Source organism: Allobosea sp. ASV33 (genome assembly GCF_016428755.1).
GTDB lineage: Bacteria > Pseudomonadota > Alphaproteobacteria > Rhizobiales > Beijerinckiaceae > Allobosea.
In genome coordinates this window covers 1-40977 of record NZ_JAELTI010000043.1, presented here as the reverse complement: position 1 = coordinate 40977, position 40977 = coordinate 1, and the positions used below count along the sequence as shown (strand labels likewise).

The following is a 40977-nucleotide window of genomic DNA, read 5'->3' as shown; positions in this document are numbered from 1 at the left end:
GCGTCAGGACGGCCAGGCGGGCGCTCCGGCGACGCCTGCCCAGCCTGCGCCTGCCCGGCCCTGATCATGGCGAGCGACGCGGATGCTTGATTTCGTCGCGGCGCTCGGCCTGGTCTTCGCTATCGAGGGCATCCTCTTCGCCGCGATTCCGCATCTGGCGAAGGATGCCCTCCGTAGCGCGGCCGAAACGCCGGTGGACCGGATGCGGCTCATCGGCATCGGCTCGGCGGTTCTGGGCGTGATCCTGGTCTGGCTCGCGCGCGGCGTCTGGTAGACGGGGGCGCGCAGGCACATGATCGTGTTCGATGACATGATCGTGCGTCGCCCTTCCGCCGCATTTCGGAGTTCAATCATCGGGCGCGCCTGCTTGCCTTGCCGCACCAGGCGTGCATGCCTGCATCGATTGGCCCGCATTTTTCCGACATGAGGACCCCTATGGCATCGAACACCCTTTCCGCAGCCCGGCCTGTCCGCATCGCTCTCGCTGCCGGCGTCGCCGGCCTCGCGCTGCTGGCCTCGCCGGTGCTGGCGCCGGGGCATGCGCAGGCCAACACGCCGCTCCTGCAGGGGCAGACCTCGCTTGCCGATCTCGTCGACAAGGTCATGCCGGCGGTGGTCAACATCGCGGCGGTCACCACCAATGACACGAAGGGCCGCAACCTGCCGCAATTGCCGCAGCTCGGCCCCGACACGCCTTTCGGCGACCTGTTCGAGGAATTCTTCAACCGCCGCAACCAGCAGGGCGAGCGCCAGGCGCCGCAGCAGCGCCGCTCGCAATCGGCCGGCTCCGGCTTCGTGGTCGATCCCTCCGGCATCGTGGTCACCAACAACCACGTCATCGGCGACGCCAACGAGATCACCGTGATCTTCAATGACGGCCTCAGGCTCAAGGCCGAGGTTATCGGCAAGGACAGCAAGGTCGATCTCGCCGTGCTGCGCGTGAAGCACGACAAGCCGCTGCCTTCCGTCAAGTTCGGCGATTCCGACAAGATGCGGATCGGCGATCCCGTGATGGCGATCGGCAACCCGTTCGGCCTTGGCGGCTCGGTCTCCTCGGGCATCGTCTCGGCCCGCAACCGCGACATCAGCCAGGGCCCGTACGACACCTATATCCAGACCGACGCGGCCATCAACAAGGGCAACTCCGGCGGCCCGCTGTTCAACATGGCCGGTGAGGTCATCGGCATCAACACGGCGATCCTGTCGCCGACGGGTGGCTCGGTCGGCATCGGCTTCGCCGTGCCCTCGACGCTGGCGACGAATGTCGTCGACCAGCTCAAGGAGTTCGGCGAGACCCGGCGCGGCTGGCTAGGCGTGCGCATCCAGACCGTCGACGACGCCACGGCCGAGGCGCTTGGCCTTGGCACGGCGCGCGGCGCGCTCGTCGCCGGCATCGACGAGAAGGGACCGGCCAAGCCGGCCGGACTGGAGACCGGCGACGTGATCGTCAAGTTCGACGGCAAGGACGTGAAGGATTCGCGCGACCTGCCGCGGATCGTCGCGGCGACGCCGGTCGGCAAGGACGTGCCGATCCTGGTGATCCGCAAGGGCAAGGAAGAGACCAAGACGGTCAAGCTCGGCCGCCTCGAAGACGGCGAGAAGGTCCAGACGGCTGCGGCGAGCAAGCCGACGACCGAGCCGACCAAGCCCGCCGTGACCAGCGCGCTCGGCCTCGAGTTCTCGCCTCAGACCGATGAACTGCGCAAACGCTACACGATCAAGGACGGCCTCAAGGGCGTGGTCATCACCAAGGTCGATGCGAACTCGAACGCGGCCGACAAGCGCATCCTCGTCGGCGAACTGATCGTCGAGGTCGGCCAGGAGCCGGTCAACGCGCCGCAGGACGTGACCAAGCGGCTCGACGTGCTGAAGAAGGAAGGCAAGAAGTCGGCCCTCCTGCTCGTCTCGAACGGCCAGGGCGAAGTGCGCTTCGTCGCGGTGTCGATGAACTGAGCCTAGCGCCATCCAGGGAACGCGAAGGGCGGCCCAGTGGGCCGCCCTTTTTCGTTTCTTCGCCGATGTCGCGCGAGATTGAATCGTCATGCTCGCCCCTGTGGCGAGCATCCACGCCTTGAACGGGACGCTCGACCCCTGAAGACGTGGATTTTCGGGACAAGCCCGACCATGACGGGTGTGTTGCCTGATCCGCGATGGTGCGATTCCATCCGGGAGAGGCGCGCTCTAAACAGGGGCTGCGGTTTCCCGATGAGGGAAGCGCGCCCGGAGAGACCAAGATGAAGATCAGCGAAATCCCCTTCGTCACCACCGACTGGTCGACGATCCCGGTGGAGCGCCATGCCGGCGACAGCGGCGAGGCGACCTGGCGCGTCCAGCATTTCGGCCCGGAAGAGAACCGCATCCGGGTGCGGATGGTCGAGTATTCGCCGGGCTATGTCGCCGATCACTGGTGCTCGAAGGGGCACATTATCCTGTGCCTCGAAGGCGAGATGGAGACCACGCTCGCCGACGGGCGCGTGCTGCCGCTCCGTGCCGGCATGAGCTATCAGGTCGCGGACAATGCCGAGGCCCATCGCTCCGCGACGAAGACCGGCGCGAAGCTCTTCATCGTCGATTGATCGGCTGCTTATCAAACATAAGCGGGGTCATTCCGGACGCAGCGAAGCGGAGATTCGGGATCCATTCCTGAACCTTCGTCGGGAGTGCTCGGGCATGGATCCGGGTCTCCCTTCGGTCGCCCGGGATGACCCGCGTTAGGCGGGTAGGATCAGTTCCGCACGATCTCGCTGCCCGTATAGCCCTGGGCATAAAGAAGCGCGGTGAGATCGGCATGGTCGAGCCGGGCGTCGGCTGCCGCCGCCACAGCCGGCTTGGCCCGGAAGGCTGCGCCGAGCCCCGCCTCGCCAAGCATCGCAAGGTCGTTCGCGCCGTCGCCGACGGCCATCGTCTGCTCCGGCGTCAGCTTGAAGCGGGCGCGCAATTCGACGAGGGCATCGAGCTTGGCCTGCTTGCCGAGGATCGGGTCGGCTACTTCGCCGTTCAGGATGCCGCCATCGGCGAGCAGCGTGTTGGAGCGATGCTCGTCGAAGCCGATGGTCGCTCCGATCGGCCCGGTGAAGACGGTGAAGCCGCCAGAGACGAGAGCGGTATAGGCACCATTGGCCCGCATGGTCCTGACGAGTTCGCGCCCACCCGGCGTCAGCGTGATGCGGTCGCGGATGATCTCGCCGACAACGGCAAGCGGCACGCCTTTCAGCAGGGCGACGCGCTCGCGCAAAGCCGGCTCGAACTCGATCTCGCCGCGCATGGCGCGCTCGGTGATTTCTGCGACATGCTCCTTCAGGCCCACGACGGCAGCGAGTTCGTCGATGCATTCCTGGCCGATCATCGTCGAATCCATGTCGGCGAGGAAGAGCGCCTTGCGGCGCGTCGCCGCCGGCTGGACGATGACGTCGATTGGCGCGCCGTCCAGAGCGGCCCGGATATCGGCTTCGAGCTTGCGCGTGTCGGCCGCTTCCGCGAAGAGGTCGGCGGCGATCGCGCCATCGAGCACGGCGGTGCGGGCGATGCCGGGCACGGCGCGGGCGAGGCGGGCGAGCAGGGCGTCGCCGACGAGCGCCTGGCCGTGGGCGGATACGAGTGTGGCGACGAGCATGTGAGGAACCGGGTGAAGGCGGCAGGGCAATTCGGCGCGGTGCTCATCGCAGGTCCGACTGCGAGCGGCAAGTCCGCGCTGGCGATCGAGATCGCGCGTCGGACCGGCGGCACCGTCGTCAACGCCGATTCCATGCAGGTCTATGGCGACCTGCGCGTCCTATCGGCCCGGCCGAGCGCGGCGGAGGAGGCGATGGTGCCGCATCGCCTTTACGGACATGTCGATGGGGCATTGAACTATTCGGCGATGCGCTACGCCGCCGATGTGGCGACGCTGTTGCAAGAGCTGCGCGCGGCGGGCTCGCTGCCGATCCTGGTAGGCGGCACCGGGCTCTATTTCAAGGCCGTCACGGAAGGCTTTTCGGCGATGCCGCCGGTTCCCGAGACGGTGCGAGCCGCATTCCGCGTCCATGCCGAAGGGAGCGAGACCACGGCGCTGCATGCCGAGCTTGCGGCCTGCGACCCTGCCATGGCGGAGCGATTGCGGCCGACCGACCGGATGCGGATCATGCGGGCGCTGGAGGTCTTCCGGGCGACCGGGCGTTCGCTGGCGAGCTTCCAGGGCGAGCGCGAGCCGGGGCCTCTCGGCGGTGTGCCGACGCTGCGGCTGTTCGTGCATCCGGAGCGCGAGACGGTGAGGGAGCGGATCGACCGGCGCTTCGAGGCGATGATGTGCGAGGGCGCGCTCGACGAGGTCGCACGCTTGAAGCAGCGCGGGCTCGATCCGCTATTGCCGATCATGAGGGCCCATGGCGTGCCCGGCCTGATCGCCCATCTCGACGGCGAGATCACCCTGGAGGAGGCGATCCTGCGTGGCCAGGCCGATACGCGCGCCTATGCCAAAAGGCAGGTGACGTGGTTCCGCCACCAGATGGCGGGTTGGGAGGCGGTCGCGCCCGAGGCCGCGCTGGAACTGGCTGCTCGACGCCTGGAGCTCTGAGCGTCAGGCCGCTGCGGCAACGGATGGGGGCTCGGCCAGGCCGAGGCGATTGCGGCCCTCGTTCTTGGCGCGATAGAGCGCCTGGTCGGCGCGCGCGGTCAGCGATGCCAGCGCTTCGCCGGGATGCCGCGCGGCGATGCCGAGGCTCGCAGTCACCTTCAATGCCAGGGTTTCCGATACCGGCATGGAGCGGGTCAGGAGCGCGTCCTGGATCTGGCGCGCGCATGCCGCCGCGGAAGCCTGGTCGCAGCCCTGCAGGAGGATGCCGAATTCCTCGCCACCGAAGCGGCCGACCAGATTGCGATCGTTGCGGAACTGGCCGAGCAGCAGGTCGGCGAAGGCGCGGATCACCGCATCGCCGGCCGGATGGCCATAGGTATCGTTGACCTGCTTGAAATGGTCGAGGTCGACGATGATGAGGGCGAGGTCGCTGCCCTCAGCTTCGCTGGCGGCGATGGCGGCATTGGCCTTGTCGGTGAAAGAGCGGCGGTTGAGCAGCGCGGTCAGCGGATCGGTCTCGGCGAGGCGGCGCAGTTCGGTCTCGCGCTCCTCGCGCAGGCCGATCTCCTCGGAGAGGGCGCGGCGGGTGGCCCGCTCGCGTCCGATCTCCAGCGCCAGGGTTGCGGCGCGCATCTGCAGGGTCTGGTTGGCGACGGTCAGATCGGTGATGTCGGTCAGGGTCAGCAGGAGCCCGTCGCCGAGCGGGGAAATCGCGATCCTGAGCCAGGTCGTCGTGCCGTCGCGCGTAAAAGAGGCTTCGAGGGTGTCCGGGCGCTGTAGGTCGATCGCGTAGAGGCAGCGGCGCCAGATCGAGGTATCCGACAGGAAAGGCAGGCTCTCGCGGCCGTCGGTGTCGAGCAGATTGACGTCCGCGCGCCCGCTCAGTTCGGCGGCGCGCCGGTTGGCGGTGACAACGACGGCCTGCTCGATCCGATTGGCGCCGTCTCGAATGAAGCGCAAAGCAACGATGCCGCTGGGGGAGCTTTCGAGGACGGCATTGAGCAGGTCCTCGCGGAACTGCAGGGGGCGGCTGAAGGCGATGATGAAGCGGCGGCCGTCGCGCGTGACGGTCGGCAGGACCAGGCGTTCCCACAAGGCGACGCGCACGGCCTGGGTCGAGCGATGCACGGTGTAGAGCGGCCGGTTTTCGGCCAGGGCCTGGTTGAAGCTATCGATCGTGAAGCGGGCGACGCGCTCACGCATGCTCGAGAGCTGCTGGCCCAAGCGGGTGGCCCCGGAATAGCGCACGATCTCGCGTCCGAAATGTAGCCAGCGAAAGTCGTCTTCCCCAGTCGGCTCCAGGATCATCAGGTCATCGCCGAAATCCGGCAGCAGCGCGGCCGCGAGAGCCTCATAGGCCACGGCCTGGCCTTCGCTGCGATGGAGCGCGAAGCGACCCAGGATCTTTGCGATCTCCGGCGCATGCGCGCGCGCCGCAATATTCTCGGAGTGAACCTCGTAATACATAGCCGTCCCGGTTCGAGCGCGCTTACGCTAGGGCCGACGGATTGAAAAAGTGTTCCCTAAAGGCATGACATTTTCGGGACCGCGCGATCGGCCGCTCTTTAGCCATGTTAACGCTTGACCGGCCGTGCGCCCTTCGTTAGCGTTCGGCAACTTTAGTCAAGGAACATGTGCGCAATGCGCAAGCTTATTCTCGTAGAGGTGCGCTGGTAGGGGCCGGTTTTCGAACCGGGCGTCCCCGACGCCAGCGCACGCCCAGGCCCCTCCGAGGGCCTTTTTTATTGCCCGCGTTCCAGACAGACCAGAAGACCAGCCGCAGGAGAGCGTTATGAGCGAGATGATGACCGGAGCCGAAATGGTCGTCCGCGCGCTTCAGGATCAGGGTGTCGAGCACCTGTTCGGGTATCCGGGCGGCGCCGTACTTCCGATCTACGACGCGATTTTCCAGCAGGACAAGGTCAAGCATGTGCTCGTGCGCCACGAGCAGGGCGCTGTCCATGCCGCCGAGGGTTATGCCCGCTCCGGCCCGGGCAAGGTCGGCTGCGTGCTCGTCACCTCCGGCCCGGGCGCGACCAATGCCGTCACCGGCCTGACCGACGCGCTGCTCGACTCGATCCCGCTCGTCGTCATCACCGGCCAGGTCCCGACGCATCTGATCGGCTCCGACGCCTTCCAGGAATGCGACACGGTCGGCATCACCCGCTCCTGCACCAAGCACAACTACCTGGTGAAGAGCATCCACGACCTGCCGCGGATTCTGCACGAGGCGTTCTACGTCGCCGCCAACGGCCGCCCGGGCCCGGTCGTGATCGACATCCCCAAGGACATCCAGTTCGCATCGGGCTCCTACACCCGGCCGCGTGACAACCAGCACAAGACCTACCGCCCGGTGGTCAAGGGCGACCTGAACAAGATCAAGGCCGCGGTCGAGCTGATCGCTGGCGCCAAGCGGCCGGTCTTCTACACCGGCGGCGGCGTGATCAATTCCGGTCCGCACGCCTCGGCGCTGCTGCGGGAGCTGGCGCGGCTGACCGGCTTCCCGGTCACCTCGACGCTGATGGGGCTCGGCGCCTTCCCGGCCGCCGACAAGCAGTGGCTGGGCATGCTCGGCATGCACGGCACCTACGAGGCGAACCTCGCGATGCATGACTGCGACGTCATGATCAATATCGGCGCGCGCTTCGACGACCGCATCACCGGGCGCATCGACGGCTTCTCGCCACGCTCGAAGAAGATCCATATTGATATCGACCCGTCCTCGATCAACAAGACGGTCAAGGTCGATATCGGCATCGTCGGCGACTGCGCCCATGTGCTGGAGGACATGGTCCGGATCTGGCGCGAGACCGGCGCCCAGGTCGACAAGACCGCGCTCGCCGCCTGGTGGATGCAGATCGAGGGCTGGCGCGGCCGCAAGAGCCTCGCCTACAAGCGCTCGGACACGATCATCAAGCCGCAATACGCCCTGGAGCGCCTCCATGCGCTGACCAAGGATCGCGATACCTACATCACGACCGAGGTCGGCCAGCACCAGATGTGGGCGGCGCAGTACCTGCAGTTCCAGGAGCCGAACCGCTGGATGACCTCGGGCGGCCTCGGCACCATGGGCTACGGCCTGCCGGCGGCGATCGGCGTGCAGATGAAGCACCCCAAGGCGCTCGTCATCGATGTCGCCGGCGAGGCCTCGATCCTGATGAACATGCAGGAGATGTCGACGGCGGTGCAGTACCGTTTGCCGGTGAAGATCTTCATCCTGAACAACGAGTACATGGGCATGGTGCGCCAGTGGCAGGAGCTGCTGCATGGCGGGCGCTATTCGGAGAGCTATTCGCAGTCGCTGCCCGACTTCGTGAAGCTCGCCGAGGCCTATGGCGGCCACGGCATCCGCTGCGACGATCCGGCCAAGCTCGACGCCGCGATCATGGAGATGATCGAGACGCCCGGCCCGGTGATCTTCGACTGCCTCGTCGCCAAGGAAGAGAACTGCTTCCCGATGATCCCGTCGGGCAAGGCCCATAACGAGATGATCCTGCCCGATTTCGAGGGCGACACCGGCCAGATCATCGACGCCAAGGGCAAGCAGCTCGTCTGACGAAGCATCGTCATGCTCGGGCTTGACCTGAGCATCTCAGGCGGGGCGAGGCGCCAGTCCGTGCCTTTCCGTCGGGAGATTCTCGGGTCGAAGCTCTGCTTCGCCCGAGAATGACGGCAGCGGTGCGAGAAGGAAAACACCATGGCCACCATCGGTCTGATCGGCGGGATGAGCTGGGAATCGACTGCGGTCTATTACCGGCTGCTCAACGAGGGCGTGCGCGCCCGTGCGGGCGGGCTGCATTCGGCCGACGTGCTGCTGCATTCGGTCGATTTCGCACCGATCGCGGAAATGCAGGCCAAGGGTGACTGGGCCGCGGCCGGCGCGGCGCTGGCCGCGAGCGCGCGCCGCCTCGAACAGGCCGGGGCCTCCTGCCTCGTGCTCTGCACCAACACGATGCACAAGGTCGCGGACCAGATCATCGCCGCGACCAAGCTGCCCTTTCTCCACCTTGCCGACGTCACGGCGCAGGCGGTGCTGGCTTCGCCCTCGCGGCGGCCGCTTCTGCTGGCGACGCGCTTCACGATGGAACAGGGCTTCTATCGCGACCGGCTGAAGGCCTTCGGCGTCGAGGCGCTGGTGCCGGCCCCCGGGGAGCGCGACGATGTCCATCGCATCATCTACGAGGAACTGTGCCGGGGGCGGATCGAGCCGGAATCGCGCGAGCGCTATCGCGCCATCGTCGCACGCGCCGCAAAGGAGGAGGGCGCCGATGGCGTCATCCTCGGCTGCACCGAGATCGGCCTTCTGCTTTCGCAGGACGATGTCTCCGTCCCGGTTTTCGATACCACCGCGCTGCATGTCGCAGCGGCGCTCGATTTCGTCGATGAATGGAAGGCGGCCGCGGCATGAAGCTGTTGATCGGCAACAAATGCTATTCGTCCTGGTCGCTCCGGCCGTGGCTCCTGATGCGCGTGGCCGGCATCGCCTTCACCGAGCAGCTCGTGCCGCTCGATGAGCCCGGTTTCAAGGAGGCGGTCTTTGCCGCTGCGCCCGGCAGCGGCGGCACCCTGCCACTGGTCGTCGATGGCGATATCGCCGTCTGGGAGACGCTGGCGATCTGCGAATATCTCCATGACACCTATCCCCAGGCCGGCATCTGGCCGCGCGACAAGGCGGCGCGCGCCCAGGCTCGTGCCATCTCCAGCGAGATGCATGCGGGCTTCATGGCGCTGCGCAGTAGCTGCCCGATGAATCTGGGCAAGCGCTTCGCCGGTCGCGATCGCGGTCCGGGCGTCGCCCGTGACGTCGAGCGGGTCACCGGGTTGTGGCGGCAGGCGCGCGAGCGCTTCGGCGCCGGCGGACCGTTCCTCTATGGCGAATTCTCTGCGGCCGATGCGATGTATGCGCCGGTCGTCACGCGGCTGGATATCTATGGCATCGCGGTTGACCCGGTCTCGCAGGACTACATGCAGGCCGTGCTCGCGCTGCCCGCCTATCGCGAGTGGCTTGCCGCCGCGCTGGTGGAGCCCTGGATCGTAGCGCATGACGAGGTGGACGAACCGGCCCTCGTCGATCTCCGTAGCCACTGACTTATTCCATTTCCCTCGATTTCTCCGCTCCAACCCGCCTCACAGGTCCGCCATGTCGAAGCCCGCCAGCCATTATCCGAATGCCCCGAAGGCCCAGCCGACCGCGCGCCATACCCTGGCGGTGATCGTCGACAACGAACCGGGCGTTCTTGCCCGCATCGCCGGGCTGTTCTCGGGCCGTGGCTACAATATCGAGAGCCTCACCGTCTCCGAGACCGAGCATGAGAAGCATCTCTCGCGCATCACGGTGGTGACCTCGGGCACCGCCAATGTCATCGACCAGATCAAGGCGCATCTCGACCGGCTGGTGCCGGTGCATCGCGTCGTCGACCTGACCGAGCAGGGCGAGGCGATCGAGCGCGAGCTCGCGCTGGTCAAGGTCGTCGGCAAGGGCGACCACCGTGTCGAGGCGATGCGCCTTGCCTCGGCCTTCGGTGCGCGCGTGCTCGATGCCTCGCTGACCTCCTTCGTCTTCGAGCTGACCGGCGCGACCGAGGAGATCGAGCGCTTCATCAAGACGATGACGGCGGTGGGGCTGACGGAAGTCTCGCGCACCGGCATCGCCGCGATGAGCCGCGGCCCGGACTCGATGTAATCACGTTCCACCGGTGACACGCCGCTACGACATCGCGGTCGCCGGATGCGGACCGGCGGGCTTGGCCGCTGCCTTGCTGCTAGAGCGTGCCGGCCATCGCGTCACGCTGGTCGAGCGCTTCGCGATGCCCCAGCCGCTCGGCTCGGGCCTGATCCTGCAGCCGACCGGGCTCGCCGTCCTGCGCGAGCTCGGCCTTGCCGAGGCGTTGATCGCGCGGGGCAGCAGGCTCGATCGGCTTTACGGGCTGGGGTCGGCTGATGGCTCTGTCGTGCTCGATGTGCGCTATGAGGCGCTCGGAGCCGACGCCTTCGGTCTCGGCATCCACCGCGGCAGCCTGTTCGAGGGCTTGTTCGATGCGGTGGTGGCACGCGGCATCGCGGTCGAGACCGGCTGCGAGGTCACGGATGTCGAGACTGGCAGCGGCGGAAGTGTCTCACTCGTTCTGGACAATGGCCGAAAGCTCGGGCCGTTCGATCTCGCCATCGACGCGCTTGGCGCGCGCTCGCCGCTGCTCGGCCGGGCGTCGAAGCCGGTCAGGCAGCGCCCGCTGGCCTATGGCGCGGTCTGGGCCAATGCGCCGCTGGCGGATGGTTTCGATCCCCACGCGCTGGAGCAGCGCTATCAGCGGGCGAGCGTCATGGTCGGCGTGCTGCCGATCGGGCGGCGGGACGAGGATGAGACGACGCTCGCTTCCTTCTTCTGGAGCCTGAAGCCGGCCGATCACGGGCAATGGCAGGCGCGCGGCCTCGCTGCGTGGAAGGCCGATGTGCTCCGGCACTGGCCGCAGACGGCGCCGATGCTGGAGACGATCACGTCGGCTGAGCAGTTGCTGCTGGCCTCCTATCGCCACCATACCTTGCCGGTACCGGCCGGACGCGGGCTCGCCTTTATCGGCGATTCCGCCCATTCGACCAGCCCGCAACTGGGGCAGGGCGCCAATATGGGTTTGCTGGATGCCTATGCGCTCGCGAGTGCCATCAACGAGGCCGAAGACATCTCCGGGGCGCTCCAGCGCTATGCGCGGCTGCGGCGCCTCCATGTCCGGCTCTATCAGGTAGCGAGCCGCCTGTTCACGCCGTTCTACCAGTCCGACAGCTACCTGCTGCCCTTGCTCCGCGACCGGCTCGTGCCGCCCTTGGCGCGCCTGCCGGGGATCGACAGGCAGCTGGCCCTGCTCGTCGCGGGGCTGTATGGCGATCCCTTGCGGGCCTTGAAGCTGGGGCCGGCTTTCCCGGCTAATTCCACTCTTGCGAGCGTGAGGGCATGACGACACCGAGCCTCGAACAGATCGCACTTCTCCTTGGCATCGTCGGGCTCGGCTGCTTCGCCTGGCCCATCGTGATGCGCCTCTCCGGGAAGGGACGGGCTGAGGAACTGGGCAGCGGCAAGAGCCTGCGCTCGCCGCTGTGGTGGGCCGGCTTTCTTCTGACCATCGCGGCGATCTTCCTGCAGCGCATCGCCAGCCAGCAGGGCGGCTGAGGCTCAGCCGCTGAAGCCGCCCTCTGCGAGGAAGGCGCGCTCCTGCGACGTGGTCTCGCGCCCGAGCACGGGGTTGCGATGCGGGAAGCGGCCGAAATCGCGAATGATGTCGCGGTGGATCTCAGCATATTTCACACCGTCTGCATCATCGGCGGCGGCGCAGAGTTCGATGCAGCGCTCCTGGTCGGCGAGCCCCTCCGAATGCATGAAGGGCATGTAGAAGAAGCGCTTCTCCGGTGGCTGGTAGGCCTCGTCAAAGCCTTTCGCGATCGCACGCTCGGCGACTTCGACGGCTAGCGCATCGGTGGCGAAGGCGCGCGGGCTGCCGCGGAACATGTTGCGCGGGAACTGGTCGAGCAGGATCAGCAGCGCATAGACGCCTTCCGGGGTTTTCTCCCACTCTGCCAGCTTGCCCGCTGCCGCCGCCTCATGGGCCGTGAGGAAGCGGCTCGTGATCTCGGCGTCGAAGGCCTCGTCCTTGACGAACCATTTCTCGGGGCCGGCCTCGCGCCAGAAGCTGACAACGTCATGGGCGCTGGGCAAGGTCATGAAAGGCTCCGCTTCTCGAATTCCGATGGCCCAGAGATAATTCTCCTTCGGCCAACCGCCAGTCGCGAATAACGCTTGCGGGCCGTCCGCTGCTGCGATAGATGCCTGAACCGTAACGTACGGTACTGGATTTCTCCCGCCCATGATGCAGGCTGCCGCAGAGACGCAAGGCGAGGCGCTGACAGCGCGCCAGCAGGCCGTGCTCGATGCCGTGCTGAGCCTGATGGTCGAGAAGGGCAGCGGGCTCACCATGACCGCGGTCGCGCGGCGCGCGAGCTGCTCCAAGGAAACGCTCTACAAGTGGTTCGGGGACCGTGACGGTTTGCTGACCGCGACCGTGCAGTGGCAGGCTTCGAAGGTGAGGGCCGGCAATTTCGACCGGCAGAATCTCGATGCCGGCGCATTGCGCGAGAGCCTGAAGGGTTTTGCCGCGAACTGGCTGGAGGTGATCACCTCGCCGACCTCGATCGCGCTCAACCGCATCGGCATCAGCCAGGCGGCCTCGCGCGACGGCAATCTCGGTTCGATCGTGCTGGCCAATGGCCGCTTCGCCATCGGGGAGCGCCTGAAGCCCGTGCTCGATGCCGGGCGCGAGGCGGGGCTGCTCGCCTTCGACGATACCGAGACGGCCTTCCGCACCTTCTTCGGCCTCGCCGGCCGCGACGTCCAGATCCGGCTTCTGCTCGGCGACACGCTGACCTTGAGCCGGGCCGAGATCGCCGCCGATTCCGAGCGGGCGACCGAGCAGTTTCTCACCCTCTACGGCACGGACAACGATCCGGGCCGGAAGACGAACAACGCGTGACAAAGGAGACACCCATGCGCGTCTATTACGATCGTGATGCCGACATCAACCTGATCAAGGGCAAGAAGGTCTGCATCGTCGGCTACGGTTCGCAGGGCCATGCGCACGCGCTCAACCTGCGCGATTCCGGCGTCAAGGACGTCATCATCGCGCTCAAGGCCGGCTCGGCCACGCGCAAGAAGGCCGAAGAGGCCGGCTTCAAGGTGATGACCCCGTCGGAGGCTGCCAAGGTCTCGGACATCATGATGATGCTGACCCCCGACGAGCTGCAGGGCGACATCTATCGCGACGAGCTGCATGCCAACATGAAGGAGGGCGCCGCTCTCCTGTTCGCGCATGGCCTCAACGTCCATTTCAACCTGATCGAGCCGCGCAAGGACCTCGACGTGCTGATGGTCGCCCCGAAGGGCCCCGGCCACACCGTCCGTTCCGAGTATCAGCGCGGCGGTGGCGTGCCGACCCTGATCGCGATCCACCAGGACGCGACCGGCAACGCCCATGACCTCGGCCTGTCCTATGCCTCGGCCAATGGCGGCGGCCGCGCCGGCATCATCGAGACCACCTTCAAGGAAGAGTGCGAGACCGATCTCTTCGGCGAGCAGGTCGTGCTCTGCGGCGGCCTGGTCGAGCTGATCAAGGCCGGCTACGAGACGCTGACCGAGGCCGGCTACGCTCCCGAGATGGCCTATTTCGAGTGCCTCCACGAGGTGAAGCTGATCGTGGACCTGATCTACGAAGGCGGCATCGCCAACATGAACTACTCGATCTCGAACACCGCCGAGTACGGCGAGTACGTCACCGGTCCGCGGATCATTACGCCCGAGACCAAAGCCGAGATGAAGCGCGTGCTGACCGACATCCAGTCGGGCAAGTTCACCCGCGACTGGATGCTGGAGAACAAGGTCAACCAGACCTCGTTCAAGGCGACCCGCGCCCGCTACGCCGCTCACCCGATCGAGGAAGTCGGCGCCAAGCTCCGCGACATGATGCCGTGGATCAAGGCCAAGGCCCTGGTCGACAAGACCAAGAACTGAGCCCTTCCTTCGGCCGTCAGGCTCGGGCTTGGCCCGCGCATCTCGTGACGGAGGAACGCTCTTTCCGGTAAGACCTTCTCGGGTCGCTGCCCGGCAGCGCCCTCGGGAATGACGGACAGGGAAACGGGCTTCCCAGATTGATTCAAGGCGTTCCGGATCTGATTCCGGAATTCCACGTAATCATCTGATATCAAACGATAGTTGCGGTTGCGGGCGGTGGTCGAAAGGCCGCCGCCCGCTTTCTTTCAGAAGGCTCATCGGAACCGGTCCGGTAGCGAGGCGTTCCTCTTGCGGTGCAGGCCCAACAGGTTTGCGAGACCTCAAGGAGACGGTCATGACGGTCGATACCCGACCCAGAGTGCCGGTCGAGGATTTGGACAAGGCCCGCGGCGGCGATCCGATTCCGCCGATGCGCGCCGACGATCACAGCAATGCCGATCCCGCGGTCGAGACGCCGATCGAGGCGCGGCAGGGCTTTCTCGGCCGGCCGGTGCTGATGGTGCTGATCGGTGGGCTCGTGCTCGTGGCGATCGCGTGGTTCGCCGTGGAGAAGCTGGTCTACTGAGTGTCGCGAAACCGTTCGTGTTTGCCCGATAAAGGGGAGGCCGTGATGGAACATCTGCGTATTCTTGAAACGCCCATGGCGATCCGCGTGGTGATGGCGCTGTCGCTGGCGATGATGCTGGCGGTGATCGTCGGGCTGGTCTGACGCAACCGCTTTCCGAACCTGAATTGACAAAGCCTCCGGCGCCTGGCGCCGGAGGCTTTTCTGCGGGATCCGTCGATCAGAAGGTGATCTTGTCCTTGATCTCGGCCTCGACATTGGATGGCAGGGTGCCGCGTTTCACGAGGTCGGCGAAATCCTTGAACTTCGCCTTGCCGCGCTCCTCGATGATCTTCTTGGAGCGGGCCTCGCCGATGCCCTTGAGCGTGTCGAGCTCGGCGGCGGTGGCGGTGTTGATGTTGATCTTCTTGGCCTGGGTGGCGGCGGGCTGCGCCGCGACCGGGGTTGCCGGCTTCACCGCCGGGGCGGCCTGCGTGGCGGGTGCTGCAGGCGCGGTGACGGGCGCGGCCGGCTTGGCGGCGGAGGGAGCCGGCGTCGCGGTCTGGGCGAAGGCCTGGCCGCCCATGGCGGCAAGCGCGACGAGGGGGATGAGGAAACGAGACATCGTCATGACTTAAGACCTCATGGGTCGGCCCGGAAACGTCGCATCCGCCGGGGGCCGGGCCCCTCCGCCGGACGACGCTGGCGGCGTGGGGCCGTTCAGCGTGTCGCGCCGGGCTCGCCGTGGGGACGTGCCGCGATGCGACGACGCGAATAGGCGCCTTTCGATTTGAACGGACTCCGAATGGCGCGTTCACCGGGCAGTCAGGTTTCCGGCGCGGTCAGCGTGCGAGGAATTCGCTGATGCGTCCGACGGCATAAAGCAGACTGAAGCCCCAGGCGAAGGAAGCCAGCCAGTTGGCGATCTGGAACTGCCAGGAGGGCATCGCGACGATGCCGGCGACGATGGCGATGACGGCCCGCAGCGGCCCGAAGAAATGGCCGATCAGGATGCTGGCGATGCCCCATTTCTCGAAGAAGGCGTGGCCGCGATCGAGCAATTGCGGATTGTTCCGGAAAGGCCAATACTCGTGGACGCGGGGCCCCAGGTAGATTCCGGCGATATAGGACACCCAGAAGCCGCTGCCCGCGCCGAGCGAGGCGGCCAGCGCCAACGGCACGAGGTTGAGGCCCGAGGCACCGGCGACGGCGCCGAATGTGGTGAAGAAGACCGTGGCCGGCACAAGCCAGGAGAGAATCGCCACGCATTCGGCGAAGGCGACGGCGAAGACGATCGGGATCGCCCATTGCTGATGGGTCTGCATGAAGTCGACGAGCGCCTTCATGGCTTGTTCGAGTTCGGCCATGGCGTTCGGCTCGGCTCCTGCGGGGTCGGGTCGGTCTCGCCATATGGCCGGGTCACCGGCACGATGCAAGCGGCGGGCCGCCGCAGGGCAGGGCGTTGCCTTCCCGGGACGATCGCCTATTAATTCCGGCAACGCGAAAAGCTGACGGCCGGGCGCCAAGCCCGCACCCGCGAGGAAACGAATTTCATGGCGTTGCAGGATCGCCCGCATGCGCATGCGGGCTCAGGAGCGGTTTCGTCAGGCGATCCGGCTGTGGCGCTCGGCGGCGTCGACATCACCTTCCACCTTGCCGATGGCGGTCGCTACCAGGCGGTCAAGGGCATCGATCTCAAGGTCCATCCCGGCGAGTTCGTCTCGATCGTCGGGCCGACCGGCTGCGGCAAGTCCACGTTGCTGAACGCGGCAGCCGGCCTGCTCGCGCCTTCGGCCGGCTCGGTCGGCATTTTCGGCAAGCCGCTCTCGGGGCTGAACCGGCGCGCCGGCTACCTTTTCCAGCAGGACGCCCTGATGCCATGGAAGACGGCGCTGGAGAACGTCAAGGTCGCGCTGGAACCGATGGGCGTGCCGAACCAGGAGGCCGACCAGCGTGCGCGCGAATGGCTCGGCCGCGTCGGCCTGCGCACCTTCGTCGACCGCTATCCGCACATGCTCTCCGGCGGGCAGCGCAAGCGCGTCAGCCTGGCGCAGATGCTGATCCGCAATCCCGAGATCCTGCTGATGGACGAGCCTTTCGGGCCGCTCGACGCGCAGACCCGGCAGATCATGGGCAACCTCCTGCTCGATCTCTGGTCGCGCGACCGCAAGGCGCTGATGTTCGTGACCCATGACCTGGAAGAGGCGATCGCGCTCTCCGACCGGGTCGTGGTGATGTCGGCCGGGCCGGCGGCGGGGATCGTCGCCGATTACAAGGTCGACCTGCCGCGCCCGCGCGACATCGCCGATATCCGGCTGGAGAAGGCCTTCCACGAGATCCATCGCGATATCTGGGCCTCGCTGCGCGTCGAGGTGCAGAAGGCCTATGCGATGGGCGAGGGGCGCGAGCTCGTCGGGGGAGACGCATCATGAAGCGGATAAAGCTCATCTCGCTGCAGATTCTGGTGATGCTGGTCTTCCTGGGCGTCTGGCATGTGGTGACGACCACGAGCCTCTTCGGCGACGTCAAGACGATGCAGTTCTTCTTCTCGACGCCAGCGGCCGTGCTCGCGCGCACCTTCAAGCAGCTCACCGGGGGCGATATCTATTACCATCTCGGCATCACGCTGACCGAGACGGTGCTCGCCTTCGTCATCGGCTCGCTCGCCGGTATCCTGTTCGGCTTCGCCTTCGCGCGGCGCGAGCTGCTCTCGGCGGTGTTCGACCCCTATATCAAGGCGGCGAACGCCCTGCCGCGCGTCGTGCTGGCGCCGATCTTCGCGCTCTGGTTCGGCTTGGGCATCTGGTCGAAGGTGGCGCTCGGCTTCACGCTGGTCTTCTTCATCGTGTTCTTCAACGTCTACCAGGGCGTGCGCGAGGTCTCGCCGACGATCCTGGCCAATGCGCGCATGTTGGGGATGAACGAGCGCCAGCTCTTCCGCCATGTCTATTGGCCTTCGGCGCTGACCTGGATGTTCTCCAGCTTGCACACCTCGGTCGGCTTCGCGCTGGTCGGTGCGGTGGTGGGCGAGTATCTCGGCTCCTCCGCCGGGCTGGGCTACAAGATCCACGAGGCGGAGAGCGTCTTCGATGTCACCGGCGTGTTTTCAGGCATGCTGATCCTGGCGATTTTCGTCATCGCCATCGATGCGCTGGTGACGCTGGTCGAGAAGCGGCTCCTGGTCTGGCGGCCGGCACAGAGCTCGACGACCACCGCTTGAGGGATGACAGCGTGGAGTTGCTCGCCTCCACCGATCTCGCCTATCCTTCCTGCCGAATGCGCCCCGCAGAAGCGCTTTTCCATTCAACCGGAGGTTTCGCCATGAAGTTCAACCGCCGCGGCGCGCTGGCAGCGCTCGCCCTTTCGACCGCGCTCGGCATCGCGCCGCATGCCGCGCTCGCCCAGAATGCCGAGAAGCCGAAACTCACGCTCGGCGTCGGCGGCAAGCAGCTCCTCTATTACCTCCCGCTGACGGTCGCGGAGAAGAAGGGCTTCTTCAAGGAGCAGGGGCTCGATGTCGAGATCAACGATTTCGGCGGCGGCGCCAAGTCTCTGCAGGCGCTGGTCGGCGGCTCGGTCGATGTCGTGACCGGTGCCTATGAGCACACGATCCGCATGCAGGCCAAGGGCCAGGACGTCCGCGCGGTGATCGAGCTCGGGCGCTTCCCGGCCATCACCATCGCCGTGCGCAAGGACCTTGCCGACAAGGTCAAGTCCGCCGCCGATTTCAAGGGCCTCAAGATCGGCGTCACCGCGCCCGGCTCGTCGACGGCGCTGACCGCCCAATATGCCATGGTCAAGGCCGGCTTGAAGGCGACCGATGCCGCGATCATCGGCGTCGGCGCTGGCGCGAGCGCGGTCGCGGCGATCAAGCAGAAGCAGGTCGACGTGATCTCGCATCTCGATCCCGTCACCTCGAAGCTCGAGGCCGACGGCGACATCGTTTCGCTGATCGACACCCGCACCGAGGCCGGCACGAAGGCCCTGTTCGGCGGCTCGAACCCGGCGGCCGTGCTCTATCTCAAGAATGATTTCGCCGAGAAGAACCCGGTCACGACGCAGAAGCTGGTCAACGCCTTCATGAAGTCGTTGAAATGGCTGGAAACGGCGAAGCCCGAGGATGTGGCGGACCTCGTGCCGGAAGAGTTCCTGCTCGGCGACAAGCCGCTCTATATCCGCGCGGTCAAGAACTCGCAGGAAAGCTATTCGCGCACCGGCATCGCGACGCCCGACGCGATGAAGAGCATGTACGATTCGCTCAAGCTGCTCGATCCCGAACTGACCAATTCCAATGTCGACCTGACGAAGACATTCATCGACAGCTTCGCCAAGAAGGCAGCCTCCGGCTCCTGACTTATGCACGAGCGCGCGGCCTGGCTTTTGGCAACGCGCTCGATCTGCGTTAGGTGCATGCTGCGCTGGTTTGGCGCGGGGGGAATCATGTGAGCGGCGAGTACGCCTTTCTGGATGGCGGCGGCGAGATGGCCGCTGCCATTCGTGACCATGACTGGAGTTCGACGCCGATCGGGCCGATCGCAGCGTGGCCGGCCGCGTTGAAGATCGCTGTCGGCATGATGGTCGGTTCGCATTTCCCCAAATGCATCTTCTGGGGCCCCGATTTCATCAGCATCTACAACGACGCCTACAAGCCGCTGCTCGGTCAGAAGCCTCCTGCGTTAGGCCTTCCGTTTCGGGACGTCTGGTCCGAGGTGTGGGACGAGCTGCGGCCGATCGCCGAGAAGGCGTTGGCTGGCGAAGCGACCTTTGCCGAGGACATGCCGCTTCTGATCGATCGCTATGGCCATCCGGAAGAAGCCTGGTTCACCTTTTGCTACAGCCCGATTCGGGACGAGAACGGCCGGGTTCTCGGGATGATCGACACGGTGATGGAGACGACCGGCAAGGTGCAGGCGGAGCGAAACGGCCGCCTGCTCAATGCCGAACTCGCCCATCGCATGAAGAACACGCTGGCGATGATCGCGGCGATCGCCAGCCAGACCTTCCGCTCGGCCGAGACGCTGGAGGAGGCACAGTCGATCCTCAGCGACCGCATCGCGACGCTGGGCGAGGCGCATAACATCCTGACCCAATCGAGCTGGAGCAGTGCGCCGATCCGCGCCGTGATCGAGGGGGCGCTGGCGCCGCATCGCTCGGATATCGGCATGGTCCGCGTCGAAGGTCCGCCGCTGCAGCTGACCGCCGACCAGGCGATGACGCTGGCGCTTGCCGCCAACGAACTCGCCACCAACGCGGTCAAATACGGTGCGCTCTCGGTCGAGACCGGCGAGGTCGCGATCCGCTGGTCCGTCGGCCGGCCGCAGAGCGAGGATGCCTTCCGCTTCGAATGGATCGAGAGCGGCGGGCCGCCTGTGACCAAGCCGCGGCGGCAGGGCTTCGGCTCGCGGCTAGTCGAGCGCGTCATGGCCCAGAAATTCCAGGGCGAGGTCGCGCTGGACTACCGGCCCGAAGGCCTGCGCTACGTCCTGACCACAACGATGGACAATATCGCGCCGCGGGAATAGTCGCTCTGCGCGAGCGATGGATTGCTTCACCGCTTTCGATTTGCGCCCCGCGTGAGAGCCGTTAGGTTCGCGGTCCCACCGCGAACGGGGTATCGCTTCGGACCATGAATATTCTCTCGATCCAGTCCCATGTCGCCTATGGCCATGTGGGCAACGCCTCCGCGACCTTTCCGATGCAGCGGCTCGGCGTCGAGGTCTGGCCGATCCATACGGTGCAGTTCTCGAACCACACCGGTTATGGCAACTGGAAGGGCCGCGTCTTCGATGGCGGCATGATCGACGAGGTGATGGAGGGCATCGCCGAGCGCGGGGTGCTGGCGAGCTGCGACGGCGTGATCTCCGGCTATATGGGTTCGGCCGATATCGGCCATGCCATCCTCTCGGCGGTGGAGCGGGTGCGGGCGGCCAATCCCAAGGCACTCTACTGCTGCGATCCGGTGATCGGCGACGTCGGACGCGGCGTCTTCGTGCGGCCGGGCATCCCTGAATTCATGCGCGAGCAGGCGGTGCCGGCGGCCGATATCGTGACGCCCAACCAGTTCGAGCTGGAATTGCTGACCGATGTCGAGATCAAGACCATCGCCGATGCCCATCGCGCGGTGGAAGCGCTGCGCGACGCCGGCCCGAAGGTGGTGATGGTGACCTCGCTCGTGACGGAAGAGACGCCGGGCGACTCGATCGACCTGATGGCGGCCGATGCGAAGGGTACCTGGCGGGTGCGCACGCCGAAGCTCGATGTCAGCGTCAACGGTGCGGGCGATGCGATCGCGGCCCTGTTCTTCACCCATTACCTGCGCGAGGAATCGGCTGCGGCTGCGCTCTCGAAGGCGGCATCCTCGATCTACGGCCTGCTGAAGCGGACGAAGGAGGCGGGCTCGCGCGAGATCCTGACGGTCGCGGCGCAGGACGAGTTCGTCATGCCTTCGCAGGTCTTCGAGCCGCAGGCGATCTGAGCCGATCGCGATGAAGCTGCGCGTCGGCACCTTCAATGTCGAGAACCTGCTGACGCGCCATCGCTTCGAGGCAGGCGGGCGGGCCGAGACGGACGCCGCGATGTCGCTGTTCCATTTTCCGCGCGCCGACGAGCGCGACGCGGTGGAGCGCTCGCTCGCGGTGGCGCTGGAGGACGACAAGCGCCAGATGACGGCGCTCGCCATCGCCGAGTCCGCGGCGGATCTCTGGATGCTGCAAGAGGTCGATTCGCTCGCGAGCCTCCAGGCCTTCTTCGCGAACTATGTCCACCGCATCGCCGACCATCGCTATGGCCATTTCACGCTCGTCGACGGTAATGATCGCCGCAATATCGATATCGGCTTCGCGGCCCGGCGCGATCTGTTCGGGCCGGGACAGGTCACGGTGCGCTCGCACAAGGACCTGACCTTCGCGCAGGCGGGCGTGCATGACCGCGAGCTCGCCCTGTTCGGCATCGGGCCGCATGGCAAGGTGTTCGCGCGCGATTGCCTGGAGGTGGAGCTCACCTTCGCTGGACGCCGCCTCAGCCTGTTCGGCTGCCATTTCAAGTCGATGAACAATGGCCGCGAGGATGGGCGGGCGGCGACGCTACCGGTGCGCCGGGCCGAGGCGCGGGCGGTGCGTTGGCTGATCCAGCAGCGTTTCGGCGGCGGCTGGCGCGAGACCAACTGGATCGTACTGGGCGATCTCAATGGCTATCGCCATGGCCTCGGCCCGCGCGCCGAAATCGTCGACGAGGGCGCCAGCGGCATCGAGCCCCTGCTCGACGATTTCGCGGTCGATCCGATGGAGACCTTGCCGGCGCATGAGCGCTGGACGCATTTCCGGCGCTATTGGTCGGAGCGCGAGGAAAAGCTGGTCGACAGCCATATGCCGCTCGACCATATCCTGCTCTCGCCTGCGCTGGCGGCAGCCAATCCCCGTCCGGCCATGCAGATGATCCGGCGCGGCCTGCCTTATCGCGTGCCGCTCGATCCGCGCGAGCCGGACCGCTCGATGGCTAAGCTCGCGACCTGCAACGATCGCTATCCGCGCGTCGGCTGGGACCGGCCCAAGGCCTCCGACCATTGCCCGCTCACCATCGATCTCGAAATACCCCAGGGGTGATCCCGATGAAACGCCGCTTCGTCACGCTCGACGTCTTCACCACGCGCCGCCATGCCGGCAATCCGCTCGCCGTGGTGCTCCAGTCGGAAGGGCTGGACACCGAGGCGATGCAGGCCATCGCCAGGGAGTTCAACCTGTCCGAGACGGTCTTCGTCGCGCCGCCGGAGAAGCCGGAGCATCGCGCCTCCGTCCGCATCTTCACGCCGGGTGGCGAACTGCCCTTTGCCGGCCATCCGACCGTCGGCACGGCGGTCTGGCTCGCGCTCAGCGACGAGGCGGAGGGCAGGCCAGCCGACATGCTGGTGCTGGAGGAGAAGGTTGGGCCGGTCTCCTGCGCGGTCTCGATCAAGGGCAGCCATGCGGGGCACGCCACCTTCACCTTGCCGCGCTTGCCGGAGCGTGCGGGCGAGACCGGGGCGCCGGCTGCGATTGCGGCGGCGCTCGGGCTCCAGCCCGGCGATATCGGCTACGGGTCGCATGTGCCGACGCTTTTCAGCGGAGGCGTGCCGTTTCATTGCGTTCCGGTGGCGAGCGGCGAGGCGATCGGCCGTGCGCGGCTCGAACGCGGGCATTGGTCCGCGGCCTTCGGCCATGGCGGGGCTTTCCTCTATACCCGCGAGACCGCCGAGCCAGGCCACGATTTTCACGCGCGGATGTTCTGGCCGGGCGCCGGCATCGAGGAGGACCCGGCGACCGGCGGCGCGGCGGCCGCTTTCGCCGGCGCGGTCATGGCCTATGACAAGCCCGGCGATGGCGACCACCGCCTCGTCATCGAGCAAGGCTACGAGATGGGGCGACCGTCGCAGATCACGCTGGAACTAAGCGTGCGCGGCGGCGCGCTGGTCTCCGCCCGCATCGGCGGCTCGGCCATCGTGGTTAGCGAGGGCGTGCTGCTGTGAGTGACGGCGTCGAGAACGGCACGATCGTCCGGCTGTCGCGGGTCGATGCGCTGGTCGAGCCTTACGACTGGGCTTTCGCGCGCGATAACGCGCAGAAGATCGCGGCGCATTGGGCCGAGATCAGCGCCGGCAAGCCGGCCATGTTCAATGGCCGCGTCATGCTGCAGCATCAGGCCGCGATCCGCGACGGCGTGTTCGAGGCCGGCTATTTCGAGACGGATTACGCTGCCTTCATGACCTGGCGCGACGCCGGCTATCCCGGCCCGGCCATCCGCAACGGCTTCGCCATGGCGGCGCTCAGGGCCAATGACGGCGCCTTTCTCTGCGGCAAGATGGGCGAGCACACTGCCAATGCCGGCAAGGTCTATTTCGCCGCCGGCACGCCCGACCGCGAGGATGCCCGGCCCGACGGGACGCTCGATCTTGCCGGCAGCGTCACCCGCGAGCTCGGCGAGGAGACCGGCCTGCGCGTCGAGGAACTCGCGGTCGGCGAGGGCTGGACGGCGCTGATCGAGCAGGGCCGCATCGCCTTCATGCGGGAGGTCCGCATCGATCTTCCCGCCGACGAGGCACGGAGGCTGATGTTGGAGCGGATGAAGCATCTCGAAGAGGAGGAGCTCTCCGACATCGTCATCGTGCGCGATCTTACCGATACCGAAAACCACGACATGCCGCCCTTCATGCGCCGCTATCTCGCGCATATGTTCGGCTGACCTTTTGGCGGACTCCAGCCCCGCGGTTCCGTCATTCCGGGCAAGTGAAACGCAGACCCGGAATCCATCATAGAGCGCTACGCCCTTCGATGGATTCCGGATCGGCGCAGCTTCGCCGCTGGTCCGGAATGACGGCGTGTTTTGGCTCACGATATTTCGAGGATCATGATTATGGCCAATCATTCCGAAGCCACCTATCCGGAAGCCCTGCCTTTGCCGGCCGAAAACCCCTTCGCCTCGCGCTGGGAGACGCCGTTCCGGCTGCCGCCCTTCGCGGCGATCAAGCCGGAACATATCCGCCCGGCTTTCGATGCGGCGCTCGCCAAGCACAAGGATGAGATCGCGGCGATCGTGGCGGACATGGCCGCGCCCGATTTCGCCAACACGATCGAGGCGCTGGAGCGGGCAGGCCGCGCGCTCAGCCGCGTCGGCGGCGTGTTCTACAACCTCACCGGCGCCGACACGAACGAGGCCTTGCAGGCGATCGAGCGCGATCTGTCGCCGATCACCTCGCGGCACTGGTCGGCGATCATGATGGACGAGGGGCTGTTTGCCCGCGTCGATGCGGTCAATGCCAGGCGCGATACGCTCGGCCTCAACCCCGAGCAGGCGCGCCTGCTGGAGCGGACCTACAAGGGCTTTATCCGCTCGGGTGCCCAGTTGAACCCCGAAGACAAGAAGCGCCTCGCCGCGATCAACGAGCGGCTGGCCGGGCTCGGCACGCAGTTCAGCCAGAACGTGCTGAAGGACGAATCCTCCTATGCGCTCTTCATCGCGGACGAGGCGGGGCTTGCTGGCCTGCCGGAGTTCGTGAAGGCGGCGATGGCGCGCGCTGCGGCCGATCGCGGCAAGCCCGGCCAGCACGCCGTGACGCTGTCGCGCTCGATCATCGAGCCCTTCCTGACCTTCTCGACGCGTCGCGACCTGCGCGAGGAAGCCTTCATCGCCTGGAGCAAGCGCGGCGAGAACGGCGGCGAAAGCGACAACCGCGCGATCGTCGCCGAGATGGTCAAGCTCCGGGCCGAGAAGGCTAAGCTGCTGGGCTATCCGACCTTCGCGCATTTCAAGCTCGACGACGCCATGGCGAAGACGCCGGAGCATGTGCGCGGGCTGCTCGAACTGGTCTGGACGCCGGCCAAGGCGCGGGCGGCGCGCGAGGCGGCCGATCTTGCGGCGCTCGCCCAGAGCGAGGGCGAGAACGGGCCGATCCGCCCCTGGGACTGGCGCCATTATGCCGAGAAGGTCCGGCAGAAGACCTTTGCGCTCGATGAGGCCGTGCTGAAGCAATATCTTCAGCTCGACCGCGTCCGGCAGGCGGCTTTCGACGTCGCCGGCAAGCTGTTCGGGCTGTCCTTCGCGGAACGGCCGGAGCTTCAGGGCTACCACCCCGACGTGCGCATCTTCGAGGTGACGGAGCGCGCGAGCGGGCGCCACATCGGCCTGTTTGTCGGCGATTATTTCGCCCGGGCCTCGAAGCGTTCGGGCGCCTGGATGAGCGCCTTCCGCGGCCAGCGCAAGCTTGATGGCGAAACCCGGCCGATCATCGTCAATGTCTGCAACTTCGCCAAGCCAGCCGAGGGCAAGCCGGCGCTGCTCTCGCTCGACGATGCGCGCACGCTGTTCCACGAGTTCGGCCATGCCTTGCACGGGCTGCTTTCGGACGTGACCTATGGCTCGCTCGCCGGTACCTCGGTCGCGCGCGATTTCGTCGAACTGCCCTCGCAGCTCTACGAGCACTGGTTCATGACGCGCGAGGTGATGCGGGAATACTGCCGCCATGCCGAGACGGGCGAGACGATCCCCGAGGCGCTGATCGAGAAGATCGAGAAGGCGCAGACCTTCAACCAGGGCTTCGCCACGGTGGAGTACACCTCCTCGGCGCTGGTCGACCTCGCCTTCCACTCGCTGGAGGCCCCGGCAGAAGTCGATCCGCTTGCCTTCGAGGCGGCGGAGCTCGCCCGCATGGGCATGCCCGCGGAGATCACGATGCGGCACCGGACGCCGCATTTCACCCATGTCTTCTCGGGCGACGGCTATTCGGCCGGCTATTACAGCTATCTCTGGTCGGAGGTGATGGATGCCGACGCCTTCAACGCCTTCACCGAGACCGGCGACGTGTTCTCGCCGGCCGTGGCCGAGAAGCTGAAGCGCTACATCTATTCGGCCGGCGACACGCGTGACGCGGCGGAGGCCTATACGCTCTTCCGCGGGCGGCTGCCGACGCCGGATGCGTTGCTGGAGAAGCGCGGGTTGGCGGCGTAGGCCCTCTACGTCATTCTCGGGCGAAGCAATGCTTCGACCCGAGAACCTCCTGACGAGAGGGCGCTGGTTTCCGAGATGCTCGGGTCAAGCCCGAGCATGACGAGCCTCATTCAGCCGGGATAACCGAACTTCGCCTTGGTCGCCTTGAGCTGGCCGATGGCGCCCGCGTCGTTGCCGGCCGAGCAGGTCGAGCGAGCGCGCGAAATCTCGCCGCTGACCCGGTCATGCACGCTCTTGGTGGTGTGGCCGGTGTCCAGGTCGTTGTCGATCACCGCCTGGAAGCGCTCGACCTCGCCGGAACAGCCGGTGCCTGACGGCATGCGGAAGGTGTTCGGCGTCACGCCGGGCGCAGCCTGCGACCGCGGCGGAGCCGGGGGCGCGCTGCCGGACGGTGTCTGGCAGGCCGAGAGCAGGAACGCGGCGAAGGCCGGGACGAGGACGGTTGAGGCGCGCATCGGGAAAGCTCCGGCTGATCGTGCCGGGAACATGACCGATTCCTCCGGTGCGGCAAAGCTCCGGTCAGTCGCGCTCGGGCATGAAGAGCGCGACGAGCGTGAACACGGCGGCGGCGCCGGCCGCGAGCCAGATCGCATCGAGTCCGATGCGGCTATGCGCGATGGCGCCGGCGATCGCGCCGCTGAGCAGGCCGAGCCAGAGCACGAAATGGCGCAGGAAGGCGAGCTTCGGCCCGCCGAGCAGAGCACCGGCGATGCGCTGGCCCATCTTCACCAGCGTGCCGGTCATGTAGGTGAGGCCGATCGTGACCTCGCCGTCGCGCTGGAAGACGCTGTTCTCAGCGCCCATCGCCATGGCGAGCACGCCGGCGCCGGCCATGCCGAAGCCGATCATGTCCAGGCCGGCCGAGATCAGCAGCGCGAGCGTGACGAAGGCGAGCACCGCCGCCTTGCGCTGGCGCCCGGCGAAGTGGCCCGCGAGCGAACCGCCGACCACGCCGATGACGAAAAGGCCGAGGATCGTGACGGCAAGCAGGATGCCGCCGGCATGGCGGCCGGCGAGCTCGATGGCGAAACGGGTGGTGTTGCCGCTCATGAAGGAGACGAAGAAGCCGCCGAGACTGAGGAAGCCGAGCGCATCCACGAAGCCGGCGAGGCCCGACAGGCAGAAGGCGAGGCCGATGACAGGGCGGTCATAGCGCATCATGGCGCAGCGCTCCGGCAGTTCAGGCCGGTCTCCATCCTGGCGCGACCGCCGGCCGAATCGCGCTCCGCCATCCTAATTCACAGACGCTGTCTGTTCTTCGCTCAAATCGGCATGCGACACATGCTTGCGCTTCGCCCCGTGCTTCGGTTACATCCTGTCCGTCGATTTGAGGAACGCCCGTGGTTTCGACCGCCCGCCATGACCAGACGAAGGACTGCGCTGCCGCGCAGATCGTCGGCATGCGCGCTCTCGCTCCTCTCGCTCGCGCCCCGTTCTCGCTTCTCGGCCTGCTTCTCCTTAGCTGCCCCTGAGGGCCGGCCGGGCATGCTGCCTGGGCGCTCAGGGGACTGACGAGAACCGCCGACAGAGAACCCAGCGCCCGCCCTTCCCAGAATTCCGCGGCGCGCCGACACCCGGAAGCAGAACCATGGCCAATCCGACCCAGACCGGCTCCGCAAAAGACCGCGTCCTGATCTTCGACACCACCTTGCGCGACGGCGAGCAGTGCCCCGGCGCCACCATGACCTTCGAGGAGAAGCTGGAGATTGCCGACGCGCTCGACGCGATGGGCGTCGACATCATCGAGGCTGGCTTCCCGATCGCGTCCGACGGCGATTTCGAGGCGGTGTCCGCGATCGCAAGCCGCCTGAAGCGCGCGACTGTTGCGGGCCTGGCCCGCGCCATCAGCGCCGATATCGCCCGGGCCGGCGAAGCGGTGCGCCATGCGGTGAAGCCGCGCATTCACACCTTCGTCTCGACCTCGCCGATCCATCTGGAGCACCAGATGCGCAAGACGCAGGAACAGGTGCTGGAGATCATCTCCGCCACGGTGACGCAGGCGCGCAACCTGGTCGAGGATGTCGAGTGGTCGGCGATGGACGCCACCCGCACGCCGATCGACTATCTCTGCCGCGCGGTCGAGACCGCGATCAAGGCCGGCGCCACCACGATCAACCTGCCCGATACGGTCGGCTATGCCACGCCGGACGAATATCGCTTCATGTTCAGGTCGATCCGCGAGCGCGTGCCGAACGCCGACAGGGCGGTCTTCTCGGTGCATTGCCATAACGACCTGGGCCTGGCCGTTGCCAATTCGCTGGCCGGCATCGAGGGCGGGGCGCGGCAGGTCGAGTGCACGGTCAACGGCATTGGCGAGCGCGCCGGCAATGCCTCGCTGGAAGAGATCGTGATGGCGCTGAAGGTGCGCGGCGACGTGCTGCCCTACGACACCGGCATCGACGCCTCGCAATTGATGCGCATCTCGAAGGCGGTCTCCTCCGCCTGCTCCTTCCCCGTGCAGTACAACAAGGCGATCGTCGGCCGGAACGCCTTCGCGCATGAAAGCGGCATCCACCAGGACGGCATGCTGAAGAACAACACCACCTACGAGATCATGACGCCGGAATCGGTCGGCGTGACCAAGACCTCGCTGGTGATGGGCAAGCATTCCGGCCGCGCCGCCTTCCGCTCCAAGCTGAAGGAGATGGGCTACGATCTGGGCGACAACCAGCTCGAGGACGCCTTCACCCGGTTCAAGGCGCTGGCCGACCGCAAGAAGCATGTCTACGACGAGGATATCGAGGCGCTGGTCGACGAGAACATCGCCACCGCCCATGACCGCATCAAGCTGGAATCGCTGACGGTGATCGCCGGCACGCGCGGGCCGCAGCGCGCGACCATGAAGCTGAATGTCGAGGGCAAACGCGTCACCGAGGAGGTCGAGGGCAACGGGCCGATCGACGCCATCTTCAACGCGATCAAGGCGATCGCGCCGCATGAGGTGACGCTGGAGCTCTACGACGTCCATGCCGTGACCGAAGGCACCGACGCGCAGGCCGAGGTGACGGTTCGCCTCGCGCGCGACGGCTCGTCGGTCAGCGGCCGGGGCGCCGATCCGGACACGCTGGTCGCCTCGGCCAAGGCCTATCTGGCGGCGCTCAACAAGCTGATCGCGCGCGGCGGGCGCCTGCACGCGCAGGCGGCGGAGTAAGGGGAAGAGGCGCAGTCAAGGAAGCGCCCTTGGGGAAGGGGTGTCTTCCCGTGCGCGCTGCAGCGTGAAACGCTGCGGCGCTGACACGGGACCGCGCGCCGCTAGAGGCTCCTACCCTGGCGGCCTCCGTAAGGGCGCCCTTTCCTGGACACGGTCCCGTGTCTGCGCTGCGGCACTGCGCGCCGCAGCGCGCACGGGATGACAGCGCTGCTGCCGCCGCGCTCACCGCCCTTCGATTCCGGTGGATGACGCCGGCGCGATCTGGCGCCGGCTCGGTTTTTGCTTTCATCTGCGCTTCCGGTGCGGTCGCTCCCCCGGCGACCCTGGGGAGCGCGATGCCGATGGGCTATTTTCCGAACTGGACCCTGAAAACCTCCGGCGCGGTGATGCCGGATGAGCGGCTGCCGACCAGCCAGACGGTGGTCGCCGGCCTGCAGCATGTCGTCGCCATGTTCGGCTCGACGGTGCTGGCGCCGGTGCTGATGGGCTTCGACCCGAATGTCGCGATCTTCTTCTCCGGCATCGCGACGCTGCTGTTCTTCGTGATCACGCGCGGGCAATTGCCGAGCTATCTCGGCTCCTCCTTCGCCTTCATCGGCGTTGTCATCGCCGCGACCGGCTATGCCGGCTCCGGCCCCAACCCGAATATCGCGGTCGCGCTCGGCGGCATCATCGCCTGCGGCGCGGTCTATGCGGTGATCGGCCTGATCGTGCAGGGTGTCGGCACGGCCTGGATCGAGAAGCTGTTGCCGCCGGTCGTGACCGGCGCCGTCGTCGCAGCGATCGGCCTCAACCTGACCTCGGTCGCGATCAGCATGATCTCGGCCAGCCCCTACACGAAGTGGATCGCGCTGTTCACGGTCGTCGCGGTGGCGCTGGTCGCGGTCTACGGGCGCGGCCTGCCGCAGCGCCTGCCGATCCTGATCGGCGGGCTCGCGGCCTATATCCTCTACGCCCTGACCGCCACGAGCTTCGGCGCGCCGGCGGTGAATTTCGCCAAGGTCGGCGAGGCCGCCTGGTTCGGCCTGCCGCATTTCGTCTCGCCGATCTTCGATGCCAAGGCGATGACCCTGATCGTGCCGGTCGCGATCATCCTGGTCGCCGAGAATCTCGGCCATATCAAAGGCATCTCGGTGATGACCGGGCGCAATTTCGACCACCTGATCGGGCGTGGCTTCTTCGCGGACGGTCTCGGCACCATGATCGCCGGTTCGGGCGGCGGTACAGGCGTCACGACCTATGCCGAGAACATGGGCGTGATGGCGGTGACGCGGGTCTATTCGACGCTGGTCTTCGTCGCAGCCGGCATCATCGCGCTCCTGCTGGGCTTCTCGCCCAAGTTCGGCGCGGTGATCGGCACGATACCCGTCGCGGTGCTCGGCGGCCTCGCGGTCGTGGTGTTCGGCCTGATCGCTGCGACGGCGGGCCGGATCTGGGTCGAGAACAAGGTCGATTTCTCCGAGCCGAAGAACCTGATCACGGTCGCGACCGCGCTGATTCTCGGCGCCGGCGACCTGAAGCTGCCGATCTTCGGCTATGAGCTCGGCGGAATCGGCACCGCGACCTTCGGCGCGATCGTGCTCTATCACCTGCTGAACCGCCGTACGGCCTGACAATCCACAGCGCGGCGGGGCCTTTTCCGCCGCGTTTGAAAAAACTGTCACAGATGGGTGGACAGGGGGCGGGGCCTTTGCTACACGCCCCCTGCCTGACGCGGCCAACACCGCTGACCGGCGGCGCTTCGTGGCGTATGGGTGATTAGCTCAGTTGGTAGAGCAGCTGACTCTTAATCAGCGGGTCGTAGGTTCGAGCCCTACATCACCCACCACGACCTCAAATTCCTGACATCGCTGAACAGGTATCTCGCTGAAGCAGCCGCCTCGTGCCGTTGCCAGTTTGAGATTGCGGTCCTTTCCCGCCGAGCCGGGAGCCTTTCGGCAGCTCAAGCGTTCCTGTGCGAAACGAGAGGTTTCGCATGACGCAATTCGATCAAGGCCTTGCGGCCGCTCCCGGCAACACGCCGGCCATCCCGAATCCGCCTCCTGAGGCGCCGCCGCTGACGCCGGGCGAGGTTCCGCCGGCTCCGCCCGTCGAATCGCCGCCGGATGAGGAGCCGCAGGGCATCCCGGTCGGGCCGCCGCCGGAATTGCCGCCGAACGCGCCGCCGGAGGCTCCCCCGGCGACGCCGATCGATCTGCCGCCGGGGCGCGATCCGCGCCAGCCGCAGGAATAAGCCCGCTTAGAGTTTAGGGGCGTTGCCGGCGCCGATATCCCAGTAGAGCCCTGCCATGGCGACGAGCCCTTCGCGAGCGATGGCAGCCGGCAGGTGCTCGTCCGGAGCATGCTGGGAGCAGCCCGGATAGGAATGCGGCACCCAGATCGTGCGCAGCTTCAGGATCTCGGCGAAAATGTCATTAGGCAGGGATCCGCCGAGATTGGGCAGCAGCGCCGGCTTCTTGCCGGTGCTCTCGGCGATCGAATCGATGGTGAAGCGGACCCAGGCATCGTCAGGGTCGAGCCGCGTCGCGCCGAAGCGCTCGGTGCCGGGCATGATGATCTCGACCATGTCGAAGCCGTGGCGGTCGAGATGGCGGCGCAGCGCCGGGGCGACGTCGCGCGGATCGATGCCGACGACGAAGCGCAAGGCGACGCGCGCCCAGGCGCTCGGCGGCACGGCGTTGACCGGCGTCTCCGGCACGCCGGATTTCATCGCGAGAACGTCGAAGGAGCACCAGCCGAAGACCTGCTCGGCCGGGGAAAGACCGGGCTCGCCCCAGTTCGGGTCGATGGTCGGGCCGTCCGGGCCGCCATCGATCTCGCAATCGGCGAGCGCGCGGCGGACGCCATCGGGCAGTTCCTTCGGCACCCATTCATGGATGCGGATCTGGCCGGTGGGCGAGGTGATCGAGGCGATGGCATGGGCGAGCTGGATCGCCGGATCGGAGAGGATGCCGCCCCAGTTGCCGGAATGATGCCCGCCCTCGCGGGCCGTGATCTGCAGGTCGAAGGTGATGACGCCGCGGGCACCCAAAAACACGGTCGGGCGCTCGGCATTGAGACGCGGGCCGTCCGATGCAATCAGGATGTCGGCCTTGAGCAGTTCCGCCTCGTCCTCGCAGAGCTCGCGCAGGCCCGGAGAACCGGATTCCTCGCCCATCTCGATCAGGTATTTGGCGTTGAAGCCAAGCTTGCCGCGCGTCTCCAGCACGGCGCGCAGGCCGTTGATGTTGATGAGGTGCTGGCCCTTGTTGTCGACGACGCCGCGCCCGTACCAGCGGCCGTCGCGCTCGACCAGCTTCCAGGGGGAGAGGCCCTCGCTCCATTGCGCGTCGAGGCCGCGGATCACGTCGCCATGGCCGTAGCCGAGGATAGTCGGCAGGGCGGGGTCCTCGATGCGCTCGGCATAGAGGAAGGGGCCGCGCGCCTTGGCATGGGTCAGGATGCGGCAGGTGAAGCCGAGCGATTCGAGCAAGGGCTGCATCTCCTTGTCGAGATACTCGCCGAGGACCGGGGCACGGTCGGGATTCTGGCTTTCGGTGGGGATCGCGATGAGCCGGCCGAGATCGGTCTTCATCCGGCCTGAGTCGAAATAGTCCTGGGCTTTCGCGATCGCCTGCGCGCGGGTCATGGTCTTGTGGTCTCCCCAATCGATGGCCGGCACAGTGCCGGTGGACGCGCGCGAACGCCAGTGCCAAGAGAGCCGGGCGCGTCATGCCCGTCGGGCAGGGCGGGCGTCCTACCGGTCGACAGGGTTTCTCCTTCTGCATGACAATGACCCCGCACCCGCACCAGCTCGTCGCGCGCGATGCCATCCTGGCGGCGCGGGCGAAAGGCGCGACCGGCTTCCTGCTAGGCGACCTCACCGGGCTCGGCAAGACGCTCTCGGCCTGGCTCGCGCTCTCGGCGATGCCGGAAGAGGAGGTGCTGGTGATCTGCCCGAAGGGCGCGATCCCGCAATGGCGGCGGACCATGGCGCTCTCCGGCCTGCCGGCGAAGCGCGTGACGCTGATGAATTTCGAGAAGACCAAGTCGCTGCTCGCGCCAGTCGCCGATAGCAAGAAGCGCTCGACGCGGGCGAAGAACAACGAGATCGCCAAGCATGGCCGGCCGAAGCGCGTCTGGCCGCTCGTCGTGATCGACGAGGCGCATCGCATCCGCAATCCCAACTCGCAGCAGGGGCTGGTCTGCCGGCAGATGGCGGAAGCTGCCGATTTCACGATCTATATGAGCGCGACGGCCGGCCAGTCGCCGCACGAGCTGTCCTATCTCGCGGGGCTGCTGGCGAAGGCCGCGGGCATGCCCTCGGCCGATCTCGACGGCTTTCGCGTGCTGATGAAGCGATTGAAGATTGGCCGTGCCAAGGGGCGCTGGAAGAACTGGAGCTGGGAGCCGAACGAGGCCGACCGCAAAGTGATGGCCGACCTGCTCTATCGCGGCGCCAACGCCATCGGCCTGCGGCGCCGGCCGGAGGAGATCGCCGGCTGGCCGGAAGTGCAGCGCGAACTGGCGCCGGTCGCGCTCGATACCGGGGCGCGCAAGCTCTATGACGCGACCTGGCGCGAGTTCCGGAGGGAATTGGGCCTGGCCGGCGGCTCGACGCGCAAGCCGCAGGGTTGGGCCGCCGATCTACGCTTCCGCCAGAAGGCGAGCCTGCTGCGCATCCCCGGCACGGCGGATTTCTGCGAGGATCTGCTTGGCAATGACGAGCAGGTCGCGATCTCCGTCGCCTTCCTCGAGACCAGCGCGATGCTGGCTGAAACGCTCCGGGGGCGCGGCTGGCGCACGGCGGAGATCAATGGCGAACGCTCGGGCACGCAGAACGAGGAGACGCGCATCGCCTTTCAGACCGGGCAGCTCGATGCGGTGATCTTCACGGTCACCGAGTCGATCTCGCTGCATCGCGGCGAGATGCCGGGCGGCGAGCGCGAGCGGGCGCTGGTCATCCACGACATGCGCCATAGCGCAATCCAGCTCCAGCAGATCGAGGGGCGCTGCCATCGCGACGGCCAGCACGCGACGATCTTCTACGCCTATGCCGAGGATACGGTGGAGGAGGCGATCGCCGGCACGGTGATCCAGCGCATGGCGGCGATGGAAGGGCTCGCGGGGGACGATACGCGGATGCTTGAGGCGATCGCCGGGATCGTCGAGGGCAGGGCGGCGGCGTAGCCCATCGCGAGGAGACATTATCCCGGGCTTGCCCCGGAATCCATCGTAAGGCGTTGCTCTCTCTGATGGATCCCGGATCTCCGCTTCGCGACGTCCGGGATGACGCGCGCCCTGACGAAAATCTGAGGCCCCGTTAGTTGCGGGCGCGCTCGCCGAGTTCCTTGGCGCCCTCGACCGACGAGCCGGTCAGGCGGACGATGCTGTTCCAGGCGTCGCGCGTATAGGCGCCCTGATGGACGACCGCGTCGTAGCCGACGACCAGCACGATGATGATCAGAAGCAGGCGGAACACGAACTCTCTCCACGTTTTACGCATATCAACGTGGCGGTAGGAGGCGAGGTTCCGGGTCTCCCGTCATTCTCGGGCGAAGCTGCGCTTCGACCCGAGAATCTCAGGACGAGAGGCACCGGTTTACAAGATGCTCGGGTCAAGCCCGAGCATAACGAGGTTGTGACGCGAGGCCTCACGCTTCCGGCAGTAGTTCCTTCAGCCGGAACAGGGCGATCTTCTCGACCTCGGCCAGCGCTGTCGCGAATTCCTGCTCCGGCGTGTTCTTCAAGCGCGCGTCGAAGGCGGCGAGGATCTGGGCCTTGGTCGCCCCCTTCACCGCCATGATGAAGGGGATGCCGAAGCGGGTCTTGTAGGCTTCGTTCAGGGCGGTGAAGCGGACGCGCTCGTCGCTGGTCAGGCGGTCGAGCCCGGCGCCCGCCTGCTCCTGCGTCGATTCCGGCGTGAGCTCGCCTGCCGCAGCGAGCTTGCCGGCAAGGTCGGGATGGGCGGTGAGCAGGGATCTCTGCTGCTCGGCTGACCCCTTGCGCATGGCAGCGACCATGGCGGTATGCAGGCCTGCCGCCGTGTCTTGGCCGGCGCCGATGCCTGCGTCATGGGTCGCGTCGGCGATCCAGGGGGAATGCTCCCAGACGCGGCCGAAGACCTCTGTGAAGAGTGCCTTCGGCAGCTTCGAGGGCACGTAGCCGCCCTGGGGCGGCTGCGTCCTGACCCAGTGGCGGGCAATGTCGAGCCTCGTCGCGACCCAGACCCTGTCATGGCTCTGCACATAGTCGAGGAAGCGGGCGAGCGCGGCGGCGCGGCCCGGCCGGCCGACGAGGCGGCAATGCAGGCCGATCGACATCATCTTCGGCGCGGTCTCGCCCTCGGCATAGAGCGTGTCGAAGGAATCCTTGAGATAGGTGAAGAACTGCTCGCCGGTGTTGAAGCCCTGCGGCGTGGCGAAGCGCATGTCGTTGGCATCGAGCGTATAGGGCACGGCGAGCTGCGGGCCCTTCGGCCCAGCGAGCCAATAGGGCAGTTCGTCGGCATAGACGTCGGCCGTGTAGAGGAAGCCGCCTTCCTCCATCGTCAGCGGAATCGTGTTCTCGGAGGTGCGGCCCTGGTAGCAGCCGAGCGGGCGCTCGCCGGTCAGTTCGGTCTGGATGCGGATGGCTTCCAGGATATCGGCGCGCTCGCGCTCCTTCGGCGTATCGCGATAGTCGATCCATTTCAGGCCGTGGGTCGCGATTTCCCAGCCCGCTTCCTGCATCGAGCTGACGATCTCGGGATAGCGGGTAAGCGCCGACGCAACGGCGAAGACGGTGACCGGCATGTTCCGCTCGGTGAACATTCGCCAGAGCCGCCAGTAGCCGGCGCGGGAGCCGTATTCGTAGATCGACTCCATGTTCATATGGCGCTGGCCAGGCCATGGGGCGGCGCCGACGATCTCGGAGAGGAAGGCCTCGGAGGCGGCATCGCCGTGGAGGATGCAGTTCTCGCCGCCTTCCTCGTAATTGATCACGAACTGGACGGCGATGCGGGCTTCGCCCGGCCAATGCGGATGCGGCGCGGCGCGGCCATAGCCCTTCATGTCGCGCGGATAGGTGGTTTGGCTCATGAAACCGCTCTTTTCGTTCAGTCTTGAAGCGCCGGCTTCCAGGAAGATGCGCCGTCATTCCGGGCTCGACCCGGAAACCATCATAGGATGCCGGAGCCTTACGATGGATTCCGGATCGGCGCCGCTCCGCGGCTTGTCCGGAATGACAGGTGTGTTGTCACCCGAGGGACAGGATTAGCTGCCGCGATAGGTGGAGTAGCTCCAGGGCGAGGCCAAGAGCGGGACGTGATAGCGGCCCTCCGGCTCGGCGATGCCGAAACGGACGGGGACGAGATCGAGGAACGCGGGCTCCGCCAGGGCGGTGCCCAGGCCACGGAAATAGGCGCCGATGGCGAAGGTCAATTCATAGCTGCCGGGCACGAGCGATCCTGCGAGGAGCAGGGCGTCGGTGCGGCCGTCGGCATTGGTCACGGTTTCGGCCATTCGCTCGCGGGTGCCGTCGGTTCCGAGCCGGTCCAGCGTCACCGCGATGCCGGCGCCGGGGCGGCCGTTGACCGTGTCGAGCACATGCGTCGAGAGATGTCCCATGCGGTCTCCTGTGGCGCCCGGTTCCGGCGCGGCTTGCTCGCGGCCAGTGTAGAGCGCCGGTCGCTCCGGTGAATATTGGCTTTTGCGATAAGATCATGTTCCCGGATGTCAATCGACGCTGCCTGGCGGCCAATTTCGGCGGCGGCGAAAGCAGGGTAGCTTCATGCCGCCGAAGCCGCATCGTCCGGATTCGGGAAGGCCACCAGTCCTCGCGGAGCACAACATCATGCTCGAAGCCTATCTGATGGAATGGGGCGGCATGATGCTGCGCTGGCTCCATGTCATCACGGCCATCGCCTGGATCGGCGCCTCCTTCTTCTTCATTCATCTCGACGCCTCGCTGAAGGCGGCCGACGATATCCCGCCCGGCACCGGCGGGCGCGCCTGGCAGGTGCATGGCGGCGGCTTCTACGAGATGCGCAAATACATGGTCGCCCCGGCGGTGATGCCGGCCGAGCTGACCTGGCACAAATGGCAGAGCTACTGGACTTGGATTTCCGGCTTCTTCCTGCTTGTCTGGGTCTATTACGCCCAGTCGGAGCTCTATCTGATCGACCCGGCGGTGATGCAGCTATCGCCCTTCGCGGCGGGGGCGATCGGCATTGCGGCGCTGGTGATCGGCTGGCTGATCTACGACCTGCTCTGCAAGTCGCCGCTCGGCAAGCATGACGTGTGGCTCGGCCTTGTCGGCTTCGGCTATGTCGTGGCCGCGAGCTGGGCCTTCGCCCATGTGTTTTCCGGGCGCGGCGCGCTGATCCACACCGGCGCGCTGATGGCGACGATCATGACCGCCAATGTCTTCTTCAACATCATGCCCGGCCAGCGGAAGGTGATCGCGGCGCTCACCGCCGGCGAAAAGCCCGATCCGAAATACGGCAAGGCCGCCAAGCAGCGCTCGACGCATAACAACTACATCACCTTGCCGGTGCTGTTCCTGATGCTGTCGAACCACTATCCCGTCACCTATGCGAACTCGGCGGTGATCCCGCTGCTTGTCGCGCTGGTGATCGTGGCGGGGGCGCTGATCCGTCATTTCTTCAATGTCCGCCATGCCGACCATGCCAAGTCGCCCTGGTGGTGCTGGGCGGTGGCGATCCTGGCGTTGTGGCTCGCCTTCTGGGTGGCGATGTCGTCCTCGCCGGGCGGGCGCGAGCAGCTCGGCCTCAAGGCGAGCGCAGTGCCGAAGCCCATCCTGCCGGCGGGGATGACGCTGCCGCCGATCGAGGTCGCGAATATCGTCGCCGGGCGCTGCGCCATGTGCCATGCGCCGGAGCCGTCCTGGCCGGGCATCCAGATTGCGCCGAAGGGCGTGCTGCTGCACGAGCCCGAGCAGATCGCGATCCATGCCCGCGCCATCCGCACGCAGGCGGTGATGACCCATGCGATGCCGCCGAACAATCTCTCCGGGATGACACCGGCCGAGCGGCAGGTGCTCGCGGGCTGGCTCAGCGCGGGGCGCTGAGCGCTCGACGATTTCCTCGGAAACACATCGTCATCCCGGATCTGCACTGCTTCGCAGCTTGTCCGGGATGACGTCGAGGTTCTGGCTAAGGCGCCCTTTCTCCCATCCCGTTTCCGCTTTCTTCAGTCTGTCACCAGCCTCGTTCACGGAGGCGTGAACACGTTCAGATTCGGTTCAGGTACGCAGCGTCATGGTCCCGGCCACTGACAGGGCTGGAGACAGGATCCCAAAGCGGGACCGTTCGTGCCGAGGACCGTGGGGGTCCAGTTGAGACGCGTTGATGCAAGGGGCGCCGGCTACCTGCTGGCGGCCATCGCTTTCGTCGTGGCATGGGGCATCCTGTGCTGGCCCTGGCTTTCGGGGGCGGTGACGATTCCGTTCGATGCCAAGGCGCATTTCCAGGCGCAGGTGCAGTTCCTCGCCAACGCGATCCACACCGGCCAGTCGCCCTTCTGGAACCACAACGTCTTCGCCGGCTCGCCGCAGATCGCCGATCCGCAATCCCTGATCTTCTCGCCCGCGATCCTGCTGGCGCTGATCTCGCCGGAGCCGAGCTTTCGAGAGGTCGACGCCTATGTGCTGGCGCATCTGCTCGCCGGCGGGCTCGCGCTCATCCTGTTCTTCCGCGATCGCGGCTGGCATGCCGCCGGCGGCCTGATGGCGGCACTGGTCTTCGCCTTCGGCGCTTCGGCGGCGTGGCGCGTCCAGCATGTCGGGCAGATCGCGAGTTATGCCTTCTTCGCCATCGCCTTCTGGCTGACGGCGCGGATGCTGCAACGTTCGTCCATCCTTTCGGGTGTCTTCGCCGGTCTTGCCGCCGGGATGATGGTGCTTGAGCCGGACCAGGTCGCGCTGCTCGCCGGCTATGTGCTGGTTGCGGTGGTCGTGGCGCACTGGATCTCCGGCGGCTGGCCGGCCTTCAAGGCGAGCCTGCTGCCGATCACGGCCGCCAGCGTTGTCGGGCTCGCCGTCATCGCGATGCCATTGATCTGGACCTGGCTTTTCGCCGAGGCCACGACCCGGCCCGAGATCGATTTCGCGATCGCGGCCAGCGGCTCGCTGCATCCGATGTCGCTGCTCTCCGCCGTCGTCGGCGACCTCTATGGGGCCAAGGACCCGGCCGTCGAGTTCTGGGGCCCTTATGGCAACCCGCAGGTGCTCTATCTCTCGCAGAACATGGCGCAGGTCTATTTCGGCGCGCTGCCGCTGCTGCTGCTGCTGGCGCCGGGCGTGACGCGCGGCTGGCTCTGGGACAAGTCGGTCCGGCCGCTGTCGTTGATGTTCGTCTTCATGGTGCTGTTCGCGCTCGGGCGCTACACGCCACTGTTCCATCTCACCTATGAGTATCTGCCGGGCGTGAAGCAGTTCCGCCGGCCGGCCGACGCGACCTTCCTGATCGGCGGTCTGGCGGCGATCCTGTCGGGCTATGTGCTGCATCGCATCCTGACGGCGGAGGCGGGAACCTCGTTCCGCCGCGACCTCCTGATCGGCGCGGCGCTGGTTCTCGGCGCCATCGTGCTCGCGCTTGGGATTTCGCGCGACTGGGGGCATCTGGCTGACGCCTGGAAGCCGGTGGCGATGGCGCTCGGCTGGTTCGCCGTTGCGGGCGCGGCCTTCTTCTCCCTGCAGCGCTGGCGTGGCGCGCTCGGCACCGCAGCGGCTGCCGTGCTGGTCACCGGCGTGGTCGCGGCCGATCTCGGCGTCAACAACGGTCCGAACGAATCCACCGCGCTCTCGCCGCAGATGTACGACGTGCTGGACGCCCGCACGAAGAACGACACCATCGCGCTGCTGAAGCAGTTGACCTCGCAGCCCGAGGGCTCGCCTCGGCGCGACCGGGTCGAACTGCTCGGCATGGGCTTCGAATGGCCGAATGCCGGCATGGTCCACGGCTTCGACCATACGCTGGGCTATAATCCGCTGCGTCTCGAGGACTTCTCCGAGGCCGTCGGCACCGGCGACGGCATCGCCAAGCCGGCCGACCGCAAGTTCACGCCGCTCTTCCCGTCCTATCGCTGCCGTCTCGCGAACCTGCTGGGCCTGCGCTACATCGCCTCGCCGGTTCCGATCGAGCAGGTCGACCACGCCCTGAACGAGGGCGACCTGCACCTGATCGCCCGGACGAAGCAGGGCTATGTCTACGAGAACCCGCGGGCGCTGCCGCGCGTGCAGTTCGTCGGCGGCTGGCAGTTCGCCGATTTCGAGAGCATGAAGCTGTCGGGGCGCTGGCCGGAGGCCGATCCGAATCAGGTCGTGCTGCTCGATAACGAGCCGCCGGTCGCGATGCCCGAAGGGCCGGTCACGGCTCAAGCCGACGTCAAGCTGACGCGCTATCGCAACGCCCATGTCGAGATCGAGGTGACGACCCCGGTCGCCGGCTTCGTCGTGCTCAACGACATCTGGCATCCCTGGTGGAAGGCCGAGGTCGACGGCGTCGAGACCGAGATCCTGCGGGCCAATGTGCTGTTCCGCGCCGTGCAGGTGCCGGCCGGCACGCACAAGGTGCGCTTCAGCTTCCAGCCGCTCTGGGGGGCGCTAGCCGAGCTCAAGGCGCGCATCGAGCCGCAGGAGCCGGAGGACACATTGCCGCCGGCACCGAAGCAGAGTGGGCCGCAGATCGTCGCGGCGCCGGGCGAGATGCCGATGCTGTCCGGGCC

Annotated in this window: 39 protein-coding genes and 1 tRNA gene; 29 read left to right on the top strand and 11 right to left on the bottom strand. The window is 66.6% G+C overall.

Annotated features, from left to right (window positions below):
• The first annotated feature begins 82 nt into the window (after positions 1 to 82).
• From JHD80_RS14355 to JHD80_RS14345, 3 genes are all read left to right on the top strand, one after another.
• Complete coding sequence (locus JHD80_RS14355; protein ID WP_199088463.1) at positions 83 to 274, top strand: DUF2065 domain-containing protein; 192 nt, start codon at positions 83 to 85, stop codon at positions 272 to 274.
• 161 nt (positions 275 to 435) lie between these two features.
• Positions 436 to 1953, top strand: a complete 1518-nt coding sequence (locus JHD80_RS14350; protein ID WP_199088461.1) for a DegQ family serine endoprotease — start codon at positions 436 to 438, stop codon at positions 1951 to 1953.
• Between the two features lie 281 nt (positions 1954 to 2234).
• On the top strand, positions 2235 to 2576 hold the full coding sequence (locus JHD80_RS14345) for a DHCW motif cupin fold protein (protein WP_199088459.1): 342 nt from the start codon (positions 2235 to 2237) through the stop codon (positions 2574 to 2576).
• 149 nt (positions 2577 to 2725) lie between these two features.
• Here the strand turns inward: JHD80_RS14345 and serB are convergent, their stop codons facing one another.
• Complete coding sequence (gene serB / locus JHD80_RS14340) at positions 2726 to 3613, bottom strand: phosphoserine phosphatase SerB (protein WP_199088457.1); 888 nt, start codon at positions 3611 to 3613, stop codon at positions 2726 to 2728.
• 12 nt (positions 3614 to 3625) lie between these two features.
• On the opposite strand from serB, the gene miaA reads away from it, so the two are divergent.
• Positions 3626 to 4552, top strand: coding sequence for a tRNA (adenosine(37)-N6)-dimethylallyltransferase MiaA (miaA, locus tag JHD80_RS14335; RefSeq protein ID WP_349237269.1), 927 nt, complete (start codon positions 3626 to 3628; stop codon positions 4550 to 4552).
• A 3-nt stretch (positions 4553 to 4555) separates the two neighbouring features.
• Here miaA and JHD80_RS14330 read toward each other — a convergent pair whose 3' ends face one another.
• A complete protein-coding gene (locus tag JHD80_RS14330; RefSeq protein ID WP_199088455.1) occupies positions 4556 to 6019 on the bottom strand; it encodes a GGDEF domain-containing protein in 1464 nt (487 codons plus the stop codon).
• Positions 6020 to 6344: 325 nt separating this feature from the next.
• Here JHD80_RS14330 and JHD80_RS14325 point away from each other — a divergent pair, with 325 nt between their 5' ends.
• The 6 genes from JHD80_RS14325 to JHD80_RS14300 all read left to right on the top strand — a co-directional run bounded on the left by JHD80_RS14325 (position 6345) and on the right by JHD80_RS14300 (position 11714).
• Positions 6345 to 8108, top strand: a complete 1764-nt coding sequence (locus JHD80_RS14325) for an acetolactate synthase 3 large subunit (RefSeq protein WP_199088453.1) — start codon at positions 6345 to 6347, stop codon at positions 8106 to 8108.
• A gap of 141 nt (positions 8109 to 8249) precedes the next feature.
• Positions 8250 to 8960, top strand: a complete 711-nt coding sequence (locus JHD80_RS14320; protein WP_199088451.1) for an aspartate/glutamate racemase family protein — start codon at positions 8250 to 8252, stop codon at positions 8958 to 8960.
• Complete coding sequence (locus JHD80_RS14315) at positions 8957 to 9640, top strand: glutathione S-transferase family protein (RefSeq protein ID WP_199088449.1); 684 nt, start codon at positions 8957 to 8959, stop codon at positions 9638 to 9640. Before JHD80_RS14320 ends, JHD80_RS14315 begins: the two co-directional genes overlap by 4 nt.
• A 52-nt stretch (positions 9641 to 9692) precedes the next feature.
• Positions 9693 to 10235 carry an acetolactate synthase small subunit gene (gene ilvN / locus JHD80_RS14310; protein WP_199088447.1) on the top strand — a complete coding sequence of 181 codons (543 nt, stop codon included), beginning with the start codon at positions 9693 to 9695 and terminating at the stop codon, positions 10233 to 10235.
• 13 nt (positions 10236 to 10248) lie between these two features.
• Positions 10249 to 11502 carry an FAD-dependent monooxygenase gene (locus JHD80_RS14305; protein ID WP_199088440.1) on the top strand — a complete coding sequence of 418 codons (1254 nt, stop codon included), beginning with the start codon at positions 10249 to 10251 and terminating at the stop codon, positions 11500 to 11502.
• Positions 11499 to 11714 carry a hypothetical protein gene (locus tag JHD80_RS14300; RefSeq protein ID WP_199088438.1) on the top strand — a complete coding sequence of 72 codons (216 nt, stop codon included), beginning with the start codon at positions 11499 to 11501 and terminating at the stop codon, positions 11712 to 11714. Before JHD80_RS14305 ends, JHD80_RS14300 begins: the two co-directional genes overlap by 4 nt.
• A gap of 3 nt (positions 11715 to 11717) precedes the next feature.
• Here the strand turns inward: JHD80_RS14300 and JHD80_RS14295 are convergent, their stop codons facing one another.
• Positions 11718 to 12263 (bottom strand): DUF924 family protein, encoded by a 546-nt coding sequence (locus JHD80_RS14295; RefSeq protein ID WP_199088435.1) that lies wholly within the window; start codon positions 12261 to 12263, stop codon positions 11718 to 11720.
• 142 nt (positions 12264 to 12405) lie between these two features.
• Between JHD80_RS14295 and JHD80_RS14290 the strand changes: the two genes are divergently transcribed.
• From JHD80_RS14290 to JHD80_RS14280, 3 genes are all read left to right on the top strand, one after another.
• Positions 12406 to 13068 carry a TetR/AcrR family transcriptional regulator C-terminal domain-containing protein gene (locus tag JHD80_RS14290; RefSeq protein WP_465246524.1) on the top strand — a complete coding sequence of 221 codons (663 nt, stop codon included), beginning with the start codon at positions 12406 to 12408 and terminating at the stop codon, positions 13066 to 13068.
• Positions 13069 to 13082: 14 nt separating this feature from the next.
• Entirely contained in the window at positions 13083 to 14102 is a 1020-nt protein-coding gene (gene ilvC / locus JHD80_RS14285) for a ketol-acid reductoisomerase (protein ID WP_199088433.1), read from the top strand.
• A 334-nt stretch (positions 14103 to 14436) separates the two neighbouring features.
• Positions 14437 to 14667, top strand: a complete 231-nt coding sequence (locus JHD80_RS14280) for a hypothetical protein (RefSeq protein ID WP_199088476.1) — start codon at positions 14437 to 14439, stop codon at positions 14665 to 14667.
• 220 nt (positions 14668 to 14887) lie between these two features.
• Here the strand turns inward: JHD80_RS14280 and JHD80_RS14275 are convergent, their stop codons facing one another.
• A complete protein-coding gene (locus JHD80_RS14275) occupies positions 14888 to 15277 on the bottom strand; it encodes a ComEA family DNA-binding protein (protein WP_199088431.1) in 390 nt (129 codons plus the stop codon).
• 211 nt (positions 15278 to 15488) lie between these two features.
• Positions 15489 to 16013: a DedA family protein gene (locus tag JHD80_RS14270; RefSeq protein ID WP_199088429.1), complete on the bottom strand. Its 525-nt coding sequence runs from the start codon at positions 16011 to 16013 to the stop codon at positions 15489 to 15491.
• A 186-nt stretch (positions 16014 to 16199) separates the two neighbouring features.
• Here JHD80_RS14270 and JHD80_RS14265 point away from each other — a divergent pair, with 186 nt between their 5' ends.
• The 9 genes from JHD80_RS14265 to JHD80_RS14225 all read left to right on the top strand — a co-directional run bounded on the left by JHD80_RS14265 (position 16200) and on the right by JHD80_RS14225 (position 26121).
• A complete protein-coding gene (locus tag JHD80_RS14265) occupies positions 16200 to 17078 on the top strand; it encodes an ABC transporter ATP-binding protein (RefSeq protein WP_199088427.1) in 879 nt (292 codons plus the stop codon).
• Positions 17075 to 17866 (top strand): ABC transporter permease, encoded by a 792-nt coding sequence (locus JHD80_RS14260; protein ID WP_199088425.1) that lies wholly within the window; start codon positions 17075 to 17077, stop codon positions 17864 to 17866. Before JHD80_RS14265 ends, JHD80_RS14260 begins: the two co-directional genes overlap by 4 nt.
• Positions 17867 to 17967: 101 nt before the next feature.
• A complete protein-coding gene (locus JHD80_RS14255; RefSeq protein WP_199088423.1) occupies positions 17968 to 18999 on the top strand; it encodes an ABC transporter substrate-binding protein in 1032 nt (343 codons plus the stop codon).
• Between the two features lie 89 nt (positions 19000 to 19088).
• The gene (locus JHD80_RS14250) at positions 19089 to 20168 is read left to right on the top strand and encodes a sensor histidine kinase (RefSeq protein WP_349237268.1); all 1080 of its coding nucleotides are present in this window, start codon (positions 19089 to 19091) and stop codon (positions 20166 to 20168) included.
• A 104-nt stretch (positions 20169 to 20272) separates the two neighbouring features.
• Positions 20273 to 21121: a pyridoxal kinase PdxY gene (gene pdxY / locus JHD80_RS14245; protein WP_199088421.1), complete on the top strand. Its 849-nt coding sequence runs from the start codon at positions 20273 to 20275 to the stop codon at positions 21119 to 21121.
• A 10-nt stretch (positions 21122 to 21131) separates the two neighbouring features.
• The gene (locus tag JHD80_RS14240; protein ID WP_199088419.1) at positions 21132 to 22247 is read left to right on the top strand and encodes an endonuclease/exonuclease/phosphatase family protein; all 1116 of its coding nucleotides are present in this window, start codon (positions 21132 to 21134) and stop codon (positions 22245 to 22247) included.
• A 5-nt stretch (positions 22248 to 22252) separates the two neighbouring features.
• Positions 22253 to 23146, top strand: a complete 894-nt coding sequence (locus JHD80_RS14235; RefSeq protein ID WP_199088417.1) for a PhzF family phenazine biosynthesis protein — start codon at positions 22253 to 22255, stop codon at positions 23144 to 23146.
• Positions 23143 to 23859 (top strand): NUDIX hydrolase, encoded by a 717-nt coding sequence (locus JHD80_RS14230; RefSeq protein ID WP_199088416.1) that lies wholly within the window; start codon positions 23143 to 23145, stop codon positions 23857 to 23859. Before JHD80_RS14235 ends, JHD80_RS14230 begins: the two co-directional genes overlap by 4 nt.
• Before the next feature lie 171 nt (positions 23860 to 24030).
• The gene (locus JHD80_RS14225; RefSeq protein WP_199088414.1) at positions 24031 to 26121 is read left to right on the top strand and encodes a M3 family metallopeptidase; all 2091 of its coding nucleotides are present in this window, start codon (positions 24031 to 24033) and stop codon (positions 26119 to 26121) included.
• Between the two features lie 110 nt (positions 26122 to 26231).
• On the opposite strand, the gene JHD80_RS14220 is transcribed toward JHD80_RS14225, so the two are convergent.
• The gene (locus JHD80_RS14220) at positions 26232 to 26576 is read right to left on the bottom strand and encodes a hypothetical protein (protein ID WP_199088407.1); all 345 of its coding nucleotides are present in this window, start codon (positions 26574 to 26576) and stop codon (positions 26232 to 26234) included.
• 64 nt (positions 26577 to 26640) lie between these two features.
• Positions 26641 to 27282: a YoaK family protein gene (locus JHD80_RS14215; protein WP_199088405.1), complete on the bottom strand. Its 642-nt coding sequence runs from the start codon at positions 27280 to 27282 to the stop codon at positions 26641 to 26643.
• 427 nt (positions 27283 to 27709) lie between these two features.
• Here JHD80_RS14215 and JHD80_RS14210 point away from each other — a divergent pair, with 427 nt between their 5' ends.
• The 4 genes from JHD80_RS14210 (at position 27710) to JHD80_RS14195 (ending at position 31505) form a co-directional block, all read left to right on the top strand.
• Positions 27710 to 29272 (top strand): 2-isopropylmalate synthase, encoded by a 1563-nt coding sequence (locus JHD80_RS14210; protein ID WP_199088403.1) that lies wholly within the window; start codon positions 27710 to 27712, stop codon positions 29270 to 29272.
• 335 nt (positions 29273 to 29607) lie between these two features.
• The gene (locus JHD80_RS14205; protein ID WP_199088401.1) at positions 29608 to 30885 is read left to right on the top strand and encodes a solute carrier family 23 protein; all 1278 of its coding nucleotides are present in this window, start codon (positions 29608 to 29610) and stop codon (positions 30883 to 30885) included.
• 139 nt (positions 30886 to 31024) lie between these two features.
• A tRNA-Lys gene (locus JHD80_RS14200) sits at positions 31025 to 31100 on the top strand.
• Positions 31101 to 31247: 147 nt separating this feature from the next.
• A complete protein-coding gene (locus JHD80_RS14195; RefSeq protein WP_199088399.1) occupies positions 31248 to 31505 on the top strand; it encodes a hypothetical protein in 258 nt (85 codons plus the stop codon).
• 6 nt (positions 31506 to 31511) lie between these two features.
• Here the strand turns inward: JHD80_RS14195 and JHD80_RS14190 are convergent, their stop codons facing one another.
• Positions 31512 to 32900, bottom strand: a complete 1389-nt coding sequence (locus JHD80_RS14190; protein WP_199088397.1) for a M20 family metallopeptidase — start codon at positions 32898 to 32900, stop codon at positions 31512 to 31514.
• A gap of 137 nt (positions 32901 to 33037) precedes the next feature.
• Here JHD80_RS14190 and JHD80_RS14185 point away from each other — a divergent pair, with 137 nt between their 5' ends.
• Positions 33038 to 34441, top strand: a complete 1404-nt coding sequence (locus tag JHD80_RS14185; RefSeq protein ID WP_199088396.1) for an SNF2-related protein — start codon at positions 33038 to 33040, stop codon at positions 34439 to 34441.
• Positions 34442 to 34574: 133 nt separating this feature from the next.
• On the opposite strand, the gene JHD80_RS14180 is transcribed toward JHD80_RS14185, so the two are convergent.
• The 3 genes from JHD80_RS14180 to uraH all read right to left on the bottom strand — a co-directional run bounded on the left by JHD80_RS14180 (position 34575) and on the right by uraH (position 36858).
• Positions 34575 to 34733, bottom strand: a complete 159-nt coding sequence (locus JHD80_RS14180; RefSeq protein WP_199088394.1) for a hypothetical protein — start codon at positions 34731 to 34733, stop codon at positions 34575 to 34577.
• A gap of 172 nt (positions 34734 to 34905) precedes the next feature.
• Positions 34906 to 36330 carry an allantoinase PuuE gene (gene puuE, locus JHD80_RS14175; protein ID WP_199088392.1) on the bottom strand — a complete coding sequence of 475 codons (1425 nt, stop codon included), beginning with the start codon at positions 36328 to 36330 and terminating at the stop codon, positions 34906 to 34908.
• 174 nt (positions 36331 to 36504) lie between these two features.
• Entirely contained in the window at positions 36505 to 36858 is a 354-nt protein-coding gene (gene uraH, locus JHD80_RS14170) for a hydroxyisourate hydrolase (RefSeq protein ID WP_199088390.1), read from the bottom strand.
• Positions 36859 to 37084: 226 nt separating this feature from the next.
• On the opposite strand from uraH, the gene JHD80_RS14165 reads away from it, so the two are divergent.
• A complete protein-coding gene (locus tag JHD80_RS14165) occupies positions 37085 to 38320 on the top strand; it encodes a urate hydroxylase PuuD (protein WP_199088384.1) in 1236 nt (411 codons plus the stop codon).
• 267 nt (positions 38321 to 38587) lie between these two features.
• Positions 38588 to 40977: DUF2339 domain-containing protein (locus JHD80_RS14160; protein ID WP_199088383.1), on the top strand; the 2390-nt coding region annotated here is incomplete at its 3' end.

Excerpts from the sequence above, each read along its gene's own strand:
- JHD80_RS14355 (WP_199088463.1), top strand. The coding sequence starts at position 83 with ATGCTTGATTTCGTCGCGGCGCTCGGCCTGGTCTTCGCTATCGAGGGC.
- JHD80_RS14350 (WP_199088461.1), top strand. The coding sequence starts at position 436 with ATGGCATCGAACACCCTTTCCGCAGCCCGGCCTGTCCGCATCGCTCTC.
- JHD80_RS14345 (WP_199088459.1), top strand. The coding sequence starts at position 2,235 with ATGAAGATCAGCGAAATCCCCTTCGTCACCACCGACTGGTCGACGATC.
- serB (WP_199088457.1), bottom strand. The coding sequence starts at position 3,613 with ATGCTCGTCGCCACACTCGTATCCGCCCACGGCCAGGCGCTCGTCGGC.
- JHD80_RS14330 (WP_199088455.1), bottom strand. The coding sequence starts at position 6,019 with ATGTATTACGAGGTTCACTCCGAGAATATTGCGGCGCGCGCGCATGCG.
- JHD80_RS14325 (WP_199088453.1), top strand. The coding sequence starts at position 6,345 with ATGAGCGAGATGATGACCGGAGCCGAAATGGTCGTCCGCGCGCTTCAG.
- JHD80_RS14320 (WP_199088451.1), top strand. The coding sequence starts at position 8,250 with ATGGCCACCATCGGTCTGATCGGCGGGATGAGCTGGGAATCGACTGCG.
- JHD80_RS14315 (WP_199088449.1), top strand. The coding sequence starts at position 8,957 with ATGAAGCTGTTGATCGGCAACAAATGCTATTCGTCCTGGTCGCTCCGG.
- ilvN (WP_199088447.1), top strand. The coding sequence starts at position 9,693 with ATGTCGAAGCCCGCCAGCCATTATCCGAATGCCCCGAAGGCCCAGCCG.
- JHD80_RS14300 (WP_199088438.1), top strand. The coding sequence starts at position 11,499 with ATGACGACACCGAGCCTCGAACAGATCGCACTTCTCCTTGGCATCGTC.
- JHD80_RS14295 (WP_199088435.1), bottom strand. The coding sequence starts at position 12,263 with ATGACCTTGCCCAGCGCCCATGACGTTGTCAGCTTCTGGCGCGAGGCC.
- JHD80_RS14290 (WP_465246524.1), top strand. The coding sequence starts at position 12,406 with ATGATGCAGGCTGCCGCAGAGACGCAAGGCGAGGCGCTGACAGCGCGC.
- ilvC (WP_199088433.1), top strand. The coding sequence starts at position 13,083 with ATGCGCGTCTATTACGATCGTGATGCCGACATCAACCTGATCAAGGGC.
- JHD80_RS14280 (WP_199088476.1), top strand. The coding sequence starts at position 14,437 with ATGACGGTCGATACCCGACCCAGAGTGCCGGTCGAGGATTTGGACAAG.
- JHD80_RS14275 (WP_199088431.1), bottom strand. The coding sequence starts at position 15,277 with ATGACGATGTCTCGTTTCCTCATCCCCCTCGTCGCGCTTGCCGCCATG.
- JHD80_RS14270 (WP_199088429.1), bottom strand. The coding sequence starts at position 16,013 with ATGGCCGAACTCGAACAAGCCATGAAGGCGCTCGTCGACTTCATGCAG.
- JHD80_RS14265 (WP_199088427.1), top strand. The coding sequence starts at position 16,200 with ATGGCGTTGCAGGATCGCCCGCATGCGCATGCGGGCTCAGGAGCGGTT.
- JHD80_RS14260 (WP_199088425.1), top strand. The coding sequence starts at position 17,075 with ATGAAGCGGATAAAGCTCATCTCGCTGCAGATTCTGGTGATGCTGGTC.
- JHD80_RS14255 (WP_199088423.1), top strand. The coding sequence starts at position 17,968 with ATGAAGTTCAACCGCCGCGGCGCGCTGGCAGCGCTCGCCCTTTCGACC.
- pdxY (WP_199088421.1), top strand. The coding sequence starts at position 20,273 with ATGAATATTCTCTCGATCCAGTCCCATGTCGCCTATGGCCATGTGGGC.
- JHD80_RS14240 (WP_199088419.1), top strand. The coding sequence starts at position 21,132 with ATGAAGCTGCGCGTCGGCACCTTCAATGTCGAGAACCTGCTGACGCGC.
- JHD80_RS14235 (WP_199088417.1), top strand. The coding sequence starts at position 22,253 with ATGAAACGCCGCTTCGTCACGCTCGACGTCTTCACCACGCGCCGCCAT.
- JHD80_RS14225 (WP_199088414.1), top strand. The coding sequence starts at position 24,031 with ATGGCCAATCATTCCGAAGCCACCTATCCGGAAGCCCTGCCTTTGCCG.
- JHD80_RS14220 (WP_199088407.1), bottom strand. The coding sequence starts at position 26,576 with ATGCGCGCCTCAACCGTCCTCGTCCCGGCCTTCGCCGCGTTCCTGCTC.
- JHD80_RS14215 (WP_199088405.1), bottom strand. The coding sequence starts at position 27,282 with ATGATGCGCTATGACCGCCCTGTCATCGGCCTCGCCTTCTGCCTGTCG.
- JHD80_RS14210 (WP_199088403.1), top strand. The coding sequence starts at position 27,710 with ATGGCCAATCCGACCCAGACCGGCTCCGCAAAAGACCGCGTCCTGATC.
- JHD80_RS14205 (WP_199088401.1), top strand. The coding sequence starts at position 29,608 with ATGCCGATGGGCTATTTTCCGAACTGGACCCTGAAAACCTCCGGCGCG.
- JHD80_RS14195 (WP_199088399.1), top strand. The coding sequence starts at position 31,248 with ATGACGCAATTCGATCAAGGCCTTGCGGCCGCTCCCGGCAACACGCCG.
- JHD80_RS14190 (WP_199088397.1), bottom strand. The coding sequence starts at position 32,900 with ATGACCCGCGCGCAGGCGATCGCGAAAGCCCAGGACTATTTCGACTCA.
- JHD80_RS14185 (WP_199088396.1), top strand. The coding sequence starts at position 33,038 with ATGACAATGACCCCGCACCCGCACCAGCTCGTCGCGCGCGATGCCATC.
- puuE (WP_199088392.1), bottom strand. The coding sequence starts at position 36,330 with ATGAGCCAAACCACCTATCCGCGCGACATGAAGGGCTATGGCCGCGCC.
- uraH (WP_199088390.1), bottom strand. The coding sequence starts at position 36,858 with ATGGGACATCTCTCGACGCATGTGCTCGACACGGTCAACGGCCGCCCC.
- JHD80_RS14165 (WP_199088384.1), top strand. The coding sequence starts at position 37,085 with ATGCTCGAAGCCTATCTGATGGAATGGGGCGGCATGATGCTGCGCTGG.